This is a genomic window from Streptomyces ureilyticus (assembly GCF_011045025.1).
Classification (GTDB): domain Bacteria; phylum Actinomycetota; class Actinomycetes; order Streptomycetales; family Streptomycetaceae; genus Streptomyces; species Streptomyces ureilyticus.
This window is the reverse complement of sequence record NZ_JAAKZX010000044.1, coordinates 1-53,985: the sequence shown is the minus strand read 5'-3', so window position 1 is coordinate 53,985 and position 53,985 is coordinate 1. Positions and strand designations below refer to the sequence as shown.

The window sequence follows — 53,985 nt, the reverse complement described above, 5'->3', positions numbered from 1 at the left end:
GACTCGTCCAGTCCGCGGATTCCAGCTTCGCGCGGGCCGTGCGCAGGAGCGCGGGCGGCTGCGGCCCGCCGACTTCCGTGCTGCCGCGCCGAGTTGGCTCGCCCGGCCGCTGGGCGGGACGTGGGATGCGGAGGCGTTCGCTGTGGAGCAGGGGGCGGAGTAGGCGCGGGCCGGGTCGGCACGGGGCACCGCATCGCGACTCACCGAGGGGTCAGAGGACGCATGCGGGGGGACAATCGCCGTAGCGCAAGTCGCCCAGGGGAGGTCTCCATGCGACCACGCGGTTCCCGGACCAGCAGGGCCGGCCGGATGGCCCCGGCTCCCGTACACCACCCGGTGTTCGCCCGCTTCTACGCCAAAGTCAGCGTCGCCTCCGAGCCCGCCATCGGCCCGCACCGCGATGAACTGCTCGCCGGGCTCGCCGGCCGGGTCATCGAGATCGGCGCCGGCAACGGACTGAACTTCGCCCACTATCCGAGCACCGTCTCGGAGGTCGTCGCCATCGAACCGGAGCGCAGGCTGCGGCAGTTGGCGGTGACCGCGGCCCTGCGCTCCGAGGTACCCGTCGACGTGGTGCCGGGCGTCGCGGAGGGGCTGCCGGTCAAGAGCGAGGCGTTCGACGCGGCGGTTCTGTCGCTGGTGCTGTGCAGCGTACGAGACGTGCCGCGGGCTCTGGCTGAGGTCCGCCGCGTCCTGCGTCCCGGCGGTGAGCTGCGGTTCTTCGAGCACGGCAAGGGTGGTGGCGCGGCGATGGGGGTTACCCAGCGCGCCCTGGACCGCACCGTGTGGCCGCTGCTGTTCGGCGGCTGCCACGTGGGGCGGGACGTTCTCGGGGCGCTGCGGGACGCCGGGTACGAACTGGGGCCGTATCGGCGGGTGCTGGTGCCGGAGAAGGGGGTGCGGATGCCGACCTCTTATTGCGTGCTCGGCACGGCGCGCTCCGCTGGGTGACGCAGCCCCTGAAAGGAGGGCCTGCGGCCTCCTTTCAGGGCTCGAGGCTCCACCGGCGCAGCTCGTCCGTGATGTCCTGCACCGTTGCCTCGCCTGTCTTGATCAGGCGGGCCAAGTCGCGGACCTGCTCGGGTGAGGTGACTACCTTCAGGCCGCTGGCGACCAGGTAGGCGTATGCCGCGGCCGTGGCGAACATCGCGTTGGAGCGTTCCAGCGCTGGGATGTGCAGCAGGAGCTGGAGCAGTGCGGCGGCGCGGGCGTGCGGGGTGTCGTAGACGGGGACGCCGAAGATCTCCGCCTCGTGCCTGCTGACCGCGGCGACGAGGGCTCCCCAGTCGGTGACCTGGGGATCTCCGGGAGTCTTCTGTTCGGCGACCATAAGGAGCCAGGCAAGGTCGACGTGGACGTTCAAGGGTTCAGCGACGGCCTTCTCGCTCCGGGCCGAACTCCTCGGCGAACACGGACTCGTACTGCTTCATGAAGTCGGCGGCGGCCTCCACGAAGGTGTGGCCCACTTCCCCGGTGTCCTGTCTGACCAGCTCTTCGATATAGCGGTTGACGCTCATGCCGCGAGACAGGGCTCGCTCGCGTGCGGCCCGGGCGGTGCCCTCGTCCACGCGCACGTTCAGTTGGGTCTTCGCCATACTTTGAAGCTAGCGCCTGGGTGCTAGCAGAGGCAAGGGGGCACCCAGCAGGAATCCACTAAGGGTGCCCCTTACACCGAAATCAGGGGCACCGACCTGCGCAGGAGACCGGCTCGGACTTCGGGTGGATACCGAGTGTGCGCGGGATCACACTAGGCTCGCCCGCGGACACCGAACCCACCTAGGAGGCGGCCTTGTCCACTGCAGCTGCGGAGCACGCCCTCGGGCGCACGGACGCCGAGGAGATCGCGGCCCGCGCCCGTGGTCTCACCAAGGCATACGGCACGGGCGAGACGACCGTGCTCGCCCTCGACTCGGTCGACGTCGATATCGCGCGCGGTCGTTTCACGGCGGTCATGGGTCCGTCGGGCTCGGGGAAGTCCACGCTGATGCACTGTCTGGCGGGGCTCGACTCCGTGTCGGCCGGACAGGTGTGGCTGGGCGACACCGAGATCACCGGGCTGAGGGAGCGCGAGCTGACACGGCTGCGCCGGGACCGGATCGGCTTCATGTTCCAGTCGTTCAACCTGATCCCGACGCTGAACGCGATCGAGAACATCACGCTGCCCATGGACATCGCGGGCAAGAAGCCCGACGAGAAGTGGCTGAACCAGGTCATCGACACGCTCGGTCTGCGCGACCGGCTGAAGCACCGGCCCGCGCAGCTCTCCGGCGGGCAGCAGCAGCGCGTCGCCTGTGCCCGCGCGCTGGCCTCACGCCCCGAGCTGATCTTCGCCGACGAGCCGACCGGCAACCTCGACTCACGGGCCGGGCTTGAAGTGCTCGGCTTTCTGCGGGGCGCCGTCGACGAGCTGGGCCAGACCGTCGTCATGGTCACGCACGATCCGGGCGCCGCGGCCCACTCCGACCTGGTGCTCTTCCTCGGGGACGGCCGGATCGTGGACGAGATGGCGCGCCCTTCGGCGGAGGCGGTGCTGGAACGGATGAAGCGCTTCGACACCATCCGCGGCACATTCGAGGACGGCCCCGCCCCCGACCAGGGCGTCGCACCCGGCCCGGGCGTCGCCCCCGGCCAGGGCAGCGCACCCGATCACGGCGTCGCGCTCGACAAGGGCATCGCCCGCGACCAAGGCACCGCTTCCGACCAGGGCATCGCCCGCGACCAGGACTGAGGCAGACCGTCGTGCTGAAGGCGACACTGAGGAGTTTCCTCGCGCACAAGGGGCGGCTGCTGCTCTCGGCGCTGGCCGTCCTGCTGTCCGTGGCGTTCGTCGCGGGCAGCCTGATCTTCTCGGACACGGTCACCCGTACCTTCGACCGGCTCTTCGCGTCCACGTCGGCCGACGTGACCGTGCTGCCGCGCGAAGAGCTGAACTCCCAGCTGCCCTCCGGGGCCGTCCAGACCGTGGACGCGAGCATTGAGGACCGTATCGCCCGGGTCGACGGCGTCGCCGACACGCATCTGGACGTCTCCGTCGAGGGCGTCACCGTCGTCGACAGCGAGAACGAGTCCGTGGGCCCGACCACCGGCGCGCCCACCATCGCCACCGGCTGGTACGTCACCGATCGCAGCCCCGTGGAACTGACCTCCGGCCATGAACCGCGCGGGCCCGGCGAGGCGCTGATCGACGCGGACACGGCCGACAACAAGGACGTAGGCATCGGTGACACGCTCACCGTGATCGCACAGCCTGGTTCGTTCAAGGTGAAGATCGTCGGCATCGCGACCTTCACCACCACCAACCCCGGTGCGGCACTCGTCTTCCTCGACATCCCGACCGCGCAGACCAAGCTGCTGGGCAAGGAGGGCCTCGCCACCAGCATCGCGGTGACCGCGGAGGAGGGCGTGAGCGACGCCGCTCTCAAGCAGCGCGTCTCTCGCGAGGTCGGCACCGAGACCTATGAGGTGGAGACCGCCGACGAGCAGGCCGAGTCCGCCGCCGCCGAACTGGGCGGATTCCTCGACGTGATCAAGTACGTGATGCTCGGCTTCGCCGGAATCGCGGTACTGGTCGGCGTGTTCCTGATCGTCAACACCTTCTCCATGCTGATCGCCCAACGCACCCGCGAACTGGGCCTGTTGCGCGCCCTCGGCGCCGACCGGCGGCAGGTGCGCCGGTCCGTGCTCCTGGAAGCGGCCCTGCTGGGCCTGGTGGGCTCCACGCTCGGCCTGGCCACCGGGATCGGGCTCGCGTTCGCGCTGATCGAGCTCATGAGCCTGCTCGGCATGAACCTGAAGTCCACCGAGATGGTCATCGGCTGGGCGACCCCCGTCTCGGCGTACGTCGTCGGCGTCGGCGTCACCTTCGTCGCCGCTTATCTTCCGGCGCGACGGGCCGCCGGGGTGTCGCCGATGGCCGCGCTCGCGGACGCCGAAATCGCCGGTGTGGGGCGGCCGTTGCGGGTACGGGCCATCGTGGGGACGGTCGTCGGAGCACTCGGCTCCGCCGCGCTCGTCGGGTGTGTGACCGCGACGGAGACGGGATCCGCCGCTTCCCTGCTGGGACTCGGCGTCGTCCTGACCCTCATCGCGACCGTCATTGCGGGCCCGCTCCTCGTCCGCCCGTTCATCCGGGTCCTCGGCGTGCTCCTCAAACTCATCGCGCCCCTGCTCCTCGTCTTCCCGTTCGTCCGCGTCCTCGTCGGGGACTTCTCCGCCCGGTTCCGCTCCATCGGGCGGATGAGCCAGCGCAACGCGCTGCGCAATCCGCGTCGTACGGGTGCCACCGCGGCGGCGCTGATGGTCGGCCTCGCCCTGGTCGGCGGGATGTCCGTGGCCAGCGAGTCCATGACCAAGTCCTTCGACCAGCAGATCGACGAGACGCTGGGCGCCGACTTCGTGGTGCAGAACAGCAACTTCCAGCCGTTCCCGCAGGAGATCACCGAGAAGGTGGGCGACACGGACGGCGTCGGAATCGTCGTACGTCAGCGGTTCGCAGCCATCGCGGCACGGCTGCCCGACGGCGACCGCGTCGAGACGGGCGCGGCAGGCTACGGCGACCAGCTCGACGAGGTCGCCAACATCACGTATGCGCGGGGCGACACGGCGGCGGCGCTGGCGCCCGGGAACATGGCCATGGACGTCGACTACGCCAAGGATCACGACGTACGCATGGGCAGTGTCATCCCTATCGAGTTCCAGGCCGGCCGGCAGACCGAACTGCGGGTGGCCGCGCTCACCGACCAGGAGGGCGGCGAGGGCTTCGGCGCGCAGGGAGCGATGTACTTCGGACTCGCGACGCTGGAGCGGTACGTGCCCGGCGGTCAGGACTCGACGCTGTACGTGAACGCCGCCTCGGGCACCTCCGCCGACACGCTCCGCGAGCGCCTGGATCAGACGCTCGACCCGTATCCGCAGGTGGAGGTGCGCGACCAGGCCGACTACAAGGAGCTGATCCGCGGCCAGATCGCCGTACTGCTCTATCTCGTCTACGCGCTGCTGGGCCTGGCGATCATCATCGCGGTGCTCGGTGTGGTCAACACCCTTGCCCTGTCGGTCGTGGAGCGCACCCGCGAGATCGGGCTGCTGCGTGCGATCGGCCTCGCCAGGCGGCAGTTGCGGCGGATGATCCGGCTGGAGTCGGTGGTGATCGCCGTGTTCGGCGCGGTGCTCGGGCTGGCGCTGGGGCTTGTCTGGGGCGTGTGCGTGCAGCAGGTCCTGGCGCTCCAGGGCATGACGGCGCTGGCGATCCCGTGGTTCACCATCGTCGCGGTCGTGGTGGGTTCGGCGGTGGTGGGCATCGTGGCGGCGCTGCTGCCCGCGTTGCGTGCCTCGCGGATGAACGTTCTGGCGGCCATCGCGCACGAGTGATGTACTCGGCTGGGGTACTCAAGTCCCTTGAGGGTGAGGAGAGTTCATGCCGCTTCCGTTCCGGTTCGGTGTCAATCTGATGCAGCCCGCGACCGCCGAGGAGTGGCGCGCGAAGTGCCGGCGGGCCGAGGAGCTCGGGTACGACGTGATCCTGGTCCCCGACCACCTCGGTATGCCCGCCCCGTTCCCGTCCCTGGTCGCGGCGGCGGAGGCGACCGAGCGGCCCCGGCTCGGGACCTTCGTACTCAACGCCGGCTTCTGGAATCCGGCGCTGCTCGCCCGCGAGGTCGCCACCACGGACGCGCTGACGGGCGGCCGCCTCGAACTCGGCCTCGGCACTGGTTACGTGGCGGCCGAGCACGAGAGCGCGGGCATTCTGTGGGGTTCTCCGCGCGAGCGCGTGGACCATCTGGCGCGTACGGTCGAGGAGTTGGACCGGCTGCTCGGCTCCGAAGAGCACCAGCCGCAGACCGTGCAGAAACCCCGTGTGCCCCTGCTGATCGGAGGCAACGGCGACCGGATGCTGAAGCTCACCGCCGAGCACGCGGACATCGCGGCGTTCACAGGCGCCCGGTCGATGCCGGACGGCATGCTCGCGGCGATCACCGCCGAGGAACTCGGCGAACGGGTAGCCCTGTACCAGGAGCTGGCCGCCGACCGGAAGGAACCGGCCGAGCTCAATCTGCTCATCCAGATCGTCGCCATCACCGAGGACCGGAGCGCCGCCGTCCAGGAGTGGCTGCCCCACGTCCCGTACCTCACCGAGCAGCAGGTCCTGGCCCTGCCGATCGCGCTCCTCGGCACACTGGACGAGATCGTCGACCAGGTGCGTGCGCAGCGCGAGCGGTACGGGTTCTCGTATCTCACGGTGCTGGAGCCCAACATGGAGGTGTTCGGACCGGTCATCGAGGCGCTGCGCGGCGAGTGAGTGTCCGGATCGTGGAATTCGCCGTCCACCCGATGCGTCCGTGATGGGATCGCGGCATGAATGATCTCCGGATACGGGCCGCGGTGCCCGACGACCTCGACGCCGTGCTGGCCTTCTGGAAGACCGCCGCCGAGGGCACGAGCATCAGCGACGACCGGGAGGGCGTGGAGCGGCTCGTCGCCCGTGACGCCGAGGCGCTCATCCCCGCCGAGCTGGTCGGCACGGTGATCGCCGGCTTCGACGGGTCACCGACCACTAGGGCCTTGGTGCAGGCGACCTCATTGCGGTCTCCCGGAGAAGTAGCCCGGTCATGAGGGGCTGACCGGGAGCCGGCAGCCGGCCAGGCCACGGGGGCGTACGGACAGTCCCTCCGCGATCCCGCGGAGCACCACCGCCGCTGGAGCCTCGGGGTCGCTCAGCACCAGCGGCGCACCGGCGTCGCCCGCCTCGCCCAGGAGCGGGTCCATCGGCACCTGACCCAGCAGCGGGACTTCCGTGCCCAGCGCGAGGGACAGCGAATCGGCGACCGTTCGGCCGCCGCCGGAACCGAAGAGCCGCGTCGTCGAGCCGTCCGGCAGCCGCAGCCAGGACATGTTCTCCACCACCCCGGTCACCCGCTGACCGGTCTGCAGGGCGATGGCCCCAGCCCTCTCGGCCACCTCGGCCGCGGCCGCCTGCGGTGTGGTCACCACGAGGATCTCGGAGTCGGGGAGCAACTGGGCGAGGGAGATGGGGATGTCGCCGGTGCCGGGCGGCAGGTCGAGCAGGAGCACGTCGAGGTCCCCCCAGTACACCTCGCTGAGGAACTGCTGCAACGCGCGGTGCAGCAGCGGGCCGCGCCACATCACTGGCGCGTTCCCCGAGGTGAACATCCCGACAGAGATCACCTTCACACCGTTCGCCCGGGGCGGCATGATCATTTTTTCGACGCGGGTGGGGCCCGTCGTCACGCCCAGCATCCGCGGAACCGAATGGCCGTGGATGTCGGCGTCCAGCACACCGACCGACAGCCCACGGGCAGCCATTGCGGCGGCCAGGTTGACCGTGACACTCGACTTCCCGACCCCGCCCTTGCCGGAAGCGACGCAGTACACCCGGGTCAGTGAACCGGGCCGGGTGAAGGGGATATCCGGTTCGCCGGTGTCGCCCCGCAGGCTCTTGCGCAGTTCGGTGCGTTGCTCGTCGCTCATCACGTCCAGCTCGATCCGCACGTCGCGCACGCCGGGCAGCGCGGACACGGCGGCGGTGGCGTCCGCGGTGATCTTCTCGCGCAGCGGGCAGCCGGAGACGGTCAGGTAGATGCCGACCAGCACCGCGCCGTCGGGGCTCACCGCGATCTCCTTGACCATCCCGAGGTCGGTGATGGGCCGCTGGATCTCCGGGTCGAGAACCTCGGACAGCGCCTTGCGGACCGTCTCCGTGGCCAGGGCGTACTGGTGGGTCGGTGTGGTTGTCACAGGCGGGACTCCTAGTCCATGGGGGCGCTGGGTGTGAGGGCCGGCTGGAGGACGGGGCGCAGCGTCAGCCGACGACGGTCCAGGTGTCCTTGCCTGCGAGCAGGGACTGGAGGTCGGCGGGTGTGGTGCTCCTGGCCTGCTCGGTCTGGGCGCGGACCTGGTCGTCGTAGGCCGGGTGGCTGACGGAGCGGAAGACGCCGGTGACGGTGTGGGCGAGGTCCTGGGAGGACAGCCGTGACAGGGCGAAGGCGTAGGAGGGATCCTCCAGGGTGGCGTCGTGCACCACCAGCGCCTCCTCCCCCACTTCCGCGACCTTCGCCGTATCCAGCCCTCCGGAAGCGGTACGGACCACGCCGAACTCTCCTTCGGCGCCGAAGCGCAGCGCTTGGCCATGGCGCAGCGGGATGAGGCGCCGCTCCCGCTCGCCGGGTTGGCGCAGTACCTCGAAGGCGCCGTCGTTGAAGATCGGGCAGTTCTGGTAGATCTCCACGAGCGAGGTGCCTCGGTGTTCGGCGGCCGCGGTGAGTACGTCGGTCAGCCCCGCGCGATCCGAGTCGAGGACGCGGGCCACGAAGGTGGCACCGGCGCCCAGGGCCAGCGAGACCGGGTCGAAGGGGGCGTCGACCGAGCCCATGGGGGTGGACTTGGTGACCTTGCCCGGCTCCGAGGTCGGTGAGTACTGGCCCTTGGTGAGCCCGTAGATGCGATTGTTGAACAGCAGGATCTTGAGGTTCACGTTGCGCCGCAGGGTGTGGATCAGGTGATTGCCGCCGATCGACAGGGCGTCCCCGTCGCCGGTGACCACCCACACCGACAGATCGGGACGAGCGACGGCCAGACCGGTGGCGATGGCCGGGGCGCGGCCGTGGATGGAGTGCATCCCGTAGGTGTTCATGTAGTACGGGAAGCGGGAGGAGCAGCCGATGCCGGAGATGAACACGGTGTTCTCCCGCCTCAGCCCCAGCCGGGGCATGAAGCCCTGCACTGCGGCCAGGACCGCGTAGTCACCACAGCCGGGGCACCAGCGCACCTCCTGATCGGACTTGAAGTCCTTCGGCGACAGCTTCGTCTCGGACCTGGGCACCAGTGTCTGCCCGCCGATGCCGGGCAGGCCGAGGTCGATGGTGGTCATGCGCGGACTCCTTCGATCGCGTCGGTGAACACGCCCTGGAGTTCTTCCGCCCCGAACGGGAGACCGGCGACCTTGGTGTACGAGAGGACGTCGACCAGGTACTTGGCGCGCAGCAGCAGCGCGAGCTGGCCGAGGTTCAGCTCCGGGACCACGACGCGCTCGTAGCGGGAGAGCACTTCGCCGAGGTTGGCGGGAAGGGGGTTGAGGTGGCGCAGATGCAGGTGTGCGACGCCGTGTCCGGCCCTGCGGACACGGCGTGCGGCGGCGCCGATCGGCCCGTAGGACGAGCCCCAGCCCACCACCAGGACCTCGGCCCGGCCGGACGGGTCGTCCGGCACGGCTTCGGGCACGGTGATTCCGTCGATCTTGGCCTGCCGCAGTCGCACCATGCGGTCGTGGTTGTCGGCGTCGTACGAGATGTCGCCCGTGCCGTCGGCCTTCTCCAGGCCGCCGATGCGGTGTTCGAGTCCGGGAGTGCCGGGCACCGCCCAGGGCCGGGCGAGGGTGCGCGGGTCGCGCAGATAGCCCCAGAAACCACCGGAGCCGTCGGGGGCGTTGGGCTCGGTGGCGAACTCGACGGTCAAGTCGGGCAGTTGCGAGGCGTCCGGAACGAGCCAGGGCTCGGAGCCGTTGGCGATGTGGCCGTCGGACAGGAGCAGCACCGGGGTCCGGTAGGTGAGGGCAATGCGGGCCGCGTCGAGCATCGTGTCGAAGCAGTCCGCCGGGGTGGCCGGCGCGAGAACCGGCACCGGGGATTCGCCGTTGCGCCCGAACATCGCCTGCAGCAGGTCCGCCTGCTCCGTCTTGGTGGGCAAGCCGGTGGACGGCCCGCCACGCTGCACGTCGATCACCAGCAGTGGCAGCTCGGTCATCACGGCCAGGCCGATGGTCTCGCTCTTGAGGGCGAGCCCGGGACCTGACGTGGTGGTCACGCCCAGCGCCCCGCCGTACGAGGCCCCCAGCGCGACACCGATGGCGGCGATCTCGTCCTCCGCCTGCACCGTGGTCATGCCGAAGTTCTTGTGCCGGGACAGCTCGTGCAGGATGTCGCTGGCCGGGGTGATCGGGTAACTGCCGAGGAGCACCGGCAGCCCGGACCTGGCGCCGGCCGCGACGATTCCGTACGCCAGGGCGCTGTTGCCGGTGATCTGCCGGTACGTACCCGGGGTGAGCGCCGTCGCGGGGGCGACCTCGAACGTCACCGCGAACGACTCGGTGGTCTCGCCGTAGTTCCAGCCGGCCCGGAAGGCGAGGATGTTCGCCTCGGCGATCTCGGGTTTGCGCGCGAACTTCTGCCGCAGGAACCGCTCGGTCCCGGCGGTCGGACGGTGGTACATCCAGGACAGCAGGCCCAGGGCGAACATGTTCTTCGCCCGCTCCGCGTCCTTCTTGCTCAGACCGGTGTCCGCCAGCGCGCCCCGGGTCAGCGTGGTCATGGCCACCGGGTGGACCTGGAAGGAAGTCAGCGTGCCGTCCTCCAGCGGATCGGCGGCACAACCCGCCCTGGTCAGGTTGCGTGGGGTGAACTCGTCAGTGTTCACGATCACCGTGCCGCCCGGCGGCAGGTCGGCGAGATTGGCCTTCAACGCGGCCGGGTTCATCGCCACCAGCACATCGGGCCGGTCTCCGGCGGTGAGGATGTCGAAGTCGGCGAAGTGCACCTGGAAGGACGAGACTCCGGCGATGCTGCCCTGGGGGGCGCGGATCTCGGCGGGGAAGCTGGGCAGCGTGGCCAGGTCGTTCCCGAAGGCCGCGGCCGCCGACGTGAACCGGTCGCCGGTGAGCTGCATACCGTCTCCGGAGTCACCGGCGAACCGGATGACCACCCGCTCGAGCCGTTCGGTCTGTTCGGTCGCTGCGAGGCTGGCGTCGCTGCCGCTCATGGCGCCAGGTAACTCTGGACGAAGGGCGTGTCGACACCGATCGGACCGAGGTCTGCGGCGCCGCCGGGCGAGCCCAACGGCTCAGCACGCCCGGGCAACGGTTCGGAGAAGAAGCGCGCGTTCTCCGTGACGAACGGCGCGTCCTCGGGTGCGAGCTCCTCGACCGTCGCGATGGCCTCGACCGGGCAGACGGGTTCGCAGGCGCTGCAGTCGATGCACTCGTCGGGGTTGATGTAAGCCATGCGCTCCCCGACGTAGATGCAGTCCACCGGGCACTCGTCGACACAGGCGCGGTCCATGACGTCGACGCACGCGGCACCGATGACGAAAGTCATGATGAGGTGACTCCTTTGGTGTGGGGTCGAACGACCTGTAGAGGTTCAGTTCGGTAGACCTGCAGCGGCGCGGAAGACCTGCGGCGGTTCGGCCGACAGGTACTTCAGGCGCCTTCGGGGGACAGCTCCGCGGGCGGAGCGTCGCCCATCGAGGCGAGGATCTCGTAGCGGCGACGGGCGAATTCGGGTTCGAACTGGGCGCCCGGACGCCGCGGGCTGCGGATGTCGACGATCTCTCGTACGACGGCGGGGCGGGGGCTGAGCAGTACGATCCGATCCCCCAGCAGCATGGCCTCGTCGACGTCATGGGTGACGAACAGGATCGTGGTCCCGTACTGCCGCCAGACCGAAATCAGCAGTTGCTGCATCTCCGAGCGGGTCTGGGCGTCAAGCGCGCCGAACGGCTCGTCCATCAGCATCACTCGGGGGCGGGTGGCCAGCGTCCGGGCGAGCTGAACACGTTGCCGCATACCACCCGACAGCTGGCCCGGCAGATGGTCGAAGAAACCCTCGAGACCGACCTGAGCCAGGAGTTCCTCGGCCTCCTGACGCCTTTGCCCCCGGGGCACGCCCCGCAGTTTCAGGGCGTACTCGACATTACGCGCGGCCGAACGCCAGGGGAGCAGAGCGTCCTCCTGGAAGACCATCGCACACGCCTCGTTGCTCCCGCCCACCGGTTTCCCGTCGACCTCCGCCCGCCCGGCGGTGGGCGTCAGCAGCCCCGCCAGGGCACGCAGGATGGTCGACTTCCCGCACCCGGAAGGCCCGAGCAGGACGACGATCTCTCCGGACCGCACATCGAGGTCGACCTCGGCGGCCGGCATGTCGCCGAAGGCGAGCCTCAGTCCTTCCAGCCGGACCGGAGCTCCGGCGCTCATCGGGCGCTCCTCGGCAGCCAGCGGTTCACGCGCGATCCGAGCCGCTCCACCAGCCAGGCGGTACCCCAGCCAAGGATGCCGATGGACAACATCCCGACGACCACGCCGGAGTAGTCGAGCAGGCCGTAGGACTGCCAGGTGTAGTAGCCGATGCCGAACTGACCGGAGATCATTTCGGCGCTGATCACGCAGATCCAGGCCACACCCATGGAGACGGACAGCCCCGAGAAGATGCCGGGCATCGCTCCGGGAAGCACCACGTGCGCCAGTACGGACAGCCGGCGGGCGCCCATCGTCCGGGCGGCCTCCTCCCACACCTTGGGCAGGGTCTTCATCGCGTGGATGGTGCTCACCGCGACTGGGAAGAACGCGGCGAAGAAGGTGATGAAGACGATGCCCTGCTCGCCGGTCGGGAACATGAGGATCGCCAGCGGGACCAGGGCGATCGCCGGGATCGGCCGGGCCACCTCGATCAGCGGCCGGACCAGTGCCTGGACGACCCGGGAGCGCCCGATCGCCATGCCGATGGCCACCCCGCTCACCGCGGCGAGCCCGAAGCCGAGCAGGATGCGGCGCAGACTGGCCAGCAGGTCCTGGTAGTAACTGCCGGACGTCAGTTGCCCCTTCAGCGTGTCGAACACGTCGGCCGGACCGGGCACCTTGTCGAAGCGCAGCCACAGGACGACGTCGTTGGCCGTGAGCAAATACCAGACCAGCAGCGCCGCGGCCAGCGGCAGCGCTGCCTGTGCCCCGGCCGCCAGTCGGCGCGGCCATGCGCCGGGCACCGGGAGCGGGCGCAGGACGGCACGCAGACCGGGGCGCGGTCGTGGGGTGACGGCGGTCGGATCATTTGTGGGGATCAGGGACTGCTGGGAGACGGGAGTCGTTGTCATGCGTCCTCTTTCCTTGGCTACCTGCGCTACCTGTTGAGCGGCGGTATCCCGCGGCAGCCGCCCTGGAAGTTCGGCGGGTGCCGCGAGTTGTGCGATACCTGCTCAGCTCTGCGATATGTGCGGGTGCTGCGACTGCCGCCGGCTCACGAATCCTCCAGTGCCGACTCGTAGCCGAGCTTGCGGGCGCCGGAGTGGTCCGCCAGATAGGCATCCGCGTCCGCGGCGACCGCGAACGGCAGCAGCCGGGAGTTCGCGGACCGTTCGGGGTCCAGCACCCAGGTCGCGGCGGATGCGAACATCCGGGTCCCGTGCTTGGCGTCCGGTACGTAGGCGGCGCGTACGTCCCCGTCATAGGCGGCGATCTGCCGCAGCAGGCAGGTGGGGGTCGCCGCGACCCCGGTCGACTTCCGGCCGGTGAACCACACTTCCGAGGCGGTGCGCGGATCCTTGACGGGCTCGTGGCAGACCGGGTCTTGGCCGCTCAGCATGCTCGGGGACATGGTGCTCTTACTGGCGGCGTCGTACGAGGAGCCGTAGATCTCGCGCAGGTAGCTGTCGTTGACGAACGTATCCAGGTCCAGGTCCTTGACCGAGCCGAGGTCCTTGAGGAAGGGCAGGTCCTCGGAGAGCGCGTCGACCAGCTGGGGCTTGATGGTCGGGTCGAAGGTCACCAGGCCACTGGGCCCGTTGTAGAGGTAGACCACCTCGGGTTCGATACCCGTGACCTTGGCGACCTGCTGAGCGGCGGCCAGCGGATTCTTGTTGAGGTGGTCCGCGGTGTCGCGGACCGACTCCAGGAAGGCCCGCATCACTTCGGGGTGATCGTCGGCGTACGCCTTGCGGGAGACGACGGCGTGGAACGTCGGGACGCCGTTGGATCCGCCGTCGTAGAGCAGCCTGCCCTGCTTCCGGAACACCATCAGCTGCGGCCAGGGCACGAACTGTGACAGCGCGGCGACCTGTTCGCCCTCCAGCGCCGAGGCGCCGACCGCCGGTTCCTGGTTGAGCAGCTTGACGTCGTCCGGGCTCAGCCCGTTCTTCCGCAGAGCGTTCACGAGCATTCCGTGTGCGGCCGAACCGACACTCGTGGACAGCACCTTGCCGCGCAGATCGGTCAGCTTCTGTGCCGAGGAATCCTTCGGCACGACGACCTGGTTGAGCGATCCACGCAGGTTGTAGCCGGTGACCGCGACCAGCTCCGACCTGGAGTCGGGGAACTCGGCGGTCTTCGAGCCGTTGACGAGGACCGGATAGTCGCCCATGGAGCCGATGTCCACCTTGCCGGCGATCATCTGGGCGGTCAGTGGGGGCCCCGAGGGGAAGTCCTGCCAGACGACCTTGTAGCGCACTCCTTTGGACTTGCCGATGGCGTTCAGCTTGCGCTCGAATGTGCCGCGGTCGCGCAGCAGGGTGCCGGCGGTGACGGTGTTGATGGTCTTGGACTGGTACCCGATGTTGACCACCACGGTCGAGGAGCCGGCCGAGGTGTCGGTACCGCAGGCACTGGCGCCGAGCACCAGTACTGAGAGCGCGGCGAGCAATGGCCGGCCGCGGCGAGACCCCGGCGGGAGCGAGAGCCGTGGGACGGGGTGCGGAAAGGGGTACATGTCAGGCTCCACTCACCGCAGCAGGAAGGGGATGTCGACCGTGACCGCGTCGACCGGGCAACGGGCCGCGCAGGGACCGCAGTACCAGCACTCGTCGACGTGCATGTACGCCTTGCCGGTCTCGGGATGGATGGCCAGTGAGTCCAGCGGGCACATGTCCACGCAGAGGGTGCATCCGTCGATGCATTTGGATTCGTCGATGGTGACGGGTACGTCGACCCGGTTGGACGCTTGCGCCATCAGTGGTCTCCTTCAGCCTGTGCGGTGTCGGTGGGCGGGGTTTCGGTGAGGTCGGTACGTGCGTCGGTCAGGCCCATACGGGCGAAGGCGCGGACATCGGCGTCCACGTCGGCAACGGCTGCCTCGAGCGCGGCCCGGACCTCCGGGCGGCCCGCCGACAGACCCCCGAGGGCGCGGACGGCGGCCTTGCGTACGTCAAGGTTGGTGTCCTGGGTCGCGGCGATCAGCGGGGCGGCCGCCTCCTGGGGATCCGCCACCGCCAGTGCGGCCGCCGCCCCCTGCCTGATCTGCCAGGCGGGATCGGCCAGTGCCGTACGGGCCAGGGCCGCCGCCTGCTCGGTACAGCCGGTGTGCGCCATGGCGGACAGAGCGGCCGCCCGGACCAGGACGTCGGCATCCTCGGCGAGGCGTATCAGGGTGGCGGCGCCTCGCGGGTCTCCGACGGCGGCCAGCCCTCGGGCCACGGCGAGACGTACCGCGGCGGCCGGGTCGTCCGCGGTGTCCGCCAGCGCGTCGAGGGCGTCCAGGGAGACGAGTCCGAGAACGATCTCGCAGCGCACGGACTCGTCGGGGTCGGACAGCAGTGCGGTCAACTCCTCGATGCCACAAAGCCGATGACGCCACAAGGCGACCACGGCGGCGGACCGGACATCCGCGTCGGGATGCCCGCACGCCTCGCGCAGCGACCGCGTGAAATCCTCGCCGGGCACCAGCACTTCGCGCAGTTCGCTGAGCAGTTCGATGGCGGCGCGGCGAACCGGTTCCGCGGGGTCCAGTAGAGCTGCGGCGAAGACCGCCGATGGCTCCTCCCAGGATTCGGCGGCCTCACTGAGCACGGTCAACGCGGTGCGGCGTACACCGGGGTCGGTGTCGGTGAGGAACTCCGCCAGTTCCACCATGGTCGGCGCCTCATCGGCGAGTTCGAGGAGCGCCACGATGCGGTGGGGGCCGCCCTGCGCGGGCGCGCTGCCGGTCATCCCCACACCGCCGCCAGGTCGGCACCGGCCGGGGCGGGCACGTCCGGCACCCCGTCCGGGCGAGTGAAACCGGGAACCGGCACGATATACGGTGCTATCGGCCGGGTCAGCGTCTCCATCTCCCCGCTCCCACCGGCCTCTTCCGCTTGGCGCTTGCGCAGGTTCAGATGACGGAACCAGTTGGCGTCATCCTGCTCCGGCCAGTCGGCGCGCTGGTGGTAGAGGCCCCAGCGGCTCTCCGTACGGGCCAGTGAGGCACGCGCGGCCATCTCGGCGCAGTCCCGGATGAAGGTGACCTCGGCGCAGCGCATCAGCTCATGGGGAGTGCGGGCCCCCATACCGGCGATCTCGCGGCTCATCCGCCCGAACGCCTCCAGACCGAGGGTCAGGTAACGCTCTGTCTTGGGCGGCTGGAGGTAGTCGTTGACGAAGCGGCGAAGCTTGTACTCCACCTGCGGCTGAGGCGGTCCGTCCGGATGGGACAGCGGCCGGTAGATCAGTTCGTGCGCCGCCGTGATCTGGTCCTCGGGCAGTGCGGGGCGGCCGGCGGAGGTGGCGAAGGCGGTGGCGTGCTCGCCGGCGATGTCCCCGTAGACGAAGGCGCCGATCATGTAGTTGTGCGGTACGCAGGCCATGTCTCCGGCCGCGTACAGGCCCGGCACGGTGGTGGCGGCGTGCTCGTCGACCCAGACGCCGGAGGCGGAGTGGCCGCTGCACAGCCCGATCTCCGAGACGTGCATCTCGATGTCACGGGTGCGGTAGTCGTGGCCCCGGCCTTCGTGGAAGGTGCCGCGGGTGGGCCGCTCGGTGGTGTGCAGGATGCCCTCGATCTGATTGATCGTGGCGTCCGGCAGATGGCTGAGCTTGAGGTAGATGGGGCCGCGGGCGCTGTCCAGTTCACGCTTGACCTCGGCCATCATCTGGCCGGACCAGTAGTCGCAGTCGACGAACCGGTTCCCGTCGGCGTTGACCGTGTAGCCCCCGAAGGGATTGGCGACGTACGCGCACGCCGGCCCGTTGTAGTCCTTGATGAGCGGGTTGATCTGGAAGCACTCGATGCCGGACAGTTCCGCGCCCGCGTGGTACGCCATCGCGTAGCCGTCGCCGGCATTGGTGGGGTTCTCGTACGTGCCGTACAGATAACCGCTGGCCGGGAGGCCCAGGCGGCCGCAGGCCCCGGCGGCCAGGATCACCGCCCCGGCCGAGATGGTGACGAACTCCCCGGACCGGGTGTCGAATCCCACCGCGCCGACCGCCCGGCCGTCCACGGTGAGGACCCGCACCGGCATGATCCGGTTCTCGATCGTGACCCGGGATCGCACATGGCGGGCGCGCAGCGTGCGGTACAGGACCTTCTTGACGTCGCGGCCCTCCGGCATGGGCAGCACATAGCTGCCCGAGCGGTGCACCTTGCGCACGGCGTACTCGTTGTGTTCGTCCTTCTCGAACTTGACGCCGTAGCCCTCCAGCCGCTGCACCATGCCGAAGCCGCGGGTCGCGGTCTCGTAGATGGTGCGCTGGTTGACGATGCCGTCGTTGGCGAGGGTGATGTCGGCGACGTAGTCCTCGGGGGTGGCCTTACCCGGAACGACTGCGTTGTTCACCCCGTCCATGCCCATGGCCAGGGCTCCGGAGTGACGCACGTGCGCCTTCTCCAGCAGCAGCACGTCGGCGCCGTTCGCGGCCGCGGTCAGGGCCGCCATTGTTCCGGCGGTGCCCCCGCCGACGATGAGGACGTCGCAGGCATATTCGCGCCGCTGTGACTGAGGTGGGATCTGCACGGAAGTCAGCCCCTTTCGGAGGAAGGGTGGTTCGAGAGCGGGTCGGGGGTGCGGTGAAGCCAGGCAGCCAGGGACATCCGGTCGCCGCGGAAGCGGACGAACTCGAGATCGATCGGCCGGCCCGCGTCCGTGTATGTCAGCCGTTCGAGGAACAACAGGGGAAAGCCGTCGGGCACCCGCAGCAGCCCGGCGACTGTGCGGTCGGCGGCGATCGCCTCGATGGACAGCGCGGCCGCGCCCAGACACAGGCCCAGTTCGCCCTCGATCAGCCCGAAGACGTCGTGCCGCGCGAGGTCCATCTCCAGCAGGGGTCGGCCGATGTCCGCGGGAAGGTAGCTGGCGTCCAGTGACAGGGGCTGGTCGTCGAGCATCCGAACCCGCTCCAGGGCGATCACCTCGGTGCCCGGTGCGACTTCAAGGCGCTCTGCCACAGTGGGTGTGGCGGGCACGGTGTCCGCCAGCAGCACCTGGTTGACCACACGGTCGCAGCCGGTGTCGAAGCTCTCCGCGAGTCCGCGCAGCCGATCCAGTCCCTGCACGGCCTTTCCCGACACGACGAACGTTCCAACGCCGGGGATCCGGTCGATCAGGCCCTCCATGCGCAGCAGCGCGAGGACGTCCCGGACGACGTTGCGGCTGGCGCCCAGTTCAGCGGCCAGCGCCGCCTCGGAGGGCAGCGGCCGGGTTCCGTATACGCCCGTGAGAATGCGGGTGCGCAGTACGTCCCGAATCCGCCGCACCGGTGCGACACGGCTACCTGAACCTCTGCCACCAGCGATGATCCCTGTCATGGCCGGAATGCTGGGGACGACGTGTTACGCCGACCGGTTGCCGGAATTACGCACCGGTTACGCCAGCCTCTTCACCCTCCCGCACCCTGCTGACCTGGGAGGACAGACATGAGCGAGCCGGTACCGCCAGGGCTCTGAGCAGCGGTGGGGCTTACGGGCACCAGGTGTGCAGCGGTTCTGGTGGGCCGGCGGTCGACGCCTCCGTGTCCCGGGCAGGGAGCCTCGGACCGCAGGGCACGGCCTCGTGCGTGATGACAGCGGGGCCTCCCGAGGCGCTCCGATGCTCGTCGCGCACGGCCGGGCTTGTGCCCCTGCCCGCTATCTGCGGGAGACCAGAGTCAGCAGTGTGGCCGTCGGCCCCACCGGAGGCGTCTCCTGCAGCCAGACGGCCCGGAACCGCCGTCGCAGCAGGGCGGGTTCCTCCAGCGGCACACTGATCAGCCGCCGGTCATCGAGTTCGGCAGATACGGCGAGACGGCTCAGCACGGCGGGTGCGTCGCCCGCGGACACAGCCGACTTGATGGCGGTGGTGGAACCCAGTTCCGCCGCGGGCGGCGCCGGTTCGGCACGGTTTTCCGGCCGGGTGGGGATACCTTCGACGGCGCTCCCCGAAGCCCTGGCAGGAGAGGTCCGGACCGAAGACACAGGAGGAGAGGAGGTGTCGACAGCATGCGGGAGGACGGTGGTGCCCGCGTAACGGCAGAGGACTTCCCATACGGCGTCGCGCGTGCCCGAGCCCTGTTCGCGCACGATCAGGGGAGTCGCCGCCAGCGTCCGCAGAGGCAGCGGCTGTCTGCGTCTGGCCCACGGGTGCCCCGGCGCGACCACCACGACCAGCTCGTCGTCGGCGACGGTACGGCTACGGAGACCGTGTGGCGCGTGCGGACCCTCGACGAAGCCGAGGTCGGCCTCACGGTCCCGCACCATGTCGGCGACCTGTGACGAGTTGCCGACGCGCAAAGCGACCCTGACCTCGGGAAGTCTGGTGCGCAAGGCCATCAGCCATCCCGGCACCCGGTGATCCGCGATGGTCATCGACGCGGCGATCCGCAGCCGGCCCTGCTGATCCGCGTGGAGCGCGGCGACGCCACTGACCAGCGCCCGGGCCGCGTCGAGCACCGGCAGCGCCCAGTCCACGACAGCGGTCCCGGCCGGGGTGAGGCGTGACCCGGTGGGGCCACGTTCGAGCAGTACCAGCCGCAGCTGCCGCTCCAGGGCCGTGATCCGCATGCTCGCCGCCGGCTGGCTCATCCCGTGCCGCGCGGCGGCCCGGCCGAGACTGCCGGTCTGAGCGACGGAGACCAGCAAGTCCAGCACTTTGAGTTCCGGTGTCCCCGGCGGAAGACCCATCAGCACTGCTTATGACCTCCTCGGAAACGGGTCTCTACCGCGGACGGCAGGACGCGGCCATCGTGCATTGCGGGTCGTCATACGAATCAAGCGCGAATCGCACACGGACGCAGAAAACGATGCAGGAAACGGACACAGGAAGGGAGACGTCATGGAATCGTCCCACGCCCTGCCGGTCAAGCCGCTGCCACGCGTGCTCGCCGGTACGAGGCGCGCAGGGCGCGCGTCGGGTGCGGTACTGCCGGGACTGGCGGTGGCGGTGGCAGTCGCGCTGCCGGCCGCCTGGCTGGGCCGTCTCCTCCCGGCCGTGGGCGGCCCGGTGTTCGGGATCGTGGTGGGTGCTCTTGCCGGAGCCCTGCTGAGACGGATCGCCCGACCCACAACGGCCGAGCGTCTGCGCCCCGGGTTCGCGGTCGTGGGCAGACAGGTCCTGCAGGTGTCCGTCATCGTGCTCGGGGCAGGGCTTCCTCTTGGCGCCGTGTTGAGAGTCGGCTTGGGGTCGCTCCCCGTCATGCTGGGCACGCTGGCCGTGGCTCTGCTCGGCGCCTGGGCCGTCGGCGGACTGCTGGGGATCCACCGTGAGACGAGACTGCTGATCGGAGTCGGCACGGGCATCTGCGGAGCCTCGGCGATCGCCGCGGTAACCGCCGCCGTCGGCGCCGCTCAGGCCCGGGTCGCTTACTCCCTCGGCACCATCTTCGCCTTCAACATCGCCGCGGTTGTCCTGTTCCCTCCGGTGGGCCATCTTCTCGGGATGTCACAGGAAGCGTTCGGGCTGTGGAGCGGCACCGCGATCAACGACACGTCCTCGGTCGTCGCCACCTCCTACAGCTACGGAACCGAGGCCGGACAGTACGCGGTAGTGGTCAAACTGACCCGCAGTCTCATGATCGTGCCAATCTGCGCAGCCCTGGTGCTGTGGCAGTCCTTTGGCCGGAGAGCCCGGGACGTCCGGCAGGACGAGAGCACGGGCAAGCGAATATGGCGCGCCTTCCCCGTGTTCGTCGTCGGTTTCCTTACCGCGTCAGCCGTCGCCACATATGACGGCATCCCTGCCTCATGGCAGTCTGTACTACCAATGATCAGCACGTTTCTGATCACCCTGGCCCTGTCAGGGATCGGTCTGTCCCTGAAGTTCTCGCAGCTGCGCGAGGCCGGCCCGCGCCCCCTGCTGCTGGGCGCGATCCTGTGGGCCGCCGTCGGCGGCGCCGGTATCGGCCTCCAGGCGATCACTGGCCGGCTCTGAGCCCCCGAACAGACCGGGCATTACTCACCGTCGCTCAGGTTGGTGGCCGCGGCCTTCTGGAACACCGGGAGCACGGCGGTGGCCGCGCCTCCTCCGATCCCGCCGTGCCACCGGCGCGTGCGCGACCCGGCCGGGTGCCGAAGACGAGGATCACCGTGGCCGGATCACCGAGGGCGCTGTCGGTCGGAAACGGCGGCAGGCTTCGCAGGGCACGGTCCGACTCGGTGACGCGCCCCCTGAACAGGTGTTCTCACCCCGGTGAACCCGTGAGGCACGAGGGTTCGGCCGACGGGCTCGCGGCTTGCGGAAACTCGGAACCAAGCCTGTCCCCCTCTCGATTCCCGGCAGGGAAAACCCGTTCGCCAGACAGGCGAGCGCTCTGCTTGGCTCACCCCATGAGCGATCTTCACATCCGCTGCGCCACCCTCTCGGACATCGATTCCGTGCTGCAGTTCTGGCGCGACGCCGCGGAAGGAACGAGCATCAGCGACGACCACGACGGAGTGGCCCGACTCATCACACGAGACCCCGAAGCCCTGCTCCTCGCAGAACGCGACGGCCTGCTCACCGGGACCGTCATAGCCGGCTTCGACGGATGGCGATGCTCCGCCTACCGACTGGCCGTACACCCCGACTGCCGTCGGGAAGGCATCGCAACCGCCCTGCTGGAAGCCGCCGAACAACGCTTCGCCGCCCTGGGCGGGCGACGCGTCGACGCCATGGTCCTGGAAGCCAACGAACAGGCCCACCACACCTGGACCGCCGGCGGCTACCATCGCGAGGACCACTGGCGACGCTGGGTCAAACCGCTGCAGGCACGCGGCCGGATGCGCGGATCTTTGTGAGCAGCCAAGACTCGACGGCTGGCGCTGCCATCTGTACCGGCTCGCCGTGCATCCGGACCGCCGTCGCCTCGGCATCGGCTCGGCGCTGCTGGCCGCCGCGGAGGAACGGTTCGTACGGCTCGGCGGGCGGCGCGATGGTGCTGCGGCGCAACGAGACCGCGCACCATGCGTGGCGGGCGGCGGGGTACACGCCCGAGGAGCAGTGGCGGCGGTGGGTGAAGCCGCTCGGCGCCTGACCGGCGTACAGGACACTTTGCTGAGCCTTTACTATGTGAGGATCTGGTCTTCTTCTCTAGGAAAGGTGTGAGCGTCCGCCCATGGGCGAGCCTCCCAGTCCCGGCAGCCCGCGCGGCCTTGCGCCGTGCGGGCATCGTGCGATCCCCAGCCCTCTGTCCGACCATGGGACGGAGGTGACCCGATGACCGAAGTGCTCCTCCTCGGCGTGGCCGTTCTGCTCTCCCTGGCCTGCGGCGCGTTCGTCGCCGCCGAGTTCTCGCTGACCACGGTCGAGCGCAGCGAGCTGGAACGAGCCGCCGAGCGCGGTGAGGTCGGTGCCCCGGGCGCCCTCAAGGCCGTACGGAATCTGACCTTCCAGCTGTCCGGCGCGCAACTCGGCATCACCGTCACCAACTTGATCGTCGGCATGCTCGCCGAGCCATCCATCGCCAAGCTGATCGCGGGTCCGCTGGAGGCGGTCGGCATGGGCCCGTCGGTGGCCTCTTCGACCGCGCTGGTCATCGGTACGGCGCTGTCGACGGTGTTCCTGATGGTCGTCGGCGAGCTCGTGCCCAAGAACTGGGCGATCTCCTCCCCGCTGTCGGTGGCCAAGAAGGTGGCGACGCCGCAGCGCTGGTTCAGCACGCTGTTCCGGCCGTTCATCACCCATCTCAACAACACCGCGAACCGAGTCGTACGCCGCTTCGGTGTCGAGCCCACCGAGGAGCTGGCCTCGGCCCGTGGGCCCCAGGAGCTGATGGCCCTGGCCCGGCACTCCGCGAAGGAGGGCGCGCTGGAGGCCGACACCGCCGAGCTGTTCGTACGGACGCTGAACCTCGCGGACCTGACCGCCGAGAACGTGATGACGCCCCGCGTCCAGGTCATCGCCCTGGACGTGCAGGCGACCTGCGAGGACGTGGCGAATGCGACGCGGGCGACCGGTCTTTCGCGCTTCCCCGTCTACCGCGGCAACCTCGATTCGGTCGTGGGCGTCGCGCACATCAAGGACGTACTGGCGGTGCCCGCCGAGCGCCGTAGCCGCAGCTCCGTCGCACAGCTGATGCGCGAACCCCTTCTCGTACCGGAGTCGCTGACCGTCGACCGGCTCCTGGACCGGATGTCCGGGAAGCGGACGATGGCCGTCGTCATCGACGAGTACGGCGGCACCGCCGGGGTCGCCACCCTGGAGGACATCGTCGAGGAGGTCGTCGGCGAGGTGCGGGACGAGCACGATCCGCACGAAGTGCCCGACCTGGCCCAGGCCGGCAAGGACGACGACGGCCGGGCGCTGTACTCCGCCGACGGCGCGGCCCGCACCGACCAGCTCGCGCGGGTCGGGCTGCGGGTGCCCGAGGGGCCGTACGAGACGCTGGCCGGGCTCGTCGCGGCCGAACTCGGCCGCATACCCGTGGCCGACGACACCGTGGACGTCGTCGGCTGGCGGCTCGAAGTGACGGACGCATCGGGGCATCGGGCCGCGCGGGTGCTGCTGCACGCGCCGCTGCCGCTCGTTGATGAGGAGGGGACGCTGTGACCGCCGTACAGCTGCTGATCGGTCTGGCGACGCTCGTCGTGAACGCGTTCTTCGTGGGCGCCGAGTTCGCGCTGATCTCCGTACGCCGCAGCCAAATTGAGCCCTACGCCGAACAGGGCGACCGGCGGGCGCGGAGCGTGCTGTGGGGTCTGAAGCACGTTTCCGCGCTGATGGCCGCCGCGCAGCTCGGCATCACGCTGTGCACGTTGGTTCTGGGTGTGGTCGCGGAGCCCGCGATCGAGCATCTGCTGGAGCCGGTGTTCCACGCGGTGGGGGTGCCGGAGGGCGCCGGGCACGTGATCTCGTTCGTGATCGCGCTGACCTTGGCGACATATCTGCACATGCTCCTCGGCGAGATGGTCCCGAAGAACATCGCGCTCGCTGAACCGGTGCGCACGGCACTGCTGCTCGGCCCGCCGCTGGTCGCGCTGTCCCGGGCACTGCGTCCGGTGATCTTCACGATCAACGCCTTCGCGAACGCGCTGCTGAAGCTGATGCGCGTCGAGGTGCGGGACGAGGTGACCGCGACCTTCTCGGACGACGAACTCGCCCGCCTCGTCCAGGACTCCAGCGCCGCGGGCCTGATCGACGACCGGGCCCAGGAACGGCTGCACGACGCCCTGGAGCTGGGCCGGCGGCCCGTGCGGGATGTCGTCCTCCCACTGGAACGCGTCGTCTACGCGCGCGTGGGCGTCTCGCCCGAGCAGTTGGAGGCCCTGTCCGCCGAGTCCGGCTTCTCCCGCTTCCCCGTCGTGGACGACGGCCGCCACATCGTCGGCTACCTCCACGTCAAGGACGCGCTGGACGCGATGCCACGCGACCTCCCGTTCCGGGTCGCGGACATGCGCTCGATCGCCCGCGTCCGGGAAAGCACACCGTTGGACGACGTGCTCACGGCGATGCGTCGCAGTCGTACGCATCTGGCGGCGGTGTCCGGCGACGACGGGCTGCTGGCGGGGCTGGTGACGATGGAGGACGTGCTGCGGGAATTGTTCGGGCAGCCGGCGTGAGGTGAGTGCCGGTACGTGCCTGCACGTACCGGCACATTCCCGCACGTACCGGTACCTGCCCGTGGGTGGCAGACCGGTGGGTATGTGTGCGGGATACCATCGCTTCCGCCATGGAGACGAATGCCACCTACACCAGTTTCGTCGCGGTCGGCGACTCCTTCACCGAGGGCATGTCGGACCGGCTGCCCGACGGCTCGTATCGGGGTTGGGCCGACCTGCTGGCAGGGCGGATCGCCGCTCGGACGCCAGGCTTCCGGTACGCCAACCTCGCCGTGCGCGGCAAGCTGATCGGGCAGATCGTGGCCGAGCAGGTGGACGTGGCGGCGGCCATGCAGCCGAACCTGATCACGCTGGTGGGCGGGCTGAACGACACGCTGCGCCCCAAGTGCGACATGGGGCGGGTACGCGGGCTCCTGGAGGAGGCCGTCGAGCGGCTCGCCCCGTCCTGCAAGCAGCTCGTGCTGATGCGCAGCCCCGGCCGCCAGGGCCCGGTCCTGGAACGGTTCCGCCCGCGCATGGAGGAGCTGTTCACCTGCGTCGACGACCTCGCGTCCCGGCACGGCGCACTCGTGGTCGACCTCTACGGCGCCCCGTCACTCGCCGACCCGCGCATGTGGGACGTGGACCGCCTGCACCTGACAGCCGACGGTCACCGCCGCGTCGCGGAGGCTTTGTGGCAGACACTCGGCTATGAGGCGCAGGACGTCGAGTGGCGCACGCCGTTGCCCGCGAGCGCGCCGCCCGGGTGGGGCGCCCGCCGGGCCGCCGACGTGCGGTTCGCGCGGCAGTACCTGTTGCCTTGGATCGGGCGGCGGCTTACGGGGCGGTCTTCGGGGGACGGTCGTCCGGCCAAGCGGCCGGAGCTGCTGCCGTACGCGGGCCCGGAGTTGTAGACGTACGAAGGGGTGGCGGCGTACGCGTACGAACTGCCGGGTGACGTGGGCCTACGAAGGGCTCGTGGCGTGGGCGTACGAGGGGCCGGTGGCGTGGGTCGCCGTCGCGTCGGATGATCGGAAGCGTCGTCCGGCGGCGCGAAGGGAGTCTCGAGTGACCACCACCGTGATCAACCTCAAGGGCCATATCCAGGAATTCGGGCCCCGGCTGGAGAACGCCCCCGTGGACCTCGTCTACGTCGGCCGCCGCTGGACCAGGGGCGGCTGGGACCTTCCCGAGCACCCGCTCAACAATCCGTTCCTCCCGGACACCGCCAAGAAGAAGCACGACGGCACCCGTCCCGAGGTGATGGCCAAGTACCGGGCGTACCTCCTCGAACGCCCCGATCTCCTCGACCTGGTGCCCGAACTGCGCGGCAAGACGCTGGCCTGCTGGTGCGCGCCGGAGCTGTGCCACGCCGACATCCTGGCGGAGCTGGCCGACGCGTCCTGAGCGGTCTCGGACCGCGCTTGTAGCTTCCGACGAACAACCCCGTGGCGCTGGCCTGCGGGAACCGCCAGTAGAATCAGGCCACGTGACTCCCGCGCCCGCAAAGCCCCGTATCCCGAACGTCCTCGCCGGCCGCTATGCCTCGGCCGAGCTCGCCGTCCTGTGGTCCCCCGAGCAGAAGGTGAAGCTGGAGCGTCAGCTCTGGCTCGCTGTGCTGCGGGCCCAGAAGGATCTCGGGATCGAGGTGCCGGATGCCGCGCTCGCCGACTATGAGCGCGTGCTCGACCAGGTCGACCTGGCCTCGATCTCCGAGCGCGAGAAGGTCACGCGGCACGATGTGAAGGCGCGGATCGAGGAGTTCAATGATCTCGCCGGGCATGAGCACGTCCACAAGGGCATGACCTCGCGTGACCTCACGGAGAACGTCGAGCAGCTGCAGATCCGCCTCTCGCTGGAGCTGATGCGCGACCGTACGGTGGCGGTCCTGGCGCGGCTCGGCAAGCTGGCCGGTGAGTACGGCGAGCTCGTCATGGCGGGCCGCTCGCACAACGTCGCCGCGCAGGCCACCACCCTCGGCAAGCGCTTCGCGACCGCCGCCGACGAGCTGCTCGTCGCGTACGGCCGGGTCGAGGAGCTGCTCGCCCGTTACCCGCTGCGCGGTATCAAGGGCCCGGTGGGCACGGCCCAGGACATGCTCGACCTGCTGGGCGGCGACGCGGCGAAGCTCGCCGAGCTGGAGCAGCGCATCGCCCGGCACCTCGGCTTCTCGCAGGCTTTCACTTCCGTCGGCCAGGTCTACCCGCGCTCGCTCGACTACGAGGTCGTCACCGCCCTGGTGCAGGTGGCCGCGGCTCCGTCCTCGCTGGCGAAGACGATCCGTCTGATGGCCGGGCACGAGCTGGTGACCGAGGGCTTCAAGCCGGGTCAGGTCGGCTCCTCGGCGATGCCGCACAAGATGAACACCCGCTCCTGCGAGCGCGTCAACGGCCTGATGGTGATCCTGCGCGGCTACGCCTCGATGACCGGCGAGCTCGCGGGCGACCAGTGGAACGAGGGCGACGTCTCCTGCTCGGTCGTACGCCGCGTCGCGCTGCCCGACGCCTTCTTCGCACTGGACGGCCTGCTGGAGACGTTCCTCACCGTCCTCGACGAGTTCGGCGCCTTCCCGGCGGTCGTCGCGCGTGAGCTGGACCGCTATCTGCCGTTCCTCGCGACGACGAAGGTCCTGATGGGTGCCGTACGCGCCGGTGTCGGCCGGGAGGTCGCGCACGAGGCCATCAAGGAGAACGCCGTCGCGTCCGCTCTCGCGATGCGCGAGCAGGGCGCCGAGCGCAACGAACTGCTCGACAAGCTGGCCGCCGACGACCGCCTTCCGCTGGACCGTGCGGAGCTCGCCGCGCTGATGGCCGACAAGCTGTCCTTCACGGGGGCCGCCGCCGACCAGGTTGCCGCGGTCGTCGGCCGGATCGAGGAGATCGTCAAGCAGCACCCGGAGGCGGCGGGTTACGCGCCGGGGGCGATCCTCTGACCCGCTTCACCCCTGCGGAACTGGAGGCCGCCCGCGACCGGCTGGTGCCGGATGTCGTCGCGGACGGCCTCCGCGTTCTGTTCTGCGGCATCAACCCCGGGCTCATGACGGCCGCGACGGGCCACCATTTCGCCCGCCCGGGCAACCGCTTCTGGCCGGTCCTGCACCTCTCCGGTTTCACACCTCGGCTGCTGAAGCCTTCGGAGCAGGGCGAGTTGCTCTCGTACGGGCTCGGCATCACGAACGTGGTGGCGCGGGCCTCCGCGCGCGCCGACGAGCTGAGCGCGGAGGAGTACCGGGAGGGCGGTCGGCTGCTGAGCCGGAAGGTGGAGCGTCTGCGTCCACGCTGGCTTGCGGTGGTGGGCGTCACCGCGTACCGGGTGGCCTTCGACGACCGCAGGGCTCAGGTAGGGCCGCAGGAGCGGACGATCGGTGACACGCGCGTGTGGGTGCTGCCGAATCCCAGCGGGCTGAACGCGCATTGGACGGCGGCGACGATGGCGGAGGAGTTCGGGCGGTTGCGGGCGGCTGCTGCCCAGACTTAGCGGGTCACGGTGGATCTATCTCGGTGACCACGGCGAGGAGTTGGAACGGCAGCTCCTTGTCCCACTGGGACACACCGAGAACAACCCAGCGGCCGGTCTCCTCGTACCTCCACGAGTGCACGTCCTGCACATGAGAGCTGAGCGAGCCCCACGGCTCAGGTATGTCCTCGCCACCCATGGCACGCTCCTGGATGCTCCACAGCGGGAATTTCTGCGGCACACCCCAGCGATCGGTCAGCCGCTCGGAGAGGCCGTCCCTGTCCGCTTCGTACTGCACGGCAGTCTCCTCCCGCTCCGTCCCGTCGTCCTCCCAGAAGTCGTCGCTCGTCGCCAACTCGGCCATGTGGAACCCAGGTCCTGCGGTGCCGACGTCCGACCGGCCGTGCTCCGTGGGAAAGGGTCGGGAGCACAGCTCGTCTATCGTGGCGAGTTGCTGCGCGAGGGTCATGAGATCCAGTAAACCCTGCGGCACTGACATTTGGTGGTCCGTCAGCCGCGACTCAGCCGCTGCTCAAGCGTCCCGGCGCCGTACGCTCCAAGCCCCCGCCGCCAGCGCGGCCGCGGCCCACAGCGCGGTCACCGCCAACCCGCTCCAGGGGCCGAGCGCACCGTCGGACGTCTCGTGGAAGACCACCTGGCCCGCCTTGTCCGGCAGGAAGTCGGCAACTCCGCCGGACACTCCCCCGACGACGAACGACACGATGAGCAGGAACGGGATCAGGATGCTCAGCGTGGCGACTCCGCTGCGCAGCAGGGCCGTCAGGCCGGCGGCCAGCAGGGCCATGAGGGCGAGGTAGACGCCGCAGCCCACGGCGCCGCGCAGCCCTTCGGCCGCCGAAAGTCCGCTGGCCTGGTCGCCGAGGACTGCCTTGCCCACGGCCAGACTCACGAACCCGGTGACCAGCCCAACAGCGAGGGCCGGTACGCCGATCGCTGTCGCCTTCGCCGCGAACCACCGGCCCCGATGGGGCACCGCGGCCAGCGAGACCCGCAGCGCACCGCCCTGGAACTCCGACGACACAGCCTGTGCGCCGAAGGCGATCGCCGCGATCTGCCCGAAACTGACGCCGAAGAACGCCGAGAACAAGGGGTCGAAGTCCTCGCCCGAGGATTCGTCCGAGGAGGCGTCCAGCCCGGCGATCGCGGAGAAGGCCGCGGTGACGAGTACTACGGCTGCCAGTCCGACGACGAGGGACCGCAGCGTACGGATCTTGAGCCACTCCGAGTGGAGTACGGGTGTGAACGGCACGGTCAGGCCTCCTGCGGCTGGTTCGATGTCTTTGAGGTTTGGGCGGCGAACTCGGCCTCCGTGGCGGTCAGATCGAGGTAGGCCTGCTCCAACGTGCCCTCCTCCGCGGCGAGTTCCAGGATGGGCACTCCCGTGCCCGAGGTGAGGCGGCCGATGTCGTCCACGCGCGCGTGGTGCACGATCCACCGTTCGTCCGCACCCTCCACGGCGTCGTATCCGTGCCGGGCGAGCAGCTCCCGAAGCGCGGCGCCGTCGGTGGTGCGCACGCGTACGCGTGGCTGCACGCGCGCGTCGATGAACTCCCGCATCGGCATGTCGGCGAGCAGGCGCCCGCGGCCCAGGACGACGAGGTGGTCGGCGAAGGACGCGGTCTCGTTCATCAGGTGGCTGGAGACGAGCACGGCGCGGCCCTCGCGGGCGAGTCGGCGCAGCAACTCCCGGATCCAGATGATGCCTTCGGGGTCGAGCCCGTTCGACGGCTCGTCGAGCAGGACCACCGGCGGGTCGCCCAGGAGCGCGGCGGCGATGCCCAGTCGCTGACGCATGCCGAGGGAGTACGTCCGGACGCGACGGCGGGCGACCGAGGCGAGCCCCGCTTCTTCCAGGACCTCGTCCGCGCGACGCTCCGGGAGGCGGTTGCTCGCGGCGAGCACGCGCAGATGGTCCCGCGCGGTGCGCGCGCCGTGCGCCGCCTGGGCGTCGAGCAGGGCGCCGACGTGGCGCAGCGGCTCGTCGAGCGTCGCGTAGGCGCGGCCGCCGATGGTGGCGGTGCCGGACGTCGGCCGGTCCAGGCCGAGTACGAGCCGCAGGGTGGTGGATTTTCCGGCGCCGTTGGGGCCGAGGAAGCCGGTGACGCGGCCGGGTTCCACGTGGAAGGTGAGGTGGTCCACGGCGCGTGTGGTGCCGTACACCTTGGTGAGGTCCTGTACGTCGATGCTGGTCATGGGCCCAGCCTGGCCGTCTGTGCGGCGCCCGGGCCTCCCCCGCGGGTGGAGAGCGTCTCCCTCGCCCGGGGGAGGGCCGATGTCAGTGCCGGCTGGCACGATGTCCAAATGGCCCGCTTCCTGCGCCCGTTGATCCGGGGGACGACGTACACGCGCTTGCTGCACCTATGGGTGCCGATGCTGATCGTGAGCGTGTGGATGTTCATCATGCCCTCGCGCCCGTGGCTGCCCGCACTGTTCCTCATTCCGCTCGCGCTCATCCCGGCCGTGCGGCACGGCGAGGGTGTGCAGGCGCGATTGCTGCTGACGCCGGGTGAGGAAGAGGAGTCGGGGATCTCCGTCGGGCCGTCGGTGACATGGGGGGACCGGTTCCGCACGGTGGTGTGGCTGGAAGCGCGCATGGTCCTCGGGTGGGGGGCCGGAGTGGCCAGTGTCTGGCTGCCGGTCCTCGCCGTGGTCCTGGTCCAGCTCCCCTTCGGGCACGTGCCGGACGATGTCCCGCTCCTCTCGGACGCGGACCCTCACTGGGCCTACGCGCTGCTCGCACCGTTGCCGCTGATCGCCCTGTACGGGGTAGTCGTCGGTCTCGGCGAGCTGGTCACGGCCATCGCGCGCCGCCTCCTCGGGCCGTCGGCGGCCGAGCGGCTGGCCGCCCTGGAGGAGCGCACCGAACGGCTCCTGGAGCGCACGCGCATCGCCCGTGAGCTGCACGACTCGATCGGCCACGCGTTGACCGTGGCCGTGGTGCAGGCGGGTGCCGCACGGGCGGCGGGTGACCCCGAGTTCACCGACCGGGCCCTGGGCGCCATCGAGGACACGGGCCGTGCCGCCCTGGAGGACCTGGAGCGGGTGCTGGGCGTGCTGCGCGAGTCGGAGCGGCCGGCGAGCAGCCGCCCGACGTTGGCCGAGGCCGACCGGCTCCTGGAGTCGGCTCGCACCTCCGGGGCGAAGGTCGACGCCGAGGTGACGGGTCCGATCAAGGAGGTGCCCGGCCCGGTCTCGCGGGAGGGCTATCGCATCCTCCAGGAGTCGCTCACCAATGTGCTGCGGCACGCGGGGTCCGTGCCCGTCCGGGTCCGTATCGGGGTCGAGGACCAGGCGCTCTCCCTGGAAGTGCGCAATCCATTGACGGCGGAGATAGCCGGGCCCGGTCGGGGCAGCGGTCTGCGGGGCATACGGGAGCGGGCCGCGCTGCTCGGCGGCCTCGCGCGCACCGGCCCGGACGAGGGCGACTGGCAGGTGCATGTAGAGCTGCCGCTGCGCTGATCTACGCTGGCCGGGTGCCGGTCACCGTTCTGCTCGTCGATGACGAACCTCTCGTACGCGCCGGTCTGCGCGCGGTTCTGGAGGCGCAGCCTGACATCGGGGTCGTCGGGGAGGCCGCCGACGGCGCGGCGGTAATCCCGCTGGTCCGGCAGCTGCGGCCCGAAGTCGTCCTGATGGATGTCCGGATGCCTCTCATGGACGGCATCGAGGCCACACGTGCCGTGCTGCGGACGGTCGACGGGCCGCCGAAGATCGTCGTGGTGACGACCTTCGAGAACGACGAGTACGTGTACGAGGCGCTGCGCGCGGGCGCCGACGGTTTCCTGCTGAAGCGGGCGCGGCCGACGGAGATCGTACACGCGGTGCGGCTGGTCGCCGAGGGTGAGTCGCTGCTGTTCCCGGCGTCGGTGCGGCAGCTGGCCGCCGAGTACGGGGACGGTGGCGGGAATCCCGCGGCGCGGGCGGCGCTGGAGCGGGCCTCGCTGACCGAACGCGAGGCGGAGGTACTGCGGCTGATGACCCGCGGCTTGTCGAACGCGGAGATCGCTGAGCGCCTGGTAGTCGGCACCGAAACGGTGAAGTCCCATGTCAGCGCAGTGCTGGCGAAGTTGGGGGCGCGGGACCGGACCCAGGCGGTGATCGCGGCGTACGAGTCGGGGTTCGTGGCCCCCGGCTGATCCGGGGCTCCCCCCGAAGGCGCTCGTGCCAAGCACTCGCCGGGTCCGGTCACGGCGAGTACGATCCGGCCAACACGCGCGCGAGCTGGGAGGACGTACGTTGGGGCAGCTGACCGGCGGGGATCCCTCGCTGCTGCGGAGGATCAACTCCGCGGTGGTGCTGCACGCACTGCGGGCCACGGACTTCGCGACCCTCACCGAGATCACCCGGGTGACCGGGCTGTCCCGGCCCACTGTGGAGGGTGTCGTCGAGGGGCTCGTCGCGGGCGGCCTCGTTGTCGAGGCCGCGGCCGAGGAGGGTGCCGCGCGGCGGCAGGGGCGGCCCGCGCGCAGGTACCGGTTCCGGGCGGAGGCGGGGCATCTGCTGGGCATCGAGATTGGTTCGCACCGGGTGGCCGCGCTCCTCGCGGACCTGGACGGCCGGGTTCTGGCTACGACGGCCAAGGACGTTTCCGAGTCGGCGTCGGCGGACGAGCGGCTCGAGCGGCTGCGTACCGCGGTCGCCGAGCTGCTGCGCGAGGCGGGCGTCGCGCGCGGTTCCCTGCGGGCCGTCGGCGTGGGTACGCCCGGCATCATCGAGGCGGACGGCACCGTACGGCTGGGCGCCGCTCTGCCGGACTGGACGGGGCTGCATCTGGGCGAGCGGCTCCGTCGCTCCTTCAAGTGTCCGGTGCTGGTGGAGAACGACGCGAACGCCGCGGTGGTCGCCGAGCACTGGAAGGGAGCGGGCACGGAGTCCGACGACATGGTGTTCGTGCTGGCCGGGCTGAGTCCGGGGGCCGGGTCCTTGATCGGCGGGCGGCTGCACCGGGGGTACGGGGGTGCGGCCGGAGAGATCGGTGCGCTGCATCTGCTGGGCCGTGAGGCGACTCCGGAGACACTGCTGTCCACGACGGACAAGCCGTTGCATCCCCTTGACGAGCAGGCGGTGGCGAGGGTCTTCGCGCAGGCGCGCCAGGGTGATCAGCAGGCTCGGGCTGCCGTCGACCGCTTCATCCAGCGCCTGGTACACGATGTGGCGGCGCTGGTGCTCGCCCTCGACCCGGAGCTTGTCGTGATTGGGGGCTGGGCGGCGGGAATCGACGGCGTGCTGGAGCCACTGCGCAAAGAGCTGTCGCGCTACTGCCTGCGACCACCTCGGGTGGCGCTTTCAGTGCTGGGCGAGGCGGCTGTGGTGATGGGGGCGCTACGGCTCGCGCTGGATCATGTGGAGGAGCAGCTGTTCGCGGTGGAGGGCACGGTGACGGCACGGCGTTGAGTGTCGGGGGGTTGTTTCGCCCCCGCCGCCCCTACCCGTCCCATCCTCGGGGCTCCGCCCCAAACCCCACCAAGGGCTCCGCCAAGGCTGCTCCCCGGACTCCGCAGGGGCTTCGCCCCTGAACCCCCCTGACGGTCACACCCCGTAAGGGGCGCGGGGAACTGCGCACCCTGCCACGACCGGTCCGCAGTCGACATACAAACCGGGCCCGGGGGCGAAGCCCCTGGCATACAAACTTGGGGTCGTGGGGCGAAGCCTCAGGGATGGGACGGGTAGGGGCGGCGGGGGCGAGGAACCCCCTCAGGAAGCCCGGCGCTCCGGATCGTGGTGGATCTCCACCCCGCCCGTGTCACCGAACGTCAGCCGACATGTATCGGCCCGGTACGTAGCGGCCGAAACCGCCGCGATCCGACCCTCGGCGTAGAACCGGGTCGTGACGACAAGCACCGGGGCGCCAGGAAGCCGGTCGAGTTCCTTGGCATCGTCCGCGCGTGCCGACCCGAGCTCCACGGCCCGGTCCTGGGTCTCCAGGGACAGACGCTGGAGCTCGCGAAGTACCGCACGCGCACGCGCCGCCCCCGAGGCCGCGTCGATGCCGGACAGCGCGGGCACCGACGAGGCAGGGACGTACAGCAGCTCAGCGGCCACAGGCTGCCCGTGCGTCACTCGGGAGCGGCGCACCGTGTGCACCTGCTCCTCGTGGCCGACCTCCAGGATGTCGGCCACCGCCGCAGGCGGAACCGCCACCGTGCAGTCCACGGACCGCCAGGCGTCCCCGGCCGCACCCGGCCACGCATGCTGCTCGGAACCCACGTCCACACCCATACGCGGCGGAGCCACAGTGGTGCCGACCCCGCGCCGACGCTGGAGGCGTCCTTCGAGTTCGAGCTGCTCAAGGGCCTGGCGGAGGGTCGCCCTGGCGACTCCGAACCGCGCGGCGAGATCACGCTCGTTCGGCAGGATCTCACCCACCGAGAACTCGGAGTCCAGTGCCTCGCTCAGTACGGTCCGCAGGTGCCAGTACTTGGGCTCCGGCACCGTATCCAACTGCGTGGTCCCCACCCTGTCCTCCGCAATCGCCGTGCCCCGGCGGCTTTCAACGCCCTTGTTTATTAAAGGTTCTTGCACTATCTCCTGCGACCATAAGACGGCCCCCATCCTTGGTCAAGACCAATCCTGGACACAGGACCCTCAGGCGTCGGCCAGCGACAGCAGCTTCTCCGGGTTGCGCACGATGTAGATGCACTGGATCCGGCCGTCGGCGACGTCCAGCTGGAAGACGCTGTCGGGCTTGCCCGCGGACAGGGCGAGCAGCGCGGGTGCGCCGTTGAGTTCCATGAAGCGGAACGTCGCGTCCTGGATGCCGCCGCCATGCCGGGTGGCGCCGATGACGAAGCGGCCCACCTTGTCGGCCGACTCGATCGCGCGCACCGGCGCCTTGGCCCGGCCGCCACTGTCGCCCACCAGGCGGACGTCCGGGGCCAGCAGGGACAGCAGCCCGTCCAGGTCGCCCTCGGTCGCCGCGGCGAGAAACCGCTCGGTGAGCTCGCGTTGCAGCGCGGGGTCGACCTCGTAGCGGGTACGCCTCTCGTCGACGTGCTTGCGGGCCCGCCCGGCGAGCTGGCGCACCGCGGGCTCGCTGCGGTCGAGGGTGGTGGCGATGTCGGCGTACGGAAATCCGAAGGCCTCCCGGAGGACGAACACCGCACGTTCCAGGGGTGACAGGGACTCCAGGACGACGAGGACGGCGAGCGAGACGGAGTCGGCGAGCACGGCCCGCTCCGCCGCGTCCGGGACGGTGTCGGCGAAGTCGGTGGCGTACGGCTCAGGCAGCCACGGTCCTACGTAGGCCTCGTTGCGCGACTGGATCTGGCGCAGCCGGTCGATGGCCAGGCGGGTGGTGATGCGTACGAGGTAGGCGCGCGGCTCGCGCACCTCGGCGTGGTCCGTGCCGGACCAGCGCAGCCACGCCTCCTGGACGACGTCCTCCGCGTCGGCCACCCGGCCGAGCATGCGGTAGGCGACGCCCATCAGGACGGGACGGTGCTCTTCGAAGATTTCGGTCACGGTGTCGGTGGTCACGGCACCATCCCATCCGACGCCTCGGACCGTGTCCAGGCGATACCTGGGCCAAGCCGGTGATGGGCGGGACGCGTTGAGGGGCGTACGGCCGGCAGCTTGGCAACAGCAGCACTTGGGGACTACCGGCCGGTAGCGGTTGCTGACAAGATGTCTAGGAGCAGGTCGTGTGCACCCCCTGCCCACGTCCGCCGCGCCCCCAGACGAGGAGCAGTTCCATGTCCGCCCCGTCCACCCCGGTCAGCCAAACCGTCCCTGCCGCGTTCTCGGGCGGCCCGCGGTCCGTGACGTTCCCCGTCGTCTCTCCGCGCGGCCCGCTGCCCGTGACCCTCGCGTACACGCGCGTGGGCAGCGGCGAACCGCTTCTGCTGCTGCACGGGATCGGCCACCACCGGCAGGCCTGGGACCCGGTCATCGACATCCTGGCCGTCGAGCGCGATGTGATCGCGGTGGATCTGCCCGGCTTCGGCGAGTCCCCGGCGCTCGCCGACGGGCTCGCCCACGATCTGCCGACGATGAACGCCGCACTCGGCGCGCTGTGCCAGGCGCTGGAGATCGAGCGCCCCCACGTGGCGGGCAACTCGCTGGGCGGGCTGCTGGCTCTGGAGCTGGGCCGCGCGCAGCTCGTACGGTCCGTGACGGCGCTGTCACCCGCGGGCTTCTGGTCGCCGGTCGAGCGGCGGTACGCCTTCGGGGTCCTGCAGGCGATGCGGCAGACCGCGCTCCGTATGCCGTTGCCGGTGGTCGAGCGGCTGTCGCGTACCGCGGCTGGGCGCACCGTGCTGACCAGCACCATCTATGCCCGCCCCGGCCGGCGTTCACCCGAGGCGGTCGTCGCCGAGACGCTCGCGCTGGCCCAGGCCACGGGATTCACCGAGACGCTCCGGGCCGGGGCTTCCGTCCAGTTCACCGACGACGTCCCCGGGCTTCCCGTCACCGTGGCGTGGGGCACACGGGACCGGCTTCTGGTGCGGCGCCAGGGAGTCCGTGCCAAGTCCGTCATCCCGCTCTCCCGGCTCGTACGGCTGCCCGGCTGCGGGCACGTCCCGATGAGCGACGACCCGGCGCTCGTCGCCCGCGTCATCCTCGACACCAGCCGCTGAGACGGCAGTGGCCGAGACAGCAGTGGCCGGCCTCCGCGCCCGAAGCCTCAACGCCCCTGATCCCAGGGCGACTCCGGCACCCACCAGGGCACTGCCCGCGGCCTGCGCCGGCCCGTAGGAGCCCGTGCCTACGAGTGGGGCGGTGCACGCGGCGGCCACGGGGATGAGGCCGGAGAAGAGGGTGGCGCGCTCCGCGCCGATCCGCTGCATGCCCATGTACCAGCAGACGAAGCCGATCACCGTGACGATCACCGCCTGCCACAGCAGCGCGGCGAGTTCGGTGCTGTCGGGCGTACGCAGCCACGCGCGGCCCTCGACGATCAGTCCGGCCAGCGCCGACTCGACCGCCGCGAGTCCGCACACCGTGGCGGCCAGCAGCCGTGGACCGAGCGGTCGCAGCACGGGCACGGCGAGGACCGCGAAACCGACCTCTCCGAGGAGTGCGCACACGGAGAAGGCGATTCCCGCGCCGTCGGTGTGTCCCCAGCCCTGGACAGTGAAGGCGCCCACAGCAACGATCAACGCGCCGTACAGGACGGGGCGTTGGGGCCGCCGGCCGTCCAGGAGGGGCATGAGTACGGCCACGACCACCGGGGCGCAGCCCACGAAGACCCCCGGGACCGCGGGTTCCGCGGAGCGTTCGGCGGCGAGCACGGCGAGGTTGAAGCCGACCATGCCGACGGCCGCGAGCAGCGCCAGCCGTATCCACTGGCGGGCGGTCAGCCCGCGCAGGGGCGCTGTGCCACCACGGCCGACCAGGGGCAGGAGCAGCAGACAGGCCAGGCCGTAGCGCAGGAACTGGCCGCCCGCGTACGGGTACGCGCCCAGGACGCTGTTGGCGGTGAAGGAGCCTCCGACAAGGACGCAGGCCAGGGCGGCGAGCAGGGAGCCGCGGGTGGTGGCGTTCATGGAGGCGACGCTATGGACCCCACCGGTCCGGTTTAAGGTCCACTTTCATGACGCCATCGGGGACCAATTCGGGTTCGGGTCGGCCTTCGGATGCGCCCGGATCAGCTTCGGGTACGTCCGAATCTGTAGGCACGCCCGGATCTTCCCGTACATCCGGACCTTCGGGTACGCCCGGATCGGCGGCCTGGGCCACCGCCTGGGAGCTGCTGCTGCCGGCCGCCTCGGCACCGGCACGCGCGCGTGGACGCTCCTTGCAGGCGGCGTTGAGGGAGGCGGTCCGCTCGGGGCGGCTCGCATCCGGCACTCGGCTGCCGTCCAGCCGTGAACTCGCCGCCGATCTGGGAGTGTCCCGGGGGCTGGTCACCGAGGCGTACGAGCAGTTGACCGCCGAGGGCTATCTGCGCAGCGACCGGGGAGCCGGAACGTGGGTGGGCGGCGCCGTCCGCGCCGCTCACTTCCCAAGCGCACGTGACCTCGCGCCCCGCTCCCCCAGTGCCCGCGTCGACTTCCTTCCCGGTACCCCGGACCTGGCACTCTTCCCGCGCGCGGCCTGGGCGGCCGCACACCGCGGAGTACTGGCCGAACTGCCGCACCACGCGCTGGGTTACCCCGATCCGCGCGGGCTGCCCCGGCTGCGTACGGCCCTCGCGGAACTGCTGACCCGGCGCCGGGGCGTGGTCGCGGACCCGGAGCGGGTGCTGGTCGTCTCGGGCGTGGCGCAGGCGACGACGCTCCTCGGTTTCGTGCTGCAGGCGCGCGGGGTGCGCGCCGTCGGCGTCGAGGACCCCGGCACACCCGAGCACGGCGCGCTGTACACCTCAGCCGGCCTCCGCGCCGTACCGCTGCCGCTGGACGACGAGGGGCTGGCCATGGGGCCGCTGCGGGAGTCAGGCGTACGGGTCGTCGCGACGACGCCCGCGCACCAGTTCCCCTCGGGGATCGCGTACTCCGCGCGGCGGCGGGCCGAACTCCTCGACTGGGCGCACTCCGTGGACGGGCTCCTCATCGAGGACGACTACGACGGGGACTTCCGCTACGACCGGGCGCCGGTCGGTGCCCTTCAAGGCCTCGATCCGGAGCACGTCGCGTACGCGGGGTCCGTCAGCAAGTCGCTGGCGCCGGGGCTGCGGCTGGGCTGGCTGCTGGTGCCGGCGTCGCTGGCCGAGGAGGTCGTCGAGCGCAAGCGCACGATGGATCTCGGTAATCCGGTCGTCGACCAGGCACTTCTCGCCCGCTTCATGGAGCGCGGCGACTACGACCGGCAGCTGCGGCGCTGCCAGCGCGCGTACAGGGAACGGCGCGACGCGCTCGTGGCTGCTCTGGAGCACCACTTCCCCGGCACGCGGGTGTCCGGGATCGCGGCCGGGCTGCACGCGATCGCCACGCTGCCCCTCCGGTACGGGCCGCCGCCACGCTTCCTCGCGCGGGTGGCCGCGTCCGGTGTCGCGGTGCGTCCTCTGACGGATTACGCGCAGACTCCCGGCCGGGAGGAGGAGGGGGTGGTGCGGCTGGTGTTGGGGTACGCGCATGTGCCTCCGCCGCGGGTTTGGGAGGGGGTGCGATTGATGGCGGCGGCGGTTGGGGGTTGACGGGCGTTGTTTCGCCCCCGCCGCCCCTACCCGTCCCATCCTCGGGGCTCCGCCCCGAACCCCACCAGGGGCGGAGCCCCTTGGTATGGGACGGGTAAGGGCGGCGGGGGCGACCCCCCTGTTCCCAAGCCGCCGGGGGCAGTTGTTCACTTGGGGTTCGCATGCGCGCTGTGGTGCACCAGTAGTTGTGACCCTGCACAGTGGTCGAACCCCGTCCCAGGAGGCGTTCCATGTCAGACAGTCCGTCGAGCCCGCTCGCCGCCCGCCGCAGCGTCCTCCGCGGCACCCTCGCAGCCTCGGCGGCACTCGCCGTGCCCGCCACCCTCGGCACGGCGCCGGCCTTCACGCTGTCGGGCCGCCCGAAGGCCGGCTGGGGCGTGCAGAGCGGCGACGTGAGCGCGCACTCCGGCCTGGTGTGGGTGCGTTCGGACCGGCCGGCGCGGATGATCGTGGAGACGTCGGCGACCGAGTCGTTCCGTAAGGCTCACAGATGGCACGGCCCCCTTCTGGGCCCCGACACGGACTTCACCGGCACCACCCGCCTGCGCGGACTGCCCGCGGGCGAGCAGATCCACTACCGCGTCCTGCTCGCCGACCCGGACGACCCGCGCCGCACGGGCGAGCCGGTGACCGGCACCTTCCGTACGGCGCCCCTGGGACGGCGCGACGATGTGCGCTTCGTATGGTCGGGAGACCTGGCGGGCCAGGGCTGGGGCATCAACCCGGAGTTCGGCGGCTACACGATCTTCAAGGCGATGGGCGCACTCGACCCGGACTTCTTCCTGTTCAGCGGCGACACGATATACGCCGACGGACCGATAGCCGCGACCGTGCCCCTGCCCGACGGAAGCACCTGGCGCAACATCACCACCGAGGAGAAGTCCAAGGTCGCCGAGACCCTGGCCGAGTTCCGCGGCAACTTCCGGTACAACCTGCTGGACGAGCACCTCAAGCGGTTCAACGCGCAGGTGCCGTCCATCGTCCAGTGGGACGACCACGAGGTCACCAACAACTGGTATCCGGGCGAGACGCTCACCGACACCCGGTACACGGTGAAGAACGTCGACCTGCTGGCATCCCGGGCACTGCGCGCGTTCAGCGAATACTTCCCGATGTCCAGCCTGCGGCCGGGTGCCAAGGAGGGCCGGGTGCACCGGGTGCTGCGCCACGGTCCGCTGCTCGACGTGTTCGTACTGGACATGCGGACGTACCGCAACGCCAACTCCCCTGGTACGCAGACCACCGACCCGCAGGGCATCCTCGGCGCCGAGCAGCTGGAGTGGCTCAAGCGGGAGCTGTCTCGGTCGCGGGCGGTGTGGAAGGTGATCGCCTCCGACATGCCGCTCGGCCTGGTCGTGCCGGACACCGGGGACGGCAAGCCGAACATCGAGGCCGTGGCCCAGGGCGAACCGGGCGCGCCGCTGGGGCGTGAGCTGCAGATCGCCGAGCTGCTGCGGTTCATCAAGCACCGGAAGATCACGGGCACGGTGTGGCTGACGGCCGACGTGCACTACACCTCGGCTCAGCACTACCAGCCGTCGCGGGCCGCGTTCACCGACTTCGAGCCGTTCTGGGAGTTCGTCTCCGGCCCGCTGAACGCGGGTGCCTTCCCGGCGAACGCGCTGGACAACACGTTCGGCCCGGAGCGGGTGTTTGTGAAGGCGCCCACGGTCGCGAATGTCTCGCCCGCCGGTGGTTACCAGTTCTTCGGCGAGGTCGACATCGACGGCGGCAGCGGGGAGCTGACGGTTCGTCTGCGTGAGCAGGACGGGACCGTGCTGTACACGAAGGTGCTGCAGCCGGGCCGGGTCGGGCAGTAAGCCAGCAAATATAGTTCTAAATAGGACAGAGAGTGTCTTAATCGCTCAGTCACAAAGCGTTCGTGATCACGCAACACCCTTCCTGCACAGTGGTTGCATGACTTCAGACATGACTGACGCAGTACGTACGAACAACGACCGTCCGCAACAGCACGGGAGCCGCGGACTCATGGCACGGTTCCGCAACTGGCGGGAACGACGCACCCACGATCACGCCCCTCCGAAGGGTCATACCGGCGCCCGGCCGCCCGCCGACGTGCGGGAGGCCGGGCCCCCCGAGACGGCCCCGGCCCTGCCGGAGGCCGTCAGCGCTGAGGCCGTTCTCTGGCGGATGCGGACCACGGTGCGGGACGAGCCGGGCTCGCTGGCCGCGCTGTGCACCGCGCTCGCGGACCGGCGGGTCGACATCCTGAGCCTGCAGACGCATCCCCTGGCAGAGGGCACGGTCGACGAGTTCCTGCTGCGGGCGCCCGCGGAGGTGGAAGCGAACGACGTCACCCGGGCGGTTACGCAGGCGGGCGGCGCCGGTACTTGGATCGAGCGGGCCGACGCGCACGACCTGGTGGACGCGCCCACGCGCATCCTGGGCCTGGCCACGCGCACGGCGCTGGACTCGGCCGAACTTCCGCTTGCCTTGCGGCAGTTGCTGGGCCGGTGCAGCATCCGGTCGTTGCCCGCCGGGGCCGTGGGCGTGGACGGCTCGGACGTGGAGGTGCCGGCTGAGGGGGCTCTGGCTCATGCCGAAGGGGCGCCCGAGAACACCCTGATGCGGCTGCGCGCGCCCGAAGGCGGAGTGATCACCTTGGAGCGGCCGTATCTGCCGTTCACGCCCACCGAGTTCGCGCGGGCCCGCGCGCTGGTCGAGCTGGACGCTCAGCTCGGTCCGCGCCTGCCGCGCGGACAGGACGTACTGACGCTGCCTCAGGGCAACGCCATCACCGTACGCCGCGCCGATACGCAGGACATCGATGCCGCGAAGGCCATGCACGAGCGGTGCTCGCCGCGCACACTCGGCCTGCGGTACCACGGCCCCGTCGGTGACGCCGACCGCTACCTCAACCACCTCCTCAGCCCCCGCTTCGGGCGGACGCTCGCCGTGGAGACCGCCTCGGGCCGCCTCGTCGGGCTCGGCCATCTCCTCTGGGACGGCGACGAGACGGAGGTCGCGCTGCTCGTCGAGGACGCGTGGCAGCGGCGCGGCATCGGCAGCGAGCTGCTCGGCCGCCTGGTGACGATGGCCGTCGAGGCCGGCTGCGACAGCGTGTACGCCGTCACGCAGTCGTCCAACACCGGCATGGTCGCCGCGATGCGCGGCCTCGGCCTGCCCCTCGACTATCAGATCGAGGAGGGCACGCTGGTCATCACGGCCCGGCTGGACGTGACTCCGGTGAGCTCCCGGCTGCCGTACGACCAGGAGCAGCCCGTAGGGGATTAGCCTTCAGCCACCACTGAACGGCTGGGCCTGTCCGGCGCCACACACCGGGCAGGCCCACTCCCCCGTACCGCCCCCAGCGCCCGCTCCAAGTCCCGCCACAGATCCTCCACGTCCTCCAAGCCCACCGACAGCCGCAGCAACCGGTCGCTCACCCCGGATGTTCGGCGGTCTTCCGCGTCGACGATGCGGTGGCTGATCGAGGCCGGGTGCTGGATGAGTGTGTCGACGCTGCCGAGGCTCACGGCGGGGGTGATGAGACGGACTGCGGCGATGACTTCGTGGGGGTCGCCGCAGACCTCGAAGGCGATCATGGCGCCGCCGATCCGGGGGTAGTGGACGCGGGTGACGCGCGGGTCGGCGGTGAGGCGGCGGACCAGTTCCGCGGCGTTCGCGGAGGCTGCGCGCACGCGTACGGGCAGCGTGGACAGCCCGCGGAGCAGCAGGTAACCGGCGAGCGGGTGCAGCACACCGCCGGTGGCGAACCTGACCTGGCGCAAGCGGCGGGCGAACTCCTCGTCGCAGGCCACCACCCCGGCCATCACGTCGCCGTGACCGCCCAGGTACTTGGTGGCGCTGTGCAGCACGAGCCGCGCCCCCTGTTCGACGGGCCGTTGGAGCACCGGCGTGGCGAAGGTGTTGTCCGCGAGCAGCGGCACGGTCCCGCAGGCGTGCGCGATCGCCCGCAGGTCGAGTTCCGCGAGCGTCGGATTGGCCGGTGACTCGACCATCACCAGACCCGTGTCCGGCCGCAGCGCGTCCGCGATGCCGGCCGGGTCGACCCAGGTCACCTCGGTGCCGAGCAGCCCGGCCGTCAGCAGGTGGTCGCTGCACCCGTAGAGGGGGCGTACGGCCACGACATGCCGCAGGCCCATCGCGTTCCGTACGAGGAGTACGGCACTCAACGCGGCCATGCCGCTCGCGAACGCCACCGCGCTCTCGGTGCCCTCCAGCCGGGCCAGAGCCGTCTCGAACCGGGCGACGGTCGGATTGCCGAGCCGGCCGTAGACCGGCGGTCCCTCCAAGGTGGCGCCGTTCGCGGCGAAGTCGTCGATCCGGGCGGCCTCGCCGCGACTGTCGTACGACGGATAGGTCGTCGACAGGTCGATCGGCGGGGCGTGCAGCCCCTGCCGCGCGAGGTCGTCCCGCCCGGCGTGCACCGCCTCGGTGGCGAGGGCCCGCATGTCGTCCACTACGTCTACGTCGTCCATCACGTCGTACGCGTCCTCAAAGGCGTCCATGCCCAGCAGCCTGAACAGTCGCCGGGGTATGGGCGCCGAATCCCGTGCTACGTTCGGGCGATGGCCGAATCTGTCGTACTCGATCCGGTGGACCTCCATCTTCTGCGGCTGCTGCAGAACGACGCACGGGCCACCTACCGGGACCTCGCCGCGCAGGTCGGCGTGGCGCCCTCGACCTGTCTGGACCGGGTGACGCGGCTGCGCCGCGCGGGCGTCATCATCGGCCATCAGCTGCGACTCGATCCGGCCAAGCTGGGGCGGGGCCTCGAGGCGCTGCTCTCCGTGCAGGTCAGGCCGCACCGGCGGGAGCTGGTGGGACCGTTCGTGGAGCGGATCCGGGCGCTGCCGGAGTCCCGTACCGTCTTCCATCTCACCGGCCCCGACGACTATCTCGTCCATGTCGCGGTGGCGGACATGGCGGATCTGCAGCGGCTGGTCATCGACGAGTTCACCTCGCGGCGCGAAGTGGCCCGCGTCGAGACGCGGTTGATCTTCCAGCAGTGGGAGTGCGGGCCACTGCTGCCGCCCGCCCCGCCCACGGCCGGCGCGGAAACGGGCTGACCCGCACGGCCGCCCGTATATCGGCCAGACCCGCGTGGCCTGCCCGTATATCGGGCTGACGCGCACGGCCTCCCCGTATGAGGATGTCCGCATGTCACAGACGAAGAGCCCGCTGCCCCGCGAGGTCGCCGACGCGTATGTCGACGATCTCATCGCCCTCGACCCGGTCACCGGTACGTATCTCGGCGTGAAGGAGAGTTCCAGCAGGTTGCCCGATATCTCGCCCGCCGGTCAGGAGGCGGTCGCCGAGCTGGCGCGGGCGACGCTCGCGAAGCTCGACGAGGCGGAGCGGCAGCCGGGTGCGGACAGTGACATCGAGCGGCGCTGCGGACGTCTGCTGCGCGAGCGGCTCTCCGCCGAACTCGCCGTGCACGAGGCCGACGAGGGACTGCGCTCCGTCGGCAACCTGGCCACGGTCGCGCACTCGGTGCGCGAGGTGTTCACCGTGACGCCGGCCGAGACGGACGAGGACTGGGCCGCGATCGCCCAGCGGCTGCGCGCGGTGCCCACCGCGCTGGCCGGCTACCGCGCATCCCTCGCTCTCGGCCTGGAGCGCAAGCTGTACGCCGCCCCCCGCCCCACCGCGACCTTCATAGGCCAGCTCACCGAGTGGTCGGACACGGACGGTTCGGGCCGCGGCTGGTTCGAGGACTTCGCGTCGGCGGGTCCCGAGTCCCTGCGTACGGAACTGGACGAGGCCGCCCGCTCGGCGACCGCGGCCGTCGTCGAACTGCGCGACTGGATGCGCGAGGTGTACGCGCCCACGATCGAGGGCGCGCCCAACACGGTGGGCCGAGAGCGGTACGCGCGCTGGTCGCGCTACTTCAACGGTACGGATCTGGATCTCGACGAGGCGTACGCGTACGGCTGGGCCGAGTACCACCGCCTGCTCGCCGAGATGAAGGAGGAGGCGGAGAAGATCCTCCCCGGCGCCGAGACGCCGTGGGTGGCGCTCGCGCACCTCGACGAGCACGGCCGGCACATCGAGGGCGTCGACGAGGTCCGCGACTGGCTGCAGGGCCTGATGGACCAGGCGATAGAGGCCCTCGACGGCACGCACTTCGAACTCGCCGAGCGCGTACGGAAGGTGGAGTCCCGCATCGCCCCGCCGGGCAGCGCGGCGGCCCCGTACTACACGGCGCCGTCGGAGGACTTCTCCCGCCCCGGCTGCACCTGGCTGCCGACGATGGGGCAGACCCGCTTCCCGGTGTACGACCTGGTCTCCACCTGGTACCACGAGGGCGTCCCCGGCCATCACCTCCAGCTGGCGCAGTGGGCGCACGTGGCCGGAGACCTCTCCCGCTACCAGGCGACCGTGGGCGGCGTGAGCGCCAACTGCGAGGGCTGGGCGCTGTACGCGGAACGGCTCATGGACGAGCTCGGCTTCCTCACGGACGCCGAGCAGCGGCTGGGCTACCTGGACGCCCAGATGATGCGGGCGCTCCGCGTCATCGTCGACATCGGCATGCACGCGGAGCTGGAGATCCCGGCAGACTCCCCCTTCCACCCCGGCGAGCGCTGGACGCCCGAGCTGGCCGAGGAGTTCTACGGCGCGCACTGCAGCCGCCCGGCGGACTATGTGGCGAGCGAACTGACCCGCTACCTGACCATCCCGGGCCAGGCCATCGGCTACAAACTCGGCGAACGCGCCTGGCTGTTGGGCCGCGAGAACGCCCGCCGCCGCCACGGCGCCGCCTTCGACGCCAAGGCCTGGCACATGGCGGCGCTGTCGCAGGGGTCGCTGGGGCTGGACGATCTGGTGGACGAGTTGTCCCGACTCTGATCATCGCTGAGGGGACTTTGCGAAGTCCGGTGCGGGACCGCGCCCCTTTGGGGCGCGGGGCTGAGTCAATCTGCGGCTCGGCCGCGTGGGGCGATCGGCCACGACGGACCCTCGGCCTTGAACCCCATTTCTGGCGGAGTGCTCAGCGCCGGAAGCCGCCCTCCGAGTCGATGATCTGTCCGGTGACCCACTCCGCCTCATCCGTGGCGAGCCATGCGATGAGGCGGGCGGGGTCGTCGGGCATACCCCAGCGGCCGGCCGGAAACATGGCGGCGATGGCCGCATAGTCGTCGCCCGTCATGTAGTCCGTGTCCACGGGGCCTGGGTTGACGGTGTTCACCGTGACCGCGTGCTCGGCGAGAGGGGTCGCCAAGGAGCGGGTGATCGAGGCGAGGGCGCCCTTCTGGAGGGCGTACGCGATCTCGCCCGGCATGCCGCCCGCGATGTCCTGACCGGAGGTCATCATCACGATCCGCCCGCCCGGCGTGCGCGGCGGCAACGCGGCCCGCAGCCGGGCGTACGTCTGGACGAGGAGGATCACCGAGCGCGTGTCGACCGCCCAGTGCGCGTCGAGCATCCCGGCGTCGATCGCGTCGAGGGCTCCGTCGGAGCCGCTCAGCGCGTGGTTGGCGACGAGGATGTCAACACGTCCGCCAAGCGCATCCGCGGCCCGTGCGACCAGTTCGGCGGGCACGGCCGGGTCGGACAGGTCACCCGGACCGTCGACCACCCGCGCCTCCGGGTCACCGAGCACCTCGCGCACGCCCGCGGCCACCTCCTCGGGACGGTCGGCGCCCCAGGGCATGGCGGCGTCGTGCGGCACATGGTGGTGCAGATACAGACTCGCTCCGTACGCGGCAAGCCGTCGGGCCACGGCGTAGCCGATGCCGCCCCGTCTGCTGGCTCCTGTGACGAGGGCGGTACGGCCGCGCAGCGGCAGGGGATCGCGGCGCAGTGATTGGGCGGTGGGGTGCGGCAGTTGGGGCATGGTGGACCATGATGGTGGGGCCTGCGCATGGGCCGCACATGATTTTTACGGCCGGCCTCCGATCACGGCGGGGCGGGCCCTCGCGGGATTGTCTGGGTCCTCAATCAGTCGGCGATCCGCCGCAGTTGGACCAGCCCCAGCCACGTCTCCGGCCCTGGCTCCGCATACGCCGCCCGGACCGCGTACCGCCCCGCTTCCAGCGCGATCCGCAAGTGCCCCGCCTTCTCGGCAGCGTTGCCGGGCCAAGCCGCGTCGAAGAGGACCACGGCTCCCGGGATGTCCCAGTGGACCTCCCGCTGCCACGCCGCCGCGTCGAGGGCCGCCGGAACACCGGCCAGCAACTGCCCCTCCGACTCCGCGGCGCACCACCGTACGAAGGCGCCGTACTCGGGCAGATAGGCGGTCGACGCGGGATCGTCGCCGAGAACGAGGGCTGTGGTGTTGCCCACCGGCAGCAGACCGATGTAACCGTCCACGTCACAAGCCCGGTCGTAGTCGGACGCCAATTCGACGCCGTCCGCCCCCGTCCAGAACGGCAACACCACCTCCGGGATCGCTATGAGGGGCCCACCGCCCGACTCCACCCATTCGACCGCACCGTGATCCGCGTGACGCACCATGCGGGAGAAGCTACACGCACCGGGCGACACGGAAATGGCTGCGTCACACATGAGTCCCATACGCCCGCAGAGAGCTCAGCAGCCACAGTCCGCCGCGTCGACCGGCACCGTCAACCCGTCGGGCGTACGCCGCTCGCTCCCCTCCCAGGTCTCGAACTCGAAACCCTCTCGCACCCAGTACTCGAAGCCGCCGAGCATCTCCTTGACCTGGAAGCCGAGTTGGGCAAGGGCGAGGGCGGCGCGGGTCGCCTTATGAACAGCTCGCATGTCTCAGATCCCCTCCTGTCTCACCAACAGCCAGGTGGGGCACCAGTTTGATCAACTGCGTACTGAGCGGGCAAGTGTCTCAGTGATAGCCGGGGACCGTTGCTCGTTCGTGACCTTCTCGCCTGACCCGCGATGCTTCTCTCGGGGCGGGATGGGTCGGATGCGACAGAGCCGCCGACCGCTGCTCTCGTCGACCTCGGCAGGGGTTCGTTGCACATGCTTTCGCCGTGACTCGTTGTCCGTCTCCTGACTCCATGCCCTCTTGTTCTGTATCTCCGTTGCGGTGGAGCCCAGTTGGTCGGCAAGTTGCGGCTGGTCGTAGCGGGTGAAGATCTGGGCGAGGCTGTCGACGAGGTTCATGCGGGCGGGCGTGTCGAGGTCCTGCACGAAGGTCTGGAGCAGGTGGGCGACTTGGACCCAAGCGGTATGCGGGGCGTAGGCCGTGATTTCTCGTGTCAGCTGACTTAGAGGCCGGGGCGGCACCCTGAAGATCCGCATCCCGGCGTCGCTAGCGGGCGGCTGGATCGTTGACCGGGGTACCGGCTCGGGTTCGCGGTGTTGTGGGGCTCGGTGCGGATGCGCGGGGTGTCTCCCACCGAGGACCTGGCGGTGGTGCCCGCCGTGGTGGTGCGGTTCGCGGACGAGCACAGGCATGGGTCAGCTCGTCAGGTCGGCCAGCACGGCTGGGCGGCCCGTGCCGCCCAGCCGTGTGGTGTGCGTCAGCATGCGCAGGTGATGGAGCCGATCGGAGCGGTCAACGGGTCCGCCTCGCGCTGCTCGGTACCGGCCAGGGATGCAACCGGGAAGCCCTCGCGGATCCAATACTCGATACCACCGATCATCTCCTTGACCCGGTAGCCGAGCTGGCTGAGGGCGAGCGCCGCGCGGGTGGCGCCGTCGCAGCCAGGCCCCCAACAGTAGGTAATGACCGGGACCTTCGGGTCGAGCAGGCTTGCGGCTCGGGGCGGGATGTCGGCGGTGGGCAGGTGAACCGCGCCCGGCACATGACCTTGCTGCCAGCCGGCGCTCCCACGTGAATCGACCAGGACGAAGCCCGGGTCGCCGGAGTCGAGTGAGGCGCGGACGTCGGAGACGTCCGCCTGGAAGGTGAGGCGTGCGGTAAAGAAGGCGGCGGCTTCGATAGGAGCCGCGGGCGGCACATGCAGCGCAGGGCTTGCAGCAGGGTTGTTCATGGGTGAAACACTACGAAGTGTAGCCACACGCTGGAACAGACGATTCCCGGTTGTTCCGGACTGCGACCGGGGATGCCATGGCATTCCTTGTCCATGGCCGCCGGTTCCATTGACGAGACCGACATGCGCACCCTGGAAGCCCTGCAACAGGATGGGCGGGCCAGTTACGCCGAGCTGGCACGGACCGTGTCCATGTCGGCCAGTGCTGTCACCGAACGGGTGCGGCGGCTGGAAGAGGGCGGTGTGATCCGCGGCTACTCGGCTGTGGTGGACCCACAACGACTTGGACTCGGCATCCTGGCCTTCGTCCGCCTCCGCTACCCCACGGGCAACTACAAACCATTCCACGATCTGGTTGCGACCACGCCTGAGATCATGGAAGCCCACCACGTCACAGGTGAAGACTGCTTCGTGCTCAAGGTCCTCGCCCGTTCCATGCGCCACCTCGAAACAACGACGGGCCGAATCGCCGGACTCGGCTCCGTCACGACCAGCGTCGTCTACTCCAGCCCACTCGCGGACCGCGCGATCACGACGATGGCCTCATCGCCAGAGCGGCAAGATCAGGCGCATCGGCCTGCATGACGATCTTGTGGTCCATCAAGGCTGACCTACGGTGGCGAGACTGTGCGCTGCCCATGCCGCGTTCGAGCGTGACGAACCCCTCCCTGCCGATTCGATCTCGCGGCTCGCCTGGAGTCCGCCCTGTTCCCGACGCCATCCGCTTCTACAACCGAGCAGGAGCCCAGGCATCCTCGAAGGTCAGGTTCTCACTCCGCGTCTAGCCAACCGGTATGGACTCCGACCGCGGTGTCTTCGAGCGGTTACTCTCACAGACCAAGCGCGAGGCGTACCCAGAAGCCATTGAGCAGGACCACTCCGACTTCACCGCACTCACCGGCGGCGAAGTACCTGAAGCCCACACAGAGGCTAAGGCCCTAACCACACGCTGAGTTACTTGTCACTTCGCGGCAGCTTCGGGAGAACAGGGCCGATGACGTTGTAGGTGATCGTCACCGCGACCATCGGACCGGGTGCGCCGGTGCCGGGATGCGGCTGCGTCCCGATGCCTCGACGATGAAGGCATGGTTCCCGTCGGTCCTGCCGACCGGTTCGACGCGTTCCGCGCCCTGGCCGACAGGCGCGGGCGGCCTGGAGACCGGTTGACCGAGTCGCTGGTTGAGGCCAGGGCAGGCACTGGGGACGGCCCTGAGAGCTGGGCGCCGTCTGTCGCGGCCCGTGTCGGACTTCCCGCTGCCGCCGCACTCGGACCGGCCACTTACTACGCGGACCTCGCCACCCCGCATGGCCGCCGTCATGTCCGAGTCTGCGCCGCGACGGCATGCTTCGCCGCGCGGGCCGGACGGCACCTCGCCGAGGTGGAACACGAGTTGGGCGTGTCCGCGGGCTGCGTCACCATGGACCAGGACACCTCTCTGCAAACCGTACGTTGCCTGGGCTATTGCTACGCAGGACCCGCCGCGCTCGACGGCGATGTGCCCTGCACAGGTCCGGCCCTCTCCCGTCAGCTCGCCGGTCAGGCGCCACCGTCGGCGCCGGAGATCCCGGCCGCCGACGACACGGGTGACCCCGTCCTGCTGGGCGGTGTGCTCTTCGGCGAGCCTGCGTGGCAGGTGTGGTCGAGGGCGGTTCTGGCCGGCAGTCCGCAGGATGTCCTTGGGCAAGTGGCGGCATCCGGGCTCCGCGGGCGGGGCGGCGCTGGTTTCCGAGTGGCGGCGAAATGGGAGGCGGCCGGCCGCGCACCCGACACAGTGGTCGTCGCCAACGGCGACGAAGGCGATCCGGGTTCGTACGCCGACAGGCTGCTGATGGAGGCCGACCCGGGGCGCGTGCTGGAGGGTCTGGCCCTGGCCTGTTTCGCGTGCGGCGCCCGCCGCGGCGTCGTGCTGGTGCGTTCCGAATACCCGGCCGCTCTGGCCCGGATGCGGGAAGCGGTGCGCCAGGCGTACGCCAATAGCTGTCTCGGACCGTCGGTGCATGGAACGGCTACGTCCCTGGACATCCACGTCGTCGAGGGCGCCGGCTCCTACGTCGCCGGTGAAGAGACCGCGCTGATCGCGGGGTTGGAGGGCGGTCGGGGATGCGCCCGGCCGCGCCCGCCCTTCCCGACCGAGCGTGGCCTGTGGGATGCGCCGACCGTGGTCAACAACGTGGAGACCCTGGCGGCCGTGCCGTGGATCGTCCGGCATGGCGGTGAGGTGTACGCCCGGCGCGGCACGACCGCCGAGTCGGGGACCAAGCTGGTCTGTCTCTCCGAGCGGTTCGCCCGGCCTGGTTGCTACGAGGTCGAGTTGGGCACGCCGGTGCGGCGGATCGTCACCGAGCTGGGATGTGGCCTGAAGGACGGCGCCGAGCTGGCCGCTCTCCAGGTCGGCGGGCCGCTGGGCGGCTTCCTTTCCGCCGACGCGCTGGACGTGCCGCTGTCGGAGGCAGGACTGTCGGCCCGTGGCGCTGCCCTCGGCCACGCCGGACTGGTCGCCTTCGATGAGCGCGTGGCACCGGGGGACGTTCTGCGGCACGTCTGGGAGTTCGCTGCGGCCGAGAGCTGCGGAGCGTGTTCGCCCTGCCGGGTGGGATCGCGCCGCGGTCTGGACCTGGCATCCGCCGGGACGCCGCCGGGCAAGGAGTGGGAGCGGCTCGCGCGGGTCCTTGCCGAGGCGAGCCTATGTGCCTTCGGGCGGCGGATTCCGCCTGCCGTGCGCAGTCTGGCCCGCGCCTACGGGGATCGACTGGCGGGATGGGGACCATGACCGGAATCGCAGTCGAGGTCGACGGCTCGGGCGTCCACGTGCCCGAGGGGGCGTCGCTGCTCACAGCGGTTCGGGCGGCCGGCGTCGAGCTGCCCGCACTCTGCTCCGACGACCGGTTCAGCCCTGCCGGGTCCTGCCGTACATGTCTCGTACGGGCCGACGGGCGGATCGTGGCCGCCTGTGTCACCCCGGCGTCCGCCGGGTCCCGGCTCGACACCGCGACCGATGATCTTGCGGAGCTGCGCCGGGAAGCGGTGGAGGTCATCGTCTCTGCTCTGCCGCCTCGGGCCCTCGCCGACGGAAACCCCAGCGAACTGGCCCATGTCTGCCGGTCGATGGAGATCGGCCCCGAGGCCGCGCAGAGGGCTGGAGGCCGGGGCGGGGACGACTCCCACCCGTACGTCCATCTCGACCGGGACCTGTGCATCGCCTGCGGCCGGTGTGTGCGGATGTGCTCCGAAGTGCAGGGCACCTTCGCTCTCACCCTGGTCGGCCGGGGCAGCGACACGGTGGTGGCCCCGGGCACCGGTGGGCCCTGGGCCGACTCGGACTGCGTAGCCTGCGGCGGCTGCGTCGACACCTGCCCCACGGGGGCGATCACCCAGCCGGGACCGGGGCGCGGCCTCACCTCCGCGTTCCACCCCGCGGCGGCCCGGACGCGCACCACCTGCGGCTACTGCGGCGTGGGCTGCACCCTCGACGTGGTCACCCAGGACGGCGACGTCGCGGCGGTGCTGCCGGCCCGGGACGGCCCGGTCAACCAAGGGCACGCCTGCGTGAAGGGCCGCTTCGCCCACGGATTCCGTACGTCACCCGAGCGGCTCACCCGGCCCCTGTTGCGGCGCGGCGGCACGCTGGAGCCGGTCGGCTGGGACGAGGCGCTCGGCCATGTCGCCCGGGGACTGCGCGCGGCCATCCACGCAGGTGGCCCGGATGCTGTTGCGGCGATTTCTTCGGCCCGCGCCACCAACGAGGAGAACTACCTCGTCCAGAAGTTCATGCGGGTCTCCATCGGCAGCAACAACGTCGACAACTGCTCCCGGCTCTGCCACTCCCCGTCCGCTGCCGGCCTCACCGCTTCCTTCGGGCTCTCCGGCGGCACCGACACCTTCGACGACGTCGAGCGAGCCGACTGCCTGCTGGTGATCGGGGCCAATCCTGTCGAAGCCCACCCTGTGGTCGGAGCACGCCTGCTGAGGCGCGTGCTGCACGGCGCCAAGCTGGTCGTCGCCGACCCCCGCGCGGTCGGCCTCGCCCTGCACGCCGACGTACACCTTCGGCCCCGCCCCGGCACCAACGTCGCGCTCTTCCACGGGCTCGCCCACGTCCTACTCGCCGAAGGACTGACCGACGAGGAGTTCCTGCGCGCGCGGGCCACCGGACTGCTGGAACTCACCGAGTTGCTGGCCGACTACCCGCCCGACCGGGTCGCCGACATCACCGGTGTGCCGGTCGCGGACCTGGTCGCTGCCGCCTGCCTCTACGGGGAGGCCGGGCATCCGGCAGTCGTCTACGGTCTGGGCGTCACCGAGCACCTCCACGGCACCGACGGCGTGCGGTCGTTGGCCAACCTGGCGATCCTGCGCGGTGCCGTGGGAACCGACCGCGGCTTTGGGGTCAACCCGCTGCGCGGGCAGAACAACGTCCAGGGCGCCTCCGACATGGGCGCCTTGCCGGACGCCCTGCCCGGGTACGGAAAGGTCACCGACGCGGCCGTCCGCGCGCGGGCGGAGGAGGTCTGGGGCGTCCCCGTTCCGGAGCGGCCCGGTCTGCGGATCCCGGACATGTTCGCCGCCGCACGAGCCGGAGACCTGCGGGCACTGTGGGTCATCGGCGAGGACGTCTGCGCCACCGACCCCGACGCGAACCGGGTGGTCCAAGCCCTGGACGCCTGCCCGCTTGTCGTCTGCAACGAACTGTTCCTGTCCGAGACCGCCCGGCACGCCGACGTCGTGCTGCCGGTCGCCTCCTGGCTGGAGAAGGACGGCACCTTCGTCAACTTCGACCGCCGGTTCCAGCGGGTCCGCCCCGCCATGCCCTCGCCAGGAGAGACCCGGACCGACTTCGACATAGTCCGGTCCCTCGCCACAACGATGGGAGTCGACCTGGGCTGCGAGACTCCCGCCGACGCCCTCACCGAGTGCGCACGACTGGCGCCCGTCTTCGCCGGGCTCTCCCACGACCGGCTGGACCGCGAGGGCGCCGTGCCCTGGCCCTGCCGCGCCCCCGACCAGCCAGGAGAAGCCAAGCTGTACCTGGAGCGGTTCGCCACCCCGGACGGCAGGGCCCGCCTCGCCGCCGCCCCCTAC

The 53,985-nt window shown here is 70.4% G+C and carries 46 protein-coding genes and 4 pseudogenes; 26 read left to right on the top strand and 24 right to left on the bottom strand.

The annotated features are described in order from the left end of the window. Window positions 1–270: 270 nt before the first annotated feature. Window positions 271–951, top strand: coding sequence for a class I SAM-dependent methyltransferase (locus tag G6048_RS16585; RefSeq protein ID WP_165340306.1), 681 nt, complete (start codon window positions 271–273; stop codon window positions 949–951). A 34-nt stretch (window positions 952–985) separates the two neighbouring features. On the opposite strand, the gene G6048_RS16580 is transcribed toward G6048_RS16585, so the two are convergent. After that, complete coding sequence (locus G6048_RS16580) at window positions 986–1,330, bottom strand: fic family toxin-antitoxin system, toxin component (RefSeq protein ID WP_165340309.1); 345 nt, start codon at window positions 1,328–1,330, stop codon at window positions 986–988. 37 nt (window positions 1,331–1,367) lie between these two features. Then, window positions 1,368–1,595, bottom strand: a complete 228-nt coding sequence (locus G6048_RS16575; protein ID WP_165340305.1) for an antitoxin — start codon at window positions 1,593–1,595, stop codon at window positions 1,368–1,370. A 194-nt stretch (window positions 1,596–1,789) separates the two neighbouring features. Here G6048_RS16575 and G6048_RS16570 point away from each other — a divergent pair, with 194 nt between their 5' ends. From G6048_RS16570 to G6048_RS16555, 4 genes and pseudogenes are all read left to right on the top strand, one after another. Then, window positions 1,790–2,728, top strand: coding sequence for an ABC transporter ATP-binding protein (locus G6048_RS16570; protein ID WP_235989950.1), 939 nt, complete (start codon window positions 1,790–1,792; stop codon window positions 2,726–2,728). An 11-nt stretch (window positions 2,729–2,739) separates the two neighbouring features. Next, window positions 2,740–5,367, top strand: a complete 2,628-nt coding sequence (locus G6048_RS16565; RefSeq protein ID WP_165340304.1) for an FtsX-like permease family protein — start codon at window positions 2,740–2,742, stop codon at window positions 5,365–5,367. Window positions 5,368–5,413: 46 nt separating this feature from the next. Further along, a complete protein-coding gene (locus G6048_RS16560; protein ID WP_165340303.1) occupies window positions 5,414–6,295 on the top strand; it encodes an LLM class F420-dependent oxidoreductase in 882 nt (293 codons plus the stop codon). Window positions 6,296–6,351: 56 nt separating this feature from the next. After that, window positions 6,352–6,540: pseudogene (locus G6048_RS16555) on the top strand (GNAT family N-acetyltransferase); the annotation flags it as partial. Between the two features lie 63 nt (window positions 6,541–6,603). Here the strand turns inward: G6048_RS16555 and G6048_RS16550 are convergent. From G6048_RS16550 to G6048_RS16500, 11 genes and pseudogenes are all read right to left on the bottom strand, one after another. Then, window positions 6,604–7,722 (bottom strand): Mrp/NBP35 family ATP-binding protein, encoded by a 1,119-nt coding sequence (locus G6048_RS16550; RefSeq protein ID WP_206341669.1) that lies wholly within the window; start codon window positions 7,720–7,722, stop codon window positions 6,604–6,606. A gap of 94 nt (window positions 7,723–7,816) precedes the next feature. Further along, window positions 7,817–8,884, bottom strand: a complete 1,068-nt coding sequence (locus tag G6048_RS16545; protein ID WP_165340302.1) for a 2-oxoacid:ferredoxin oxidoreductase subunit beta — start codon at window positions 8,882–8,884, stop codon at window positions 7,817–7,819. After that, complete coding sequence (locus G6048_RS16540) at window positions 8,881–10,767, bottom strand: 2-oxoacid:acceptor oxidoreductase subunit alpha (RefSeq protein ID WP_165340301.1); 1,887 nt, start codon at window positions 10,765–10,767, stop codon at window positions 8,881–8,883. The genes G6048_RS16545 and G6048_RS16540 overlap by 4 nt, the downstream gene beginning before the upstream one ends. Next, on the bottom strand, window positions 10,764–11,102 hold the full coding sequence (gene fdxA, locus G6048_RS16535) for a ferredoxin (RefSeq protein ID WP_165340300.1): 339 nt from the start codon (window positions 11,100–11,102) through the stop codon (window positions 10,764–10,766). The genes G6048_RS16540 and fdxA overlap by 4 nt, the downstream gene beginning before the upstream one ends. A gap of 104 nt (window positions 11,103–11,206) precedes the next feature. Continuing rightward, window positions 11,207–11,980 (bottom strand): ABC transporter ATP-binding protein, encoded by a 774-nt coding sequence (locus G6048_RS16530; protein WP_165340299.1) that lies wholly within the window; start codon window positions 11,978–11,980, stop codon window positions 11,207–11,209. Continuing rightward, entirely contained in the window at window positions 11,977–12,873 is an 897-nt protein-coding gene (locus G6048_RS16525) for an ABC transporter permease (protein ID WP_165340298.1), read from the bottom strand. The genes G6048_RS16530 and G6048_RS16525 overlap by 4 nt, the downstream gene beginning before the upstream one ends. A gap of 143 nt (window positions 12,874–13,016) precedes the next feature. After that, complete coding sequence (locus tag G6048_RS16520; RefSeq protein ID WP_165340297.1) at window positions 13,017–14,480, bottom strand: ABC transporter substrate-binding protein; 1,464 nt, start codon at window positions 14,478–14,480, stop codon at window positions 13,017–13,019. A 12-nt stretch (window positions 14,481–14,492) separates the two neighbouring features. Then, window positions 14,493–14,720, bottom strand: coding sequence for a 4Fe-4S dicluster domain-containing protein (locus tag G6048_RS16515; protein WP_067022061.1), 228 nt, complete (start codon window positions 14,718–14,720; stop codon window positions 14,493–14,495). Then, window positions 14,720–17,478, bottom strand: a pseudogene (locus G6048_RS51850) (fumarate reductase/succinate dehydrogenase flavoprotein subunit). The gene G6048_RS16515 and the pseudogene G6048_RS51850 overlap by 1 nt, the downstream one beginning before the upstream one ends. A gap of 5 nt (window positions 17,479–17,483) precedes the next feature. Beyond that, window positions 17,484–18,269, bottom strand: a complete 786-nt coding sequence (locus tag G6048_RS16505; RefSeq protein WP_165340296.1) for a GntR family transcriptional regulator — start codon at window positions 18,267–18,269, stop codon at window positions 17,484–17,486. A 318-nt stretch (window positions 18,270–18,587) separates the two neighbouring features. Then, the gene (locus G6048_RS16500; RefSeq protein WP_165340295.1) at window positions 18,588–19,619 is read right to left on the bottom strand and encodes a LysR family transcriptional regulator; all 1,032 of its coding nucleotides are present in this window, start codon (window positions 19,617–19,619) and stop codon (window positions 18,588–18,590) included. Between the two features lie 151 nt (window positions 19,620–19,770). Between G6048_RS16500 and G6048_RS16495 the strand changes: the two genes are divergently transcribed. The 9 genes from G6048_RS16495 to mug all read left to right on the top strand — a co-directional run bounded on the left by G6048_RS16495 (window position 19,771) and on the right by mug (window position 27,926). Next, window positions 19,771–20,865: a YeiH family protein gene (locus G6048_RS16495; RefSeq protein WP_165340294.1), complete on the top strand. Its 1,095-nt coding sequence runs from the start codon at window positions 19,771–19,773 to the stop codon at window positions 20,863–20,865. Window positions 20,866–21,260: 395 nt separating this feature from the next. Beyond that, on the top strand, window positions 21,261–21,710 hold the full coding sequence (locus tag G6048_RS16490; protein WP_165340293.1) for a GNAT family N-acetyltransferase: 450 nt from the start codon (window positions 21,261–21,263) through the stop codon (window positions 21,708–21,710). Further along, window positions 21,640–22,017, top strand: coding sequence for a GNAT family N-acetyltransferase (locus tag G6048_RS51845; RefSeq protein ID WP_408056140.1), 378 nt, complete (start codon window positions 21,640–21,642; stop codon window positions 22,015–22,017). Before G6048_RS16490 ends, G6048_RS51845 begins: the two co-directional genes overlap by 71 nt. 111 nt (window positions 22,018–22,128) lie before the next feature. Next, window positions 22,129–23,460, top strand: a complete 1,332-nt coding sequence (locus tag G6048_RS16480; RefSeq protein WP_165340292.1) for a hemolysin family protein — start codon at window positions 22,129–22,131, stop codon at window positions 23,458–23,460. Further along, the gene (locus G6048_RS16475; protein ID WP_165340291.1) at window positions 23,457–24,470 is read left to right on the top strand and encodes a hemolysin family protein; all 1,014 of its coding nucleotides are present in this window, start codon (window positions 23,457–23,459) and stop codon (window positions 24,468–24,470) included. Before G6048_RS16480 ends, G6048_RS16475 begins: the two co-directional genes overlap by 4 nt. A 110-nt stretch (window positions 24,471–24,580) precedes the next feature. Beyond that, entirely contained in the window at window positions 24,581–25,363 is a 783-nt protein-coding gene (locus tag G6048_RS16470) for an SGNH/GDSL hydrolase family protein (protein ID WP_165340290.1), read from the top strand. A gap of 154 nt (window positions 25,364–25,517) precedes the next feature. Continuing rightward, window positions 25,518–25,856 carry a DUF4326 domain-containing protein gene (locus G6048_RS16465; protein ID WP_165340289.1) on the top strand — a complete coding sequence of 113 codons (339 nt, stop codon included), beginning with the start codon at window positions 25,518–25,520 and terminating at the stop codon, window positions 25,854–25,856. Window positions 25,857–25,938: 82 nt separating this feature from the next. Further along, window positions 25,939–27,381, top strand: coding sequence for an adenylosuccinate lyase (gene purB, locus G6048_RS16460; protein ID WP_165340288.1), 1,443 nt, complete (start codon window positions 25,939–25,941; stop codon window positions 27,379–27,381). After that, entirely contained in the window at window positions 27,378–27,926 is a 549-nt protein-coding gene (gene mug, locus G6048_RS16455; RefSeq protein ID WP_165340308.1) for a G/U mismatch-specific DNA glycosylase, read from the top strand. The genes purB and mug overlap by 4 nt, the downstream gene beginning before the upstream one ends. Window positions 27,927–27,930: 4 nt before the next feature. Here the strand turns inward: mug and G6048_RS16450 are convergent, their stop codons facing one another. From G6048_RS16450 to G6048_RS16440, 3 genes are all read right to left on the bottom strand, one after another. Beyond that, entirely contained in the window at window positions 27,931–28,374 is a 444-nt protein-coding gene (locus tag G6048_RS16450; protein WP_165340287.1) for a hypothetical protein, read from the bottom strand. A 63-nt stretch (window positions 28,375–28,437) separates the two neighbouring features. Continuing rightward, entirely contained in the window at window positions 28,438–29,175 is a 738-nt protein-coding gene (locus tag G6048_RS16445; protein ID WP_165340286.1) for an ABC transporter permease subunit, read from the bottom strand. Between the two features lie 2 nt (window positions 29,176–29,177). Then, a complete protein-coding gene (locus G6048_RS16440; RefSeq protein ID WP_165340285.1) occupies window positions 29,178–30,119 on the bottom strand; it encodes an ABC transporter ATP-binding protein in 942 nt (313 codons plus the stop codon). Window positions 30,120–30,227: 108 nt separating this feature from the next. Here G6048_RS16440 and G6048_RS16435 point away from each other — a divergent pair, with 108 nt between their 5' ends. The 3 genes from G6048_RS16435 to G6048_RS16425 all read left to right on the top strand — a co-directional run bounded on the left by G6048_RS16435 (window position 30,228) and on the right by G6048_RS16425 (window position 33,320). After that, a complete protein-coding gene (locus tag G6048_RS16435; RefSeq protein WP_165340284.1) occupies window positions 30,228–31,385 on the top strand; it encodes a sensor histidine kinase in 1,158 nt (385 codons plus the stop codon). Between the two features lie 14 nt (window positions 31,386–31,399). Beyond that, a complete protein-coding gene (locus tag G6048_RS16430; protein ID WP_165340283.1) occupies window positions 31,400–32,062 on the top strand; it encodes a response regulator transcription factor in 663 nt (220 codons plus the stop codon). 100 nt (window positions 32,063–32,162) lie between these two features. Continuing rightward, entirely contained in the window at window positions 32,163–33,320 is a 1,158-nt protein-coding gene (locus G6048_RS16425) for an ROK family transcriptional regulator (RefSeq protein WP_165340282.1), read from the top strand. A gap of 300 nt (window positions 33,321–33,620) precedes the next feature. On the opposite strand, the gene G6048_RS16420 is transcribed toward G6048_RS16425, so the two are convergent. Further along, a complete protein-coding gene (locus G6048_RS16420; protein ID WP_165340281.1) occupies window positions 33,621–34,382 on the bottom strand; it encodes a GntR family transcriptional regulator in 762 nt (253 codons plus the stop codon). Window positions 34,383–34,511: 129 nt separating this feature from the next. Next, window positions 34,512–35,402 carry an RNA polymerase sigma-70 factor gene (locus G6048_RS16415; protein ID WP_165340280.1) on the bottom strand — a complete coding sequence of 297 codons (891 nt, stop codon included), beginning with the start codon at window positions 35,400–35,402 and terminating at the stop codon, window positions 34,512–34,514. Between the two features lie 215 nt (window positions 35,403–35,617). On the opposite strand from G6048_RS16415, the gene G6048_RS16410 reads away from it, so the two are divergent. Continuing rightward, window positions 35,618–36,502, top strand: a complete 885-nt coding sequence (locus G6048_RS16410; RefSeq protein WP_165340279.1) for an alpha/beta fold hydrolase — start codon at window positions 35,618–35,620, stop codon at window positions 36,500–36,502. 123 nt (window positions 36,503–36,625) lie between these two features. Here the strand turns inward: G6048_RS16410 and G6048_RS16405 are convergent. Beyond that, window positions 36,626–37,411: pseudogene (locus G6048_RS16405) on the bottom strand (DMT family transporter); the annotation flags it as partial. A gap of 47 nt (window positions 37,412–37,458) precedes the next feature. Here G6048_RS16405 and pdxR point away from each other — a divergent pair. From pdxR to G6048_RS16390, 3 genes are all read left to right on the top strand, one after another. After that, the gene (gene pdxR, locus G6048_RS16400; RefSeq protein ID WP_165340278.1) at window positions 37,459–39,000 is read left to right on the top strand and encodes a MocR-like pyridoxine biosynthesis transcription factor PdxR; all 1,542 of its coding nucleotides are present in this window, start codon (window positions 37,459–37,461) and stop codon (window positions 38,998–39,000) included. A gap of 230 nt (window positions 39,001–39,230) precedes the next feature. Then, window positions 39,231–40,820 (top strand): alkaline phosphatase D family protein, encoded by a 1,590-nt coding sequence (locus G6048_RS16395; protein WP_165340277.1) that lies wholly within the window; start codon window positions 39,231–39,233, stop codon window positions 40,818–40,820. A gap of 97 nt (window positions 40,821–40,917) precedes the next feature. Further along, on the top strand, window positions 40,918–42,255 hold the full coding sequence (locus G6048_RS16390) for a GNAT family N-acetyltransferase (RefSeq protein WP_165340276.1): 1,338 nt from the start codon (window positions 40,918–40,920) through the stop codon (window positions 42,253–42,255). Here the strand turns inward: G6048_RS16390 and G6048_RS16385 are convergent. Next, window positions 42,252–43,493, bottom strand: a complete 1,242-nt coding sequence (locus G6048_RS16385; RefSeq protein ID WP_235989946.1) for a trans-sulfuration enzyme family protein — start codon at window positions 43,491–43,493, stop codon at window positions 42,252–42,254. The genes G6048_RS16390 and G6048_RS16385 overlap by 4 nt on opposite strands. Before the next feature lie 60 nt (window positions 43,494–43,553). On the opposite strand from G6048_RS16385, the gene G6048_RS16380 reads away from it, so the two are divergent. Both G6048_RS16380 and G6048_RS16375 read left to right on the top strand, forming a co-directional pair. Further along, complete coding sequence (locus G6048_RS16380; RefSeq protein ID WP_165340275.1) at window positions 43,554–44,054, top strand: Lrp/AsnC family transcriptional regulator; 501 nt, start codon at window positions 43,554–43,556, stop codon at window positions 44,052–44,054. Window positions 44,055–44,145: 91 nt separating this feature from the next. Further along, window positions 44,146–45,837 carry a DUF885 domain-containing protein gene (locus G6048_RS16375; protein WP_165340274.1) on the top strand — a complete coding sequence of 564 codons (1,692 nt, stop codon included), beginning with the start codon at window positions 44,146–44,148 and terminating at the stop codon, window positions 45,835–45,837. 142 nt (window positions 45,838–45,979) lie between these two features. On the opposite strand, the gene G6048_RS16370 is transcribed toward G6048_RS16375, so the two are convergent. From G6048_RS16370 to G6048_RS16355, 4 genes and pseudogenes are all read right to left on the bottom strand, one after another. Further along, on the bottom strand, window positions 45,980–46,825 hold the full coding sequence (locus G6048_RS16370; RefSeq protein ID WP_165340273.1) for an SDR family oxidoreductase: 846 nt from the start codon (window positions 46,823–46,825) through the stop codon (window positions 45,980–45,982). A gap of 104 nt (window positions 46,826–46,929) precedes the next feature. Beyond that, window positions 46,930–47,445, bottom strand: a complete 516-nt coding sequence (locus G6048_RS16365) for an immunity 21 family protein (protein WP_165340272.1) — start codon at window positions 47,443–47,445, stop codon at window positions 46,930–46,932. Window positions 47,446–47,520: 75 nt separating this feature from the next. Continuing rightward, window positions 47,521–47,694: pseudogene (locus G6048_RS16360) on the bottom strand (rhodanese-like domain-containing protein); the annotation flags it as partial. 737 nt (window positions 47,695–48,431) lie between these two features. Continuing rightward, window positions 48,432–48,905, bottom strand: coding sequence for a rhodanese-like domain-containing protein (locus G6048_RS16355; RefSeq protein WP_165340271.1), 474 nt, complete (start codon window positions 48,903–48,905; stop codon window positions 48,432–48,434). A gap of 93 nt (window positions 48,906–48,998) precedes the next feature. On the opposite strand from G6048_RS16355, the gene G6048_RS16350 reads away from it, so the two are divergent. The 3 genes from G6048_RS16350 to G6048_RS16340 all read left to right on the top strand — a co-directional run. Beyond that, window positions 48,999–49,490, top strand: a complete 492-nt coding sequence (locus G6048_RS16350) for an Lrp/AsnC family transcriptional regulator (protein WP_165340270.1) — start codon at window positions 48,999–49,001, stop codon at window positions 49,488–49,490. A gap of 500 nt (window positions 49,491–49,990) precedes the next feature. Continuing rightward, complete coding sequence (locus tag G6048_RS16345; RefSeq protein WP_165340269.1) at window positions 49,991–51,676, top strand: NAD(P)H-dependent oxidoreductase subunit E; 1,686 nt, start codon at window positions 49,991–49,993, stop codon at window positions 51,674–51,676. After that, window positions 51,673–53,985: molybdopterin-dependent oxidoreductase (locus G6048_RS16340; RefSeq protein WP_165340268.1), on the top strand; the 2,313-nt coding region annotated here is incomplete at its 3' end. The genes G6048_RS16345 and G6048_RS16340, both read left to right, overlap by 4 nt.

What these genes read in the sequence shown, in the direction of transcription:
- G6048_RS16585 (WP_165340306.1), top strand. Translation starts at nt 271, where the DNA reads ATGCGACCACGCGGTTCCCGGACCAGCAGGGCCGGCCGGATGGCCCCG.
- G6048_RS16580 (WP_165340309.1), bottom strand. Translation starts at nt 1,330, where the DNA reads ATGGTCGCCGAACAGAAGACTCCCGGAGATCCCCAGGTCACCGACTGG.
- G6048_RS16575 (WP_165340305.1), bottom strand. Translation starts at nt 1,595, where the DNA reads ATGGCGAAGACCCAACTGAACGTGCGCGTGGACGAGGGCACCGCCCGG.
- G6048_RS16560 (WP_165340303.1), top strand. Translation starts at nt 5,414, where the DNA reads ATGCCGCTTCCGTTCCGGTTCGGTGTCAATCTGATGCAGCCCGCGACC.
- G6048_RS16545 (WP_165340302.1), bottom strand. Translation starts at nt 8,884, where the DNA reads ATGACCACCATCGACCTCGGCCTGCCCGGCATCGGCGGGCAGACACTG.
- G6048_RS16540 (WP_165340301.1), bottom strand. Translation starts at nt 10,767, where the DNA reads ATGAGCGGCAGCGACGCCAGCCTCGCAGCGACCGAACAGACCGAACGG.
- fdxA (WP_165340300.1), bottom strand. Translation starts at nt 11,102, where the DNA reads ATGACTTTCGTCATCGGTGCCGCGTGCGTCGACGTCATGGACCGCGCC.
- G6048_RS16530 (WP_165340299.1), bottom strand. Translation starts at nt 11,980, where the DNA reads ATGAGCGCCGGAGCTCCGGTCCGGCTGGAAGGACTGAGGCTCGCCTTC.
- G6048_RS16525 (WP_165340298.1), bottom strand. Translation starts at nt 12,873, where the DNA reads ATGACAACGACTCCCGTCTCCCAGCAGTCCCTGATCCCCACAAATGAT.
- G6048_RS16520 (WP_165340297.1), bottom strand. Translation starts at nt 14,480, where the DNA reads ATGTACCCCTTTCCGCACCCCGTCCCACGGCTCTCGCTCCCGCCGGGG.
- G6048_RS16515 (WP_067022061.1), bottom strand. Translation starts at nt 14,720, where the DNA reads ATGGCGCAAGCGTCCAACCGGGTCGACGTACCCGTCACCATCGACGAA.
- G6048_RS16505 (WP_165340296.1), bottom strand. Translation starts at nt 18,269, where the DNA reads ATGACAGGGATCATCGCTGGTGGCAGAGGTTCAGGTAGCCGTGTCGCA.
- G6048_RS16500 (WP_165340295.1), bottom strand. Translation starts at nt 19,619, where the DNA reads ATGGGTCTTCCGCCGGGGACACCGGAACTCAAAGTGCTGGACTTGCTG.
- G6048_RS16495 (WP_165340294.1), top strand. Translation starts at nt 19,771, where the DNA reads ATGGAATCGTCCCACGCCCTGCCGGTCAAGCCGCTGCCACGCGTGCTC.
- G6048_RS16490 (WP_165340293.1), top strand. Translation starts at nt 21,261, where the DNA reads ATGAGCGATCTTCACATCCGCTGCGCCACCCTCTCGGACATCGATTCC.
- G6048_RS16480 (WP_165340292.1), top strand. Translation starts at nt 22,129, where the DNA reads ATGACCGAAGTGCTCCTCCTCGGCGTGGCCGTTCTGCTCTCCCTGGCC.
- G6048_RS16470 (WP_165340290.1), top strand. Translation starts at nt 24,581, where the DNA reads ATGGAGACGAATGCCACCTACACCAGTTTCGTCGCGGTCGGCGACTCC.
- G6048_RS16450 (WP_165340287.1), bottom strand. Translation starts at nt 28,374, where the DNA reads ATGACCCTCGCGCAGCAACTCGCCACGATAGACGAGCTGTGCTCCCGA.
- G6048_RS16440 (WP_165340285.1), bottom strand. Translation starts at nt 30,119, where the DNA reads ATGACCAGCATCGACGTACAGGACCTCACCAAGGTGTACGGCACCACA.
- G6048_RS16435 (WP_165340284.1), top strand. Translation starts at nt 30,228, where the DNA reads ATGGCCCGCTTCCTGCGCCCGTTGATCCGGGGGACGACGTACACGCGC.
- G6048_RS16410 (WP_165340279.1), top strand. Translation starts at nt 35,618, where the DNA reads ATGTCCGCCCCGTCCACCCCGGTCAGCCAAACCGTCCCTGCCGCGTTC.
- pdxR (WP_165340278.1), top strand. Translation starts at nt 37,459, where the DNA reads ATGACGCCATCGGGGACCAATTCGGGTTCGGGTCGGCCTTCGGATGCG.
- G6048_RS16395 (WP_165340277.1), top strand. Translation starts at nt 39,231, where the DNA reads ATGTCAGACAGTCCGTCGAGCCCGCTCGCCGCCCGCCGCAGCGTCCTC.
- G6048_RS16390 (WP_165340276.1), top strand. Translation starts at nt 40,918, where the DNA reads ATGACTTCAGACATGACTGACGCAGTACGTACGAACAACGACCGTCCG.
- G6048_RS16385 (WP_235989946.1), bottom strand. Translation starts at nt 43,493, where the DNA reads ATGGACGCCTTTGAGGACGCGTACGACGTGATGGACGACGTAGACGTA.
- G6048_RS16380 (WP_165340275.1), top strand. Translation starts at nt 43,554, where the DNA reads ATGGCCGAATCTGTCGTACTCGATCCGGTGGACCTCCATCTTCTGCGG.
- G6048_RS16375 (WP_165340274.1), top strand. Translation starts at nt 44,146, where the DNA reads ATGTCACAGACGAAGAGCCCGCTGCCCCGCGAGGTCGCCGACGCGTAT.
- G6048_RS16370 (WP_165340273.1), bottom strand. Translation starts at nt 46,825, where the DNA reads ATGCCCCAACTGCCGCACCCCACCGCCCAATCACTGCGCCGCGATCCC.
- G6048_RS16365 (WP_165340272.1), bottom strand. Translation starts at nt 47,445, where the DNA reads ATGGTGCGTCACGCGGATCACGGTGCGGTCGAATGGGTGGAGTCGGGC.
- G6048_RS16355 (WP_165340271.1), bottom strand. Translation starts at nt 48,905, where the DNA reads ATGAACAACCCTGCTGCAAGCCCTGCGCTGCATGTGCCGCCCGCGGCT.
- G6048_RS16350 (WP_165340270.1), top strand. Translation starts at nt 48,999, where the DNA reads ATGGCCGCCGGTTCCATTGACGAGACCGACATGCGCACCCTGGAAGCC.
- G6048_RS16345 (WP_165340269.1), top strand. Translation starts at nt 49,991, where the DNA reads ATGGTTCCCGTCGGTCCTGCCGACCGGTTCGACGCGTTCCGCGCCCTG.